Below are 56,494 nucleotides of genomic sequence, written 5' to 3' on the forward strand. Positions count from 1 at the left end.
CTGCTGTTGTTCCTCGATGACGGCGGCGACCTCGCGGTCGACGAGGATGCTGTCGATCCTCGTGCTGATCGTGCAGAACACATTCCACGTCCGCGAGGTCGGCACCGCCACGGCGTCGAACAACTACTTCCGCCAGGTCGGCGGCTCGCTGGGGTCCGCTGTCGTCGGCAGCGTCTTCGCCGCCCGACTGACCACGCTGTTGAGCGAGCGACTGCCCCAAGGCGGCACGCCGGCGGCGCCAACTCACTGACGCCGGAATCGGTCAAGCAGTTGCCGGATGCGTTGCGACTGCCGATCATCGAATCCTACAATGATGCGCTGGCGCCGATCTTCCTCTACATCGCCCCGCTGGCCATCGCCGCGGCGATCCTGCTGTGCTTCCTGCGCGTGGTGCCGCTGGCTACCACCATCGAGCGTGACATCCCGGCCGAGTCGCTGGCCGAGGGCCAGCTGTTCGGCGCGCCCGAGTCAGACGAGTCCGAAGAGCTCGGTGCGGTCGATGAAGGCACGCGGGACGACGCCATAGCCACGACCGAGCACCGGTGAACTGAGAATCGGAACGACGTCGCTGGTGCCCGCTGCGCCCGAGGAAGGAGGGTCTCGATGTCCCGCATCTGTGCCTTGTACCGGGGGCGGGCTCACATGACGACAAAGAGTCTTCGCGCAGAAGTGACTGATAGGCGCCGGTGGACCACCAGCGTCCGAGAGGATTGACGGCAGTTCTGATTTGACGGCTGAACCCGCGACGCGGCGACATCGATCATCGACGGCCAGCTCAGTCGCTGGAGGCGATATCGAAAGCACGGCCGACACCGTATGGGGATCGGCGGATCCAAGCGGTCAACGCAACAGGAGTGGTCCGATCTGTTCGATCGGCTTCTTGAACGCTAGTCGTTTTCGGGGCCGGTCGTTGAGTTCGGCGGCGACCCAGTCCAGGTCGGCTTCACTGTGCACCGACAGGTCGGTGCCCTTGGGGAAGTACTGCCGCAGCAGCCCATTGGTGTTTTCGTTGGTGCCGCGCTGCCATGGGGCGTGCGGGTCGCAGAAGAAGATCGCCATGTCGGTGGCCATCCGGACCTGCTTCCAGTCGCGCATCTCGACGCCCTGGTCCCAGGTCAGCGATCCGCGCAGCTGTGCAGGCAATGTCTGGATCTTCGCGGCCAGGGCGGGCGCGACCTGCGCGGGTTTGTAGCCCTCGGGCAGGTGCACCAACATCGTGTAACCCGTGGTGCGTTCGACCAGGGTGCCGATCGCGCTGGCGTTGGCCTTGCCGATGATCAGATCCCCCTCCCAGTGCCCCGGAACGGCGCGGTCATCGGCCTCGGCAGGGCGCTCGGCGATGTTGATCATGTCCGGCAGGACACGGCTCTTGCGCTGGGTGCCCTGGCGGTTGGGTTGGCGCAGCCCGCGCCCGGTGCGTAGGCATTTGGCCAGGTCACGGCGCAGCGCACCACGCGACTGCTCCACTTCGAGCGGGGTGGCGCCAGCGCCAGGGCCGACCTCCCAGACTGAAAGCGCCCCTACGTCCTATTCTGAATTCTGCTGAGAGCGTCGAGGTTGCGTTGGTCGGTGTCGGGGAGGGCGTGGAGGTACTTCTGGGTGGTCTGGATCTGGGAATGTCCCATGCGGTCCATCACGGACTTGAGGTCGGCGCCGCCGGCGAGCAGCCAGGAGGCGTGTGCGTGCCGCAGGTCATGGACGCGGACTCCGAAGTCGATGCCGGAGGCTTTCACTGCGGGGAGCCAGATGCGGGTGCGGAAGGTGTTGCGGGAGATCGGGGTACCGACCTTGGTGGCGAACAGAAGGTCGTCGTGGCCGATGACGTTGGTCGCGATGTGTTCGGCGACGGCGTCGAGCCAGGCCTGGCGGATACCGACGGTGCGGGACTCGTTGTCCTTCGGGTAGGGCTTGGCGACATAGCGCTCGCCGGTGGGGGAGTGGGCCTTGGAGACCTCCACGATCGTCTCCTCGATGGTGATCGATCGGCGGAGGAAGTCGATGTGTCGGGGCTTGAGTGCGATGAGCTCGCCCCAGCGCAGCCCGGTCTCGATCAGGGTCTCGACCATCAACTGATACTGCGCGGGCATGGCCGCGAGGAGTCGCTCGTATTCGTTAGGGGTGAGGGTGCGGGCCTTGCGAGCGATGACCTTGGGAAGCTCGGTGTGGTCGCACGGGTTGTAGACCAGCACCCGGTCCTTCACAGCGCGGACGAAGATCGAGGACAGGAGCACGTGGTACTTGTGGACCGATCGAGGGGAGAGCCCGTCCTTGTGAGCCTGGGTGGCCCAGTCCTGGACCAGGGAGGGGGAGATCCGGTTCATCTGACGGGCACCGAAGAAGGGGTAGAAGTGCTTGTTGAGGTAATTCATGTATCCGGCGCGGGTGGAGGCCTCGATCTGCTTGTTGGGCAGCCACTCGGTCTCGACATAGGCGCGGAAGGTGATCTCGCCGAGTGTGCCGTCGTGCCAGGCGCCGGCCAAGACCTTCTGCTCCTCGCGCTGCGCGGCACGTTGGGCCTCGCGCCGGGTGCTGAACGAGCCGGCCGAGCGGGTGCGCCCGTCGGGGTCGCGGTAGGCACCGGTGTACCGGGTGCCGCGCTTCCCGTGCCGTGTCATGACCCATGCCATGTGGAACCTCCCCGAAACGAACCTGGAAACCTGCCCGTACGCCAGTTGTACGCAGCACGTGCATCAACGATCCTGGACAATGCTGGACGTCAATGGAGCCAAAAACGGCGTCTGACCTGCGAGTTTACCGCACCACCACGCTCACGTCGACGAACAGATCAGCGTCGCAGCGTGACTCATAACCCAGAGGTCGCAGGTTCAAATCCTGCCCCCGCTACAAAGTGAAACCGCAGGTCAAAGCCGGGTTCGTGGGTAACTACGGGCCCGGCTCTTGCGTTCCCTGTCAGCACCACGTCTGCTGACATCGCCTTCAGACACGCGCGGAGCAGGCTCCAATGCGAAGAGCGGCGAAGGGTTGCGGAAGTCTGCGGAAGGGCAAACCGGACGACCTCTTGGCCACTGACCCAGAGGTCGAAGGGTCCGCTTGCACGATTCGGTGACGAGCGATCGAGACGACGCCACAGCAGTAGGTATTGGAGTCGCGCTCAATTCCGCAGTTCATGCTGCTCCGGGCAGCTCGGGAGACCCGTCGCGCCGGTGATCACGCTGAGTGGCGGGACTCGTTCGCCGAGAAGTCCCCAAGCCTTCGGCTTCCGAGCACCGAGTGCGTCCAAGTGGGGGAACACGGTTGGTGGTGCAGGGGGAGGGGGGCTATCGGCATCCGCTCGCTGCGATCGGGCGCAGCATCTTGTCGTCGACGATCCGGCGGTACAGGGAGTAGTTCCTCAGGGTCACCACGGCGCGGATTCGGAGCGTCCCGGGGCAGGTCAGGCGGTCCCAGGGGATGACCACCCAGACGCGATCTTGGGCGGCGTTCTTCTCGGCCTTGAAGTTGACGGCGTCTGAGGTGTCGGGCACCGAGCCGTCGGTCTCCCAGTAGACGCGGGGCTGTCCGGTGTCGCGCGGCTGACTTCGACGATGGCGCGCAGGGCTCCTGACCAGAAGATGCTGGGGCCATGGGTCTCGACCCACGAGTCGGTGCCTGCCCCGGGTTCGACGCCGTGCACCGTCCAGGTGATCCGGGCCCCCGCGGTGGTCGAGGCGTAGTGGACGCGGCGCAGGTCCCAGGTCGGCCACCTGGTGTCGTCGCATCCCGTGCCTGAGGGGGTGGTGCAGTATCGGACGGCGTCTTCGCGGGCGTCCCGGACGGTTCGTTGGGTGGGCACCGCCGCGGCGGGTGCGTTCCCGAGCAGGATGAGAACCGGAACCGGGTGGATTGCTACGTCGAGTGTTGTTCACGGCAATGGGAGAATCGGCCGCTGGTGGCCCGCGAGGATGACCCAGCCAACAGCCACTCTCCGACGCCCTTCCGTGGTGCAGAGCAGCCCTCAGGTCCAGGACGCGCGGTGTGCAGACGATCTTGATCGTTGACAAGAGAACCGACTCGCGCCATGTCCCGGCGGCGGCGGATGAGAGGTGTTCCGGGTCAGCTGGGCTCGTCGCAAGAGGCCGGCGCCTCGGCGAGAGTCGCTGCGGTGATGGCGCGGGCGGCATCCCCGAGGCCCGTGAGTTGCTCGGGAGTGAGCACGTCGATGACGAGGTGGCGGGCCTGCCATACGTGGCCGGGGGCGATCTCCTCGAGTTTCGCCCGCCCAGCGTCGGTCAGGCGCGCCTCGGTACGACGGCCGCCGCGGTCGGTGTCTGTACGTCGGACTACCCACCCGGCGCGCTCCAGGCGGGTGATCGCGTGGGAGAGCCGCGACAACGATCCCCGGGCAACGACTGCCAGGTCGCTGAGAACGAGCGTGCGGTCAGGTGCCTCGGAGAGTGCGGCCAGCACGTGGTACTCGAACAGGTTGACGCCCGCGTCACGCCTGAGTTGCCCGTCCATCGCCGCTGGCAGCGTCATCAGGAGCGCCATCAGCGATTGCCACTCGCGGAGCTGCTCGGCCGAGAGCCAGGGGACGTCCTGTTCGGCCTCCGCGGTCTCCGCGGCCATCCCGGGTGTGTCGGCGCCCACGGGATCGATGGTACTAGCGACTTGAACATTCAAGTTCCGAGCCACTATCATCCGACTTGAACGTTCAAGCTCCGGTTCTGTCCGAGGAGAACTCCATGACCTTGCTCCGCGTCGACGCCTCGATCCAAGGCGACCGCTCCGCCAGCAGCGCGCTGGCCGACCTCGTCCTCGACGACTTCGTCGCAGCCCGTCCCGAGGTCCCCGTGGTACGACGCCACCTCGGGCAGGACCCGCTGCCCGCGCACGCGTGGCAGGCGGCGGTCACGGGCGGGTTCATCCCAGAAAGCGACCGGACCGAGACGCAGCACGAGGCGCTCGAGCTCGCGGGACGCCTGGCCGACGAGCTGCGGTCCGCGAAGAGCGCCCTGTTCGCGTTGCCGCTGTACAACTTCGGCGTGTCTCAGCACGTGAAGACATGGATCGACCTCAGCCTCGCCGGTGCGGCACCGGGTACCCGGCTGCTGGAGGGCAAGCCCGTCGTCCTCGTTACCACCCGAGGCGGTGCCTACGGTCCGGGCACCCCCCGCGAAGGGTGGGACCATAGCACCGACTACCTGCGCCGGATCCTCGTCGACATCTGGGGCGCCGACCTCACCGTCGTGGAGCGCGAGTTCACCCTCGTCGGGGTCAACCCCGCGCTCGACGAGTTCACCGAGACGGCTGCACTGATGCGCAAGAATGCCGAGGAGGCTGCGGCTCAGGCAGGCGCAGCGCTCGCCGATCGACACGCCGCACTACTTCACCCGGAACGCGGATGATCACGCGCTCATCGGCACCCGGGCGTGGACCGCAGCAACTCAGAAGGGCGCGGTCGTCCGGCGTTGCAGCCTCAGGCGGACGATGTCTCGCATATCCAGTCCTCTAAGTCCCTGGCCAGTTGCTGCAGGACACCGCTCCAGGTCCTGAGACCACTGTCGGCCACCCACAGTGTCGTCATTCAACCTCCTCGATAGGAGCCCTCGCCCCATGTACATCGTCACCATCGTCATCTCGATCCTTCTCGGCCTCGCCTTCCTGTTGGCCGGCATGGCCAAAGTGCGCCGGCAGGAGCCGCTCACCGGAACTCTTGAAGGTCTTGGGGTCGGCCCGTCGCTGCAGCGCACCGTCGGGGTGCTCGAGGTGCTAGGCGGCTTCGGTGTTGCGCTTGGCCTGCTGGTGCAGCCGCTCGGAATCGCCGCCGCCGTCGGGCTGGTTCTCATGATGATCGGCGCGCTCATCTTCCACGCCAAGGTGCACGACTCCGCCAAGAACTCCATCGGCGCGTTCCTGCTGCTTGCCCTCGCCGGCGTCGTCACAGCGCTCCAGGTCGCCACTGTTTGAGTGAGAGCAGGACACGACGACGGTGGTGTGGCAGATCCAGACCCGGATATCGCCGCGAGGATCTTCGGGGCGGTAGTGAAGCGCCCCAGGTTTCCTGCCGCCGCTATACGGGTTGCGGCTCTCGGTTGAGAGCGTCGTAGTAGGCGGACTCGTGCTCGACCGGGGTGATCATCCCGAGCGTGCCGTGGAGCCTGCGGTTGTTGTACCAGTCGACCCAGCCCGCTGTCGCGTACTCGACGTCGGCGAGGGTCCTGTATCGCCCGGCGTGGAAGACCGTGGTGCGGATGCACTCGGTCTTGTAGAGCCCGTTGATGGTCTCCATCAGCGCGTTGTCGTAGGCGTCCCCGACCGACCCGATCGAGGGCGCTATGCCCTCGATCTCGAGGTGCTCGGTGAATCGGATCGAGGTGTACTGACCGGATTCAACCAGTGGAAGCAACATCGCGGGCGGCCAGCACCCTGGTGGAGGGGTCGTGGTCACTGGGCCCACGGCGGTTTGATCGTGGTGCCGTCGTCGGTGGTGGCAGTGAGTCCCGCGGAGGTGGTGACCCACAGGTGCGCGGCGCTCGATGCCGCCCTGACCTGGTGTCTGGCGCGAACCGTTCTTGAGCTGATGTCCGCGAGAGTCGGCGAGCGCGAGCGCGAGGGCGGCGTGGGACACATCCGGCCCGCTGGCGCCCCGACGCCATTCATTGAGCGAAGGGATGCGACTGCTGCCGGCGGCCACCGGTAGGTATCCATCAAAGGTCGGATTCCCCGATCGGTCGTCTCGGCGATGTGGACAGCAGGCCTTCCCTGGTGGTCTTGAGGCATGGCAGATGCACGAACCGGCAATCGGATCCCAGACCTCCTCGTCTCCGGCTCCGGCTCCGGCGCCGCACGACGGTCGGCGGCCCACAGGGCATCGCTGCGCTGCGGGACACCGCCTCCTCGGCCGGCCTCAAGCGGGTGCGCCGGGAGTGCGCCCGGCACCGATGTCAACCGACGGACACACCGCGTGCCAGCGTGAGCACGTCCTCGGTCGTCAGGGGCTGACCACCGATGGCCCAGTCGCCGCTGTCGACCTCCTCGACGACGCACCACGTGACGGAGCGCATGTTCTCGCCCTCGATGCCGACCATCGTGTCGGTCAGCTTCCGCACGATGTCCTGCTTCTGTTCCGGCGTGAACACGCCTTCGATGACCTTGACGTTGATGAACGGCATGTCGCTCTCCCTTGTGTGTGGACTCGCTCCGAGTGGAAGCGTCTCCACGCTAGGGACGCCGGCCGAGGACCCGCATCCGTGCTACCCGACAGGAAATGGCCGCCGGCACCCGCGTCGGTGTCGGGTGCTACGTAGTACCCGGCGAGAGCGGAGCGACCTTCACGATCCTGGGCGATCCCGGTCCAGCTCGGACAACCTGGCGGCTGCGGCCGCCCGGGCCGACTTGCCGGTGAGTCCGAGCCTCGAGTAGACGTTCGAGAGGTGGCGCTCGACGGTGCGCGTGCTCAACGACAGGCGCGAGGCGATCTCCTCGTTGCTGCAGCCGCCGGCGACGAGCCGCAGCACCTCCACCTCCCTGCTCGTCAACGCCGCGTCGGCACGGCTCGGCCGCGCACCACCGACGAAGGCATCCACCTCGGCCAGGAATCCGGGCCATGCCGGCTCGTCGGCCAGCAGGATGTGGTTCTGGCTGTGCAACGGGACGAACTGCGCGTGGGGAATGAGTCCCGCCAGTCGGCGACCCTGCTCGAAGGGGACGGCACGGTCGCCGTCCGCGTGCAGGACCAGGGTGCGTGCCGAGACTGCCCTGGCCGCGGAGGTCACATCGAGCACGGCACGCGCGCGGCTGCTGGCGAGCGCCGACTCGGCCGACATCGACCGGCGCTGGAGCTCGTCGAACCAACGCATCTGGGCCTCCGAGGCGCCCGGGATGAAGGAGGACGTGAACACCCGACGGAAGACGGCGTCCGCACGCCCCCAGCCGACCTTGATCATCCGCGAACGGAGATCCGCCTCCTCGACCTCCTCCGCTGTGGCGCCCCTGGCCAAGGCTCCCTGCCCGTACGCTCCCCAGAGCACCAGGCTGGTGACCCGCTCCGGGTGCGCATGTGCGTACTCCACGGCGACCGCCCCACCCTGGGACATGCCCAGCAGGGTGAAGCTGCTCAGCCGCGCAGCATCGACCACGGCGTCGAGGTCTGCGGACCAGGCGTCGAGCGAGTACTCGCTCGGAGCACGATCGGACAGGCCGCTGCCGCGGTCGTCGTACCGGACGACGGTGAATCGCTGGCCGAGGTCCTCCAGCCAGTGCCTCCACACAGGACTCGACCAGTCGAAGTCGAGGTGGGTGAGCCACGTCCCCGCACGCACCAGCGGCGGACCACTCCCATGCCGCGACCACGCGATCCGGGTGCCGTCCGCGGAGGTCGCAAAGGAGACCGGGGTCCTCACCACGCGAGTGTACGAGCGCGCACGTGATCCACGAGACATGCGCCCCGGGCACAAATGCCCTTCTGGCGCCTCTGGCCGGGCTCCTACGTTGGCCCTGCGGCGTGCCCCATCCGAGGGCCCCGCGGAGGCAGATCTGATGAGGCTCCTTGTCATCGACTCCGGCACGGTCCTCTGGGGCCAGACCCTCATGTACTCGGCGTACTGCCTGGTGATCATCAGCCTGGTCTGGTGGTTCGCCACTCGCATCACCAGGCCAGCGGGGGAGTCTCGGATCACCCCGAAGGTCTTCTACACCTGGGTCGGCTTCCTGGCCGTGCTCGGGGTGAGCCTGCACCTGGTCACGTACAACACCATCCCCTGGGTCAAGGACGACCTGAACGGCAGCGACGACTACGCCGCGAGCTACGACATCACCGTGGGCGACCACGCCTGGCAGCTGCCGGAGAAGACGTTGCAGGTGCCGTGCAACGAGCTGGTGCGGTTCTCGGTGACCAGCACCGACCTGACGTACGGGTTCGGGCTGTTCCGCGACGACAACTCGATGGTCGCCCAGATGCAGGTCGTTCCGGGCCACGACAACGACCTGCTGTGGACCTTCGAGTCCGACGGTGTCTACAGCATCCGCTCGACCGAGTACTCCGGCCCGGAGGGTGACGGGATGGTCGTCCCGGACGCGGTCGAGGTGACCGGGTGCGACCAGTCCGAGGCGGAAGGCGGCGCACGATGAGCACGTTCACCGAGACCCTCGTCCACGGCAAGGGCGGCGCCTTCAAGCCGACGTCGCTGACGCCGATGCAGGGCCTGACCCTGAAGTACGTCGTGTTCGGCCTGGTCTACTACGGCTTCGCCGCGATCGAGGGCATGCTCCTGCGGATCAACGCGGTCAGCCCGCAGGACCTGCTCTACCCGGACCGGTACTACGCGATGCTGACCGCGCACCCGCTGGTCGGCATCTTCGGATCGAGCTACCTGCTGGTCTTCGGGGCGTTCACCTTCCTGGTGCCGTTCTTGATGAAGAAGCCACTGTGGTCCTACAAGCTCGCCAACTGGACGCTCTGGCTGATCGTGGTCGGCGTCTTCACGTTCTGGTTCGACGGCTTCCTGACCCACTACGCGCCCCTCTACACGCTCTACTGGCCGCTCCCGGCGGACTTCGACCAGTTCGAGCCGGTGGCCGGCGCCATCTTCATCACCGGGGTGGCCCTGGTGATGGTCGGCACCCTCTTCTTCGTGCTCAACGTGCTCAAGACCATCACCTACACACCGGCAGGCTGGACCCGGCAACCGGCCGGGAGGCTGCTCGGTGACGCCCTGGGCCTGACCACCCTGGGCAAGTTCTTCACCGGTCGGCTCCGCAAGGACGTCGAGCAGGAGCACCTGGTGTCGCTGCCCGTGGCGGCGATCGCGCGCGGCAGCGTCGACGTGCTGTTCAACGCCGGGATCATCCTGTTCTCCGGAGTGCTGATCCTGGTCTACATGGTGGCCGAGATCTTCGGGGGCTCGCTCGAGACGACGAAGATCGACGCTCTGCTGTACAAGAACTGGTACTGGTGGGGTCTCGACCTGGTGGCCGACGGGCTGGTGCTGATCTTCGTGGCCGGCACCTGGTACCTCCTGGCCCAGCTGATCACCGGTCGTGAGGTCTTCATGGCGCGCTGGGCGCGCTTCGCGCTCGGACTGGAGCTGGTCGTCTCCTGGACGGTCTGGAGCCACCACCTGCTCTCCGACCAGTCGCAGCCGGCGGCGCTGAAGATGGGCTCGGGCGAGTTCGTCACCGCGTTCGAGCTGATCACCCAGGGGCTGGCGTTCTTCATCACCCTGGCCACGCTGTGGATGGCCCGGCCGCTGACGATGACCAACCCGCTGAAGTTCCTGCTCGGGGGACTGCTGGGGTTCGCCCTCGCGGTGCCCGCGGGCATCATGCAGGCCGACGTCGGCCTCAACCGGATCCTGCACAACACCCAGTGGGTCGTCGGACCGCACGTCCACGTGGCGGTGCTGGTCGGGCTCACCATGACCCTCTACGCGGCTGTCTACTTCCTGCTGCCGATCCTCACCAACGGTGCGGAGCTGTACAGCCAGCGGCTGGCGAACGTCCACTTCTGGTGCCATCTGATCGGCGGCATCGGGATGGGCGCGTTCATGGGCATGGCCGGCCTGCAGGGGATGCTGCGGCGCACCATCTACTACGAGGACGAGTTCCTGCCCTACATGGTGCTGGCCGCGCTCAGCGGTGCCCTGCTGCTGGTCGCCTTCGTGGTGTTCCTCTACAACATCGTGATGACGCTGGGTCTCCAGGGCGCCGTCGGCCTGTTCAAGAGGTCGTCGACGCCGCCCTCGGTCCTGGTCCCCGGGATGGACGTGGCGATCCAGCCCGTGCCGGCGCCGGGAGCCCCCGCAGGGGCCTGACGCGCCGACGGACCTGGCTGTGGTCCACGCCGGTGGGGGAGGCGTGGACCGCAGCCACCGGACGGGTTACGCGGTCGGGCGCCGGGTTCACGGAAGGCGCCCGAGGGCCCGAGACCGATGGCGGTGCCTCACAGAAGCTGGAAGCGGTACGGTCCGGGCCCCTCAGCCGCCCGTCGGCCAGCAATCGGGAGCCCGCCAGGACGAGGTCGATCAGCGCGAAGTCCTCGCCGCACGGGAGCCGCTCCACCGTCACGCCGGGGCTCCCAGACTCTGGGTCCCCAGGTCCACGAAGTTGTACGGCGGCCAGGGCCCGCTGACCTCGACGGTGATGCCGACCGGCGCCAGCCGCTGCGCGACATCCTCGACCGCGGCGATGAAGAAGCGCTCATGTCGACGGCAGACGAGGTGGGCGGAGCTCAGCAGCGTCGGCTCGGATCGCCCGGTGCGGGCGCCGTCCTGGGGTCGGTCGGCGACGCTGCTCCGTGCGGCATCGGCCAGGGCGGCATAGGCGCCCTGCACGCGTCGCTCCAGCCTTCCGCGCCCCTCCTCGCGCTCCGCGAGCGCCCGACTCCTCCTGCGGCGGTAGTCGTGATCACTGTGCGCGCCTTCGGTGGCAGGGCGGTCGGGTTCGCCGGCGTAGTAGAGGCGCACGGCCCACTCGAGGTGGTCGTGCAGCGTGTCGAGCACGGCGCCGAAGAGCGAGGCTTGGGCTGTCAGAGCGTCGTGCAGGTCGACCTCGTCGCGGTACATCGCCGGCAGTCGCAGGGGCAGCACGTCGGTGTCCTGCACCAGCGTGTCCAGCACCTGCTGGTGCTCGCCGGCGACGCGCGCGAGCCAGTCCGGGTCCTCGGCATGTTGCTCCCAGGCGGCCTCGCCATAGGCGTCCTCGGGGAGGATGCTGAAGACGCCCGCGACCGGCCCCGCGTCCAGCAGGGCCAGCCCGGCGGCGCCGACGCCGGTCTCGGGCAGACCGAAGGTCCCGTTCCCGCGGACGATGCCGTAGGCGTGGATGACGGTGTCGCGGTCAGTGTTCACGGTGTGCCTCGCTTCCCTCGAGTCGTTCCTCGAGCGCGCGGGCCGCGCTCGAGCTCGTCCGTCCCGTACCGAGCACGGGCGCGGACGCCGACGTCGTACGGTCAGTGGTCCTCGGACGTCGACGGGTAGCGCTGCCCCGTGCTCGCGCCGGTGTCGCTGTAGTGCGTGGGTCGAACGTCGGTTTCGGCGTACCGGCCGACCGGCGCACCGGTGCTCGTGCGCGTGGCATCCGAGCGGCCCTTGGCGTAGGCGTCCTCCAGGAGCCTCTGGGCCACCGGCCGTCCGCCGAGCCCGAAGGCGAGCGCCAGGCCGAGGGCGAGGGCGCCCATCGTCGCGGCGAAGGCGATCTCCACGATCTGCGGAGCGATGTTCAGCTGCTCGAGGATCATGAACATCGCCAGCACCATGATCAGCGCCGGCGCCACCGCCGCCACGATCTGTCCCATCGGGTTGTCGCCCAGGACCCGGCTGGCTCCCTTCGCGACGGCGCCCGCCAGCAGCGCGGCGATGACGAAGATCAGCACGGCCACCACGACATTCGGCAGATAGGCCAGCACCTGGTTCATGAACTCGGTCACGGCCGGCACCCTGAGCGCGCCGGCGGCAGCCACGAGGAAGAACCCGAACACGAGCCAGAAGATGACCAGACCGATCAGCTTGGCTGCGCTGGCGCCCGGCATCATGTTCTCGACGGTGCGACCTGAGCTGGTCTCGGCGAGGCGGCGGTCGATCCCTGCCGCCTCGGTGCCCCTGCGGACGAGACTCGCCACGACCTTGGCGATGATCCAACCGACCAGCAGCAGCACGAGGCAGCCCAGCAGGTTCGGCAGGAAGCCGAAGAACGAGTCAGCAGCCTGTTGGAGGCTGTCCTTGATATCCATGTGTCTCTCCCTCCCTAGAGGCACGGCCAAGATGGCCGCACCCTTCTCAGCGACCCCTCAGACGCTGGTGAGGCTCTTCAGCCGCCTCTTGCCCTACGTGATGTGCATGCGCGTGCTCCGTTGGTCAGGCCGGGGCAGCTTCCCCAGCCGGTCACCGACTCCCTCGGCCACGGTCTTCAGGCCAGCGGACGCCGTTGCGCCCGATGCCTTGACGGGGTGGGTCGCAGCAGGCGGCAGGACGACCGTCGCGCAGCGCAGCGCCGCCACCAGCCCGACCACACTGGCCAGGATCCCGAGCCGCGCACCTCCCAGTGCCCGGAGTACTCGCATCGCGTTCTCCCCTCCCAAGGAACCCGCTTCGTACCCCCGATGGGTGTCGCTGTACCCCGTCGCCGGGACACCCAACCCCTTCTTCTCGGGAGGGCCTTCGCAGACCTCCGGGACAGCTGGTGCTCGGACGGTCCGGTGCAGGGCGGGACACGTCAACGCACCCGGTCGCGACCGGAGTCGGGACCGGGTGGCGACGCGGGCCGTCAGCGCAGTGGCGCGAACCTCGCGGTGAAGTGCCGCAACGCCGGCGGCTCCTCGATGATCCGGTAGCCCGGCAGGTCGCCGGCCCGGTCGAGGATCCGCTCGCAGACCTCGATGACGTAGTCGATGTGGCTCTGGGTGTAGGTGCGCCGCGGGATCGCCAGGCGGACCAGGTCCATGGCAGCCGGCTGCTCCGAGCCGTCGGGGTGACGACCGAACATCACCGTTCCGATCTCGCAGCTGCGGATACCGCCGATCTCGTAGAGCGCGACGGCGACGGCCTGACCGGGGTACTCCAACGGGTCGACGTGGGGGAGCAGGGCGCGGGCGTCGATGTAGATCGCGTGCCCGCCGAACGGGCTCAGCACCGGCACCCCGCGCTCGGCCAGCGCCCGGCCGAGGTAGGCCGTCGAGCCGATCCGGTAGCGCAGGTAGTCGTGCTGGACCACCTCGGCGAGACCCTGTGCGAGCGCCTCCAGGTCCCGGCCCGCCAGGCCGCCGTACGTCGGGAATCCCTCGGTCAGGATCACGATGTTGCGGCACTGTGCCGCCAGATGGTCGTCGGCGAGGGCGAGCCAGCCGCCGATGTTGCCGAGCGGGTCCTTCTTCGCGCTCATCGTCACCCCGTCGGCGAGACCCGTCACGTCGCGGATGATGTCGACGACGTCGCGCTCGCCCTGGCCCTCCTCGCGCTCGCGGATGAACCAGGCGTTCTCGGCGAACCGGCAGGCGTCGAGGAAGAGCGGCTTGTCGAAGCGGTCGCACAGCGCGCGCACGCCGCGCAGGTTGGCCAGCGAGACCGGCTGCCCGCCGCCGCTGTTGTTGGTGATCGTCACCATCACGCAGGGCACGTCGTCGGCGCGCGCCGCCAGCAGCCGCTCGAGGGCGGCGAGGTCCATGTTGCCCTTGAACGGATGGTCCGAGCGGGGGTCGTGGCCCTCGGCGATCACCAGGTCGACGGCCTCGGCTCCGGTGGCCTCGATGTTGGCTCGCGTGGTGTCGAAGTGCGTGTTGTTCGGCACCACCTTCCCGGGGCCACCGAGCACCGAGAACAGGATGCGCTCGGCCGCACGGCCCTGGTGCACGGGGATGATGTGCTCGAAGTCGAAGAGCCGCCGTACGGCATCGCGGAAGACGAAGTACGACGGCGACCCGGCGTAGGACTCGTCCCCGCGCTGCACGGCCGCCCACTGGTCGCGCGACATCGCGCCGGTCCCGGAGTCGGTGAGCAGGTCGATGAGCACGTGCTCGGCGCGGAGCTGGAACAGGTTGAAGTCGACCGCCGCCAGGTGCGCGCGGCGCTCCTCGGCGGTCGTCATCCGCATCGGCTCGACGGAGTGGATCCGGAACGGCTCGATGATGGTGCGGAAGGGCTGGTCCATGGCACCAGGATGGAAGGTCGGCACCGGGTCTTGAAGGGGCAATGGGTCACAGAAGGGCGCCTTCGGCTTTACGATCACTCTCAGTGATGCCCGTTCCGGTTCACGATCGTCGGGAGCAGCCCATGGACCACGTCGACTGGCAGATCCTGCACGAGCTGCAGGCCGACGCGCGGCTGTCGTTCAACGAGCTCTCGCGGCGGATCCACCTGTCGGCGCCGATGGTGGCGGAGCGGGTGCGCCGCCTCGAGACCAGCGGGCGGATCACCGGCTACCACGCGCACGTCGACCCCGATTGGCTCGGCCGCTCGGTGCAGGCGCTGGTGGTGATGAACTGCTACGGGCCGACCTGCCTGCTGCGCGACCCCGAGGTGCCGACCTGGCCGGAGGTGCTGCAGCTGCTGCGGATCACCGGCGACGGCTGCTCGGTCATGATGGCGGCGGTGGCGTCGATGTCGGACTTCGAGGCCTTCATCGACCGCCTGGCGGCCTATGGCCGGCCGAGCAGCAGCATGATCCTGTCGGCGCCCCTCCCATGGGCCGCCGTGAGCGAGCCGCCCGCCTGAGCCTCCGGGCAGGCCCGCCCGGGCCGGCGGTGCGACCAGTCTCACGCCCGCGCCGCGCGAATCCGCCAACACGACCACGACCGGATGGCTAGCGTCACAGTGTGACCGTCGACCTGCTGATCGACGGAGCCGAGCATGTCGTCACACTCGACGCCGCAGACCGCGAGATCGCCGGGGGCTGGATCGCCCTCGACCAGGGCTTGGTCGCGGCCGTCGGAGGGCCGGGTGACGAGCGCCCGGAGGCGGCGCGGGTGCTGCGCGCGGACGCCTGCCTGGTCACCCCGGGGCTGATCAACACCCACCACCACATCTACCAGAACCTCACCCGCGCCCACCGGCCCTCGGTCAACACCTCGCTGTTCACGTGGCTGACGACGCTCTACCCGCTGTGGGCCGGCCTCGACGAGGAGGCGGCGTACCTCTCGGCGTGGGTCGGCCTGGCCGAGCTCGCGCTCGGCGGCTGCACGACCACCACCGACCACCTCTACGTCCATCCCCGCCACGGCGGCGACCTGATCTCCGCCGAGATCACCGCGGCCAGGGAGCTCGGGGTTCGGTTCCACCCCACCCGCGGCTCGATGAGCCTGTCGGAGAAGGACGGCGGGCTGCCGCCGGACTCGGTGGTGCAGGACGACGACGAGATCCTCGCCGACAGCGAGCGGCTCGTCGCGCTCCACCACGACCGGTCGTGGGGCGCGATGGTGCGGATCGCGCTCGCGCCCTGCTCGCCGTTCTCGGTCTCCTCCGACCTGATGCGGCGCACGGCGGAGCTGGCCGAGCGGCTCGACGTGCGGCTGCACACCCACCTGGCCGAGGATCCCGACGAGGACCGGTTCGCCGCGAAGGCCTTCGGCCGCCGCACCATCGACCACTTCGAGGACGTCGGCTGGCTCTCGGACCGCAGCTGGGTCGCGCACTGCATCTACCCCAACGACGACGAGGTACGCCGGCTCGGTGCCGCCGGTGTCGGCGTCGCCCACTGCCCCTCGTCGAACATGCTGATCGGGGGCGGCGGAATGGCCCCCGTCGCGGAGCTGCGCGCCGCCGGCGCCCCGGTGGGTCTCGGCTGCGACGGGTCCGCCTCCACCGACCACGCCTCGCTCTGGCTCGAGGCCCGGACCGCCTTGCTCCTGGGTCACCAGCGCAAGGGCCCCACGGGGATGACCGCCCGCGACGTGCTCGACATCGCCACCCGCGGGTCCGCCGCGTGCCTGGGCCGGACCGGCGAGCTCGGCACGCTCACCGTGGGCGCCGTGGGCGACCTCGTGTGCTGGCCGCTGACCGGGATCGCGTTCGCCGGGGCGCTCACCGACCCGGTCGAGGCGTGGCTGCGGTGCGGGCCGGTCGCGGCCCGGCACACCGTGGTCGCGGGTCGCCCCGTCGTCGAGGACGCCGCGCTCGTGCACCCCGGCCTCGACGAGATCCTGCGCCGCCACCACGCCGCGGCCGGCCGCCTGCAGCGGCTGGCCTGAGAGCCAGACCTGACAACAGAACGGAGTCCCCATGTCGTCCCTCGGAGTCGAAGGCCACCTCGTCGACCCGGATGCCCGTGACCGCGCGGTCGCGCACTTCCGGTCGGCCGGCATCGTGCTGCCCACGTTCGGGGAGCTGGCTGACCCGTCCCGGATCCCCGCGTCGGTCACCCAGGCGCTGAGGGGGGTCGGGCCGGACGAGGCCGACCCACTCAACCTCTTCCGCATCCACTGGTTCAACGACGCGACCCGCGTCGCCCGCGCGTCCGTGCCCGAGCACGTGGTGCTGCCGAAGGAGCTCACCGGCGTCGATGCCCGCATCGTGGCGGTCCTGGGCGACCGGTTCCCGATGATCCGCGCCCACAAGGTGCTGGCGGCGTACGCCTGCCTGGTGCCGCGGATCGTCACCGGTGGGTTCGACCCGACCTCGCAGCGTGCGGTGTGGCCGTCGACCGGCAACTACTGCCGCGGCGGCGTGGCGATCTCGCGGATCCTCGGGTGCCGCGGCGTCGCGGTCCTGCCCGAGGGGATGAGCGAGGAGCGGTTCGACTGGCTCCGGCAATGGGTGGTCTCGCCGGAGGACATCGTCACCACGCCCGGCACCGAGAGCAACGTCCGGGAGATCTACGAGGCCTGCGACGAGCTCGCCCGCGACCCGGGGAACGTGATCCTCAACCAGTTCGCGGAGTTCGGGAACCACCTGGTCCACCGGCTGTGCACCGGGCGGGCCCTGGGTGCGGTCTTCGAGCACCTCCGCGAGACCGAACCCGGGGTGGGCACCGACCTGCGGCTGCGCGCGTTCGTCTCGGCGTCCGGATCCGCGGGGACGCTCGGCGCCGGTGACCACCTCAAGGAGGAGTACGGCGCCGCCATCGTCGCCGTCGAGGCACTGGAGTGCCCCACGCTGCTGCGCAACGGGTTCGGCGAGCACAACATCCAGGGCATCGGCGACAAGCACGTCCCGCTGATCCACCACGTCCACAACACCGACGTCGTCGTGGCCGTGTCCGACCGGGCGACCGACCAGCTGTCCGTGCTGTTCGACGACCCCGCCGGCCGGGCCTACCTCGCCGACCGGTGCGGCGTCCCCGAGGCGACCCTCGCCGCGCTGACGTCGTTCGGGCTGTCGAGCATCTGCAACGTGGTCGCCGCGGTCAAGCTGGCCAAGCACCTCGACCTCGGACCGGAGGACGTGATCGTCACCGTGGCCACGGACGGTGCGCCGATGTACGAGAGCGAGCGGCGCCGGATCCGGACCCGCGACTTCGCCGACGGGTTCGACGACGCCGCGGCGGCCGGGGTCTTCGGCCGCTGGCTGCTCGGCGCCGACACCAGCGACCTGCTCGAGACCACGACCCGCGACCGGGACCGGATCTTCGACCTCGGCTACTACACGTGGGTCGAGCAGCGCGGCACGTCGATCGAGGACTTCGTCGTACGGCGGGAGCAGGCGTTCTGGGACGGGATGCGCAACCGGCTGGACGCGTGGGACGAGATGATCGCCGACTTCAACGCGCGCACCGGGGTGGTGGCCGCCGGGGCCCAGGCCGGGTGAGCGCGCCGTGAGGGTGCCGGCCAGCCGGCTCGTCTGCTGGGGGTGCGGCGCCGTGCCGGACGTCCAGGAGGCGTACCCGTTCCGCTGTCCCGAGGTCGGGGTCGGCGACGTCGACCACGTGCTGGTGCGGGTGCTCGACACCGACCGGGTGCGGTTCCCCGATGGCCCGGCCGGGACGGGCTCGCCGTTCGTCCACTACCGCGGGCTCCTGCACAGCCACCACCGGGCCACGGCTGCGGGCCTCGGTGACGACGAGCTCGCCGAGCTCGTCACCCGCCTCGACGACGCGGTGGCCCGGGTCGCCGGCGCCGGCTTCCGCGCCACGCCGTTCGGCCGCGACGTCGCACTGTCGGAGCGGCTCGGCTTCAGCGCCGCCGGGGGAGTGTGGGTCAAGGACGAGACCGGCAACGTCGCGGGGTCGCACAAGGGCCGGCACCTGATGGGCGTGCTGCTGCACCTCGAGGTCGCCGAGCGGCTCGGGCTCGCCGATCCCACTGACCGGCCGGACCTGGCGATCGCCAGCTGCGGCAACGCGGCCCTCGCCGCCGCGGTGGTCGCCCGTGCGGCCGACCGGCGGCTCCGGGTCTTCGTGCCGGTCGACGCCGACCCGGTGGTGCTGGCCGGGCTGCGGGAGCTGGGCGCCGAGGTGGTCCCCTGCGCGCGGACACCGCAGACCGACGGCGACCCGGCGTACCTCCGGCTGCAGGCCGAGCTGGCGGCCGGCGCGCTGCCGTTCACCTGCCAGGGCAACGAGAACGGGCTCGTCATCGAGGGTGGGGAGACCCTGGGCTACGAGATCGCGTCCGACCTCCGCGCCGCCGGCACCGACCTCGACGACCTCGTCGTCCAGGTCGGTGGGGGAGCCCTGGCCAGCGCCTGCATCCAGGCGCTCGATGAGGCGGCCCAGTTCGGCGTCCTGGCCCGCCAGCCGCGGGTGCACACCGTGCAGACGACCGGAGGCCACCCCCTCGAGCGGGCCTACCACCGGGTCCGGGACGCCCTGGGCGACACGTCCGGCCGGTCCGAGATCGACGACGCCCTGCATACGGCGGCCGCCCACCGGTCGGGGTTCATGTGGCCGTGGGAAGGCGAGCCGCGGAGCATCGCCACCGGCATCCTCGACGACGAGACCTACGACTGGCGCGCGGTCGTCGGCGGCATGCTCACGACCGGGGGCCGGCCACTGGTCGTGACCGAGGAGCAGCTCGCCCAGGCCCACGATCTGGGGCGGGCGGCGGGCTACCGCGTCGACCCCACGGGGTCCTCCGGGCTGGCCGGGCTCCTCGACCTGGTCGCCGACGGGAGCGTCGGCCCCGACGCCCGCGTCGGCGTCCTGTTCACCGGTGTCGAGCGGTCACCGGCAGGGTCCATGGACCCTAGCGGGCCCTCGGACGCCGGAGCACGCTGAAAGACGGATCGGAGCGGAGGAGCGCACATGGTGGCGGCCGACATCCTGGAGGTTGCTCCCTCGTCCGCGCTGTGCGGAGGCACCGTGGTGGTGGCGCTGGACCCACCCGAGGTGGTCGTCGCCGACGTCGTGCTCGCGGGTGACCGGGTCGCGTCGGTGGGTCGCGCACCGGCCGGCGTACGGCGCCGCGACTGCATCGGCACGCTGATCGTGCCCGGCAACGTGTGCGCCCACCACCACCTCTACTCGGCGCTGAGCCGGGGGATGCCCTACCGGCTCGCGCCGCCGGTCACGTTCACCGAGATCCTCCAGCGCGTCTGGTGGCGCCTCGACCGGGCCCTCGACGAGCAGGCCGTCCGGGCCTCGGCGCTGCGCGGAGGCCTGGACGCGCTCAGGGCCGGCACCACGACGATCGTGGATCACCACGCCTCGCCGAACGCCATCGACGGCTCGCTCGACGTCATCGCCGAGACCCTGGCGGAGCTGGGGGTGCGCAGCGTGCTGTGCTACGAGGTCAGCGACCGGGACGGCCCCGAGCGCGCGGCCGCCGGCGTGGCGGAGAACCTGCGCTTCCTCGCGGCGGCGGACGGGCTCACCCGCGGCATGATGGGCGCTCACGCGTCGTTCACGCTCTCGGACGCGACGCTCGAGCAGGTCGTGGACGGTGCGCGCAGCAGCGGTGCCGGCGTGCACATCCACGTCGCGGAGGACGCCGCCGACCAGGCCGACGCCCACGCCCGGTCCGGCCACGGTGCGGTGGAGCGGCTCGACCGCGCCGGGGTCCTCACCGACCGGGCGCTGCTCGCCCACGGCGTCCACCTCGCCCCGGCGGAGATGCACGCGGTCGCCGACACCGGCGCGACCGTGGTCTGCAACCCGCGCAGCAACATGAACAACTCGGTGGGGCACTCGCCGTTCAACCACCTCGGGCGCGGAGCGGGCGCCGGGGTCGCCCTCGGGACGGACGGCATCGGCGGGGACCTGTTCGCCGAGTCGCAGGTCGGGTGGTTCCGGGCGCGCGAGGCCGACATCGCGACGCCGAGCGACTGGCCGCTCGCCCGGCTCGCCGACGGGGCCCGGTTCGCCGGCCGCGTCCACGGGGAGCCGCTCCTCGGCACGATCAGCGCCGGCGCCCCCGCCGACCTCGTCGTGCTCGACTACCCGACGCCCACCCCGGTGACCGCCGACAACCTGGTCGGTCACTGGGTCTTCGGGCTCTCGTCCGGTCAGGTGCGCGACGTCGTCGTCGCTGGCGACCTCGTGGTCGAGGACCGGCGGTCGACGCGCGTCGACGAGGCGCGGGTGGCCGCCGAGGGCTCGACCGAGGCCGAACGCCTGTGGGCGCGGATGGACGCCATCGCGCCGCACGACTTCGAACCCATGAGAGGCAGGCCATGACACCGCCAACGAGAGTGGCGCTCTACCTCCAGGACCTCCACCCGCTGCGCGAGGGGATGGAGCACGCCCGCTACGCCGAGGACCGCGGCTTCGAGGCGGTCTGGCAGGCCGAGAGCCGCCTCGTCCGCGAGGCGACGGTGCCCATGGCGGCGTACGCCGCGGTCACCAGCCGGATCAAGGTGGGCTCGGGCATCGTGCCGATCTGGACCCGCAACGTCGGGCTGCTGGCGGCCACCTTCTCGACCCTCGACGACCTCGCCCCCGGCCGGGTGATGCTCGGCCTCGGCGCGTGGTGGGAGCCGCTGGCCACCAAGGTCGGGGTCGACCGACGCAAGCCACTGCGCGCGATGCGCGAGACCGTGGAGGCGACCCGCCGGCTGCTGGCGATGGAGCGGGTGACGTACGACGGCGAGTTCGTGCACCTCGACGACGTCGAGATCGACATCGTCCACGGTGACCGGTCGCCCAAGCAGGTGCCGATCTACATCGGAGCGACCGGCATGCAGATGATGGAGCTCGCCGGCGAGATCGCCGACGGCGTGCTGCTCAACTACATGGTGGCGCCGGCGTACAACGCCCAGGCGATGGCCGCGCTGGCCGCCGGTGCGGCGAAGGCGGGCCGCTCGGTCGACGACCTCGACCGTCCCCAGCTCGTCGTGTGCTCGGTCGACCGCGACCGCGCCGTGGCCCTCGACCGGGCCCGGGAGCTGCTCACGCAGTACCTCGGCCAGCAGCCGCACATCATGAAGGCGAGCGGCGTCGACCCCGCGCTGATCGAGGAGATCGGCAAGGTCCTGACCTGGCCGGCCGAGCGTGACGAGATCCGCCGGGCCATGCGGCTGGTCCCCGATGACGTGGTGCAGCAGATCACGGCCTCCGGCAGCCCGGAGGAGTGCCGCGCCAAGGTCGCCGAGTACGTCGAGGCCGGGGCGACCTGCCCCGTCCTCTACCCGCTGGGCGAGGACGTCCGACTGATGATCGACACCTTCGGTGTCTGAGTAGGAGAACGCACGATGAGGAGCTTCCTGGGCCGCGACATCCTGTCCCTCAAGGACGTCGAGCGCGACGACTTCTTCCGGATCTTCCAGGTCGCCGAGGAGCTGCGCCCTCACGCGGAGAACCGGCGCAACGGAGATCTCCTCAAGCACAAGACGCTGCTCACCGCGTTCTACCAGCCGAGCACCCGCACCCGGCTCTCGACCGAGGCCGCCATGCACCGCCTCGGCGGCCACGTCCTCGGATTCTCCGACGCGAAGATGACCCGCGCGGGCGACTTCTACCAGGAGTCGATGAAGGACACCGTGAAGATGCTGGAGTTCTACGGCGACGTGATCGCGATGCGCTCACACGTCCAGGGCGCCCCGCACGAGGCAGCCCGGTGGGCGTCGGTGCCGGTGATCAACTGCGGCGACGGCTGGGGCGAGCACCCCACCCAGGTACTCACGGACCTCTACACGATCTGGCGCGACAAGGGCACCCTCGACGGCATCAAGATGGTGCTCGTCGGTGACATGCGGATGCGCACCATGCACTCGATCCTGCTGGCCTCCTCGCAGTTCGACATGGAGACGATGGTGGTCTCCCCGCCAGAGCTGGCGCTGCTCGACGACTTCAAGGGCGAGCTCGCCGAGCGCAGCGTGAACTACCGCGAGGTCGAGTCCGTCCAGGAGTGCATCGGCGAGGCCGACGTCATCTACATGGAGCCGATCGTGCAGGCCGACTACACGCAGTCGCGGGTCGACCCCACCGCCGAGAAGGGCACCACGCCGGCGGCGTACCAGGTCACCCGGCGGCTGCTGCACGAGAAGGCCAAGCAGGACTCGATCGTGCTGCACTCGCTGCCCCGGATGGACGAGCTGACCACCGACGTCGACGCCACCCGGCACGCGCGGTACTGGGCCGAGGCCGCCAACGGGGTCTCGCTGCGGATGGCGCTGCTGGCGCTGGTCCTCGGCGCGGTCGAGTAGCAGGGGAGGGCAGCGATGCAGACGCACCTGCGGGGCCGCGACGTCATCGACTTCCAGGAGTGGACCCGCGACGAGATCGAGACCGTCCTCGACGTGGCGTTCGCGCTGAAGCGGGACCGGGCGCTCGGGCAGCCGCACCCCTACCTGCGGGACAAGGTGCTGGCGATGCTGTTCTTCTTCGCCAGCACCCGGACCCGGGCGTCCTTCGAGGCCGGGATGGCCCAGCTCGGTGGGCACGCCCAGTTCATCGAGAGTCGCTCGACGCAGATCGCCCACGGCGACACCGCCAAGGAGATCGGCGAGATCCTCGGCCGCTACAACGACGGCATCGCGATCCGCAACGTCGACTGGGGCGTCGGCAACGCCTACGTCCGCGAGGTCGCCGCCGCGAGCCGGGTGCCGGTGCTCAACATGCAGTGCGACCACTTCCACCCCCACCAGGCCCTCGCGGACCTGATGACGATCATCGAGCGGCTCGGTGACCCGCGCGGGCGCACCGCGACGATCAGCTGGGCGTGCGCGAAGACCTACTCCAAGCCGCTCAGCGTGCCGCAGAGCCTGATCATGCTGCTGCCGCGGTTCGGCATGAACGTCCGGCTCGTGCACCCGCCGGAGTTCGGGCTGATGCCGGAGTACGTCGAGCAGGCCCGCGAGAACGCCCGTCTCGGACGGGCCTCCTTCGAGATGCTCGACGACTTCGACGAGGGCATCCGCGGCACGGACGTCGTGTACGCGAAGAGCTGGGGCGCGGTGATGTCCACCTCGGACGAGGCCGAGGAGGCGGGGTACGTCGACAGCTACCGGGACTGGATCGCCGACGAGCGCCGGCTCGCCACCGCCGGCGACGACGCGATCTACATGCACCCCCTGCCGGGGGAGCGCGGCACGGAGGTCACCGACGCGGTGATCGACGGCCCTCAGAGTGCGGTCTACGACCAGGCCGAGAACCGCCTGCACGGCCAGAAGGCCGTGATGGCACTGACGATGGGATGAGGCCATGGTGACTGCTATCGCCTACGTGCGCCCCGTGACGATCGACGAGGCCATGGAGCTGCTGGCCTGGTCCGGCGCGGTCGCCCTCGCGGGCGGCACCCGAGTGAACAGCGATACCACGACCCGGCAGGTCGAGGTGGTGGACCTGCAGGCGCTCCATCTCGGCGGCATCCGGGCCGAGAGCGGGCAGCTGGTCCGCGTCGGTGCCATGACCACGCTGCAGCAGCTCGTGGACTGTGACCTGCTACCCGCCGTCGTGCGCGAGGCAGCGCGGCGCGAGCGGCCGAGCACGCTGCGCGCACAGGGCACCCTCGGAGGGTGCGTCGCGACCGGCGACGCGGAGAGCGAGCTGCTCGCGGCGCTGCTGGTCCACGAGGCCGTGGTGCACGTCGAGGGCCCCGCCGGCTCCGAGTCGGTCGCGCTGGCCGAGCTCCTCGCCGGGCTCCCGCTGGCCGGCGGCCGGGTGATCACTGCGGTGTCGGTGCGCACCGACGGCAGGGCCGCCGCCGCGCGCACCGCTCGGACCACCGCCGACAAGCCGATAGTGGCCGCAGTCGCGCGGGCGACGCCGGACGGGCACCTGGTCGCGCTCACCGGCGTGGCGCGCACGCCGGTCGTCGTACGGACCGGTGACGAGCTCGACCCGCCCGGTGACTTCCGCGGGTCGGGCGAGTACCGCCGGGCCCTGGCCGACGTCCTGACGACCCGAGTGGTGGAGGCGATCTCGTGATGGACATCCGGATCACGCTCAACGGCGCACCGCAGAGCGTCACCTGCGCCCCTGGCGACTCGCTGCTGGCCGTGCTGCGCCGGCTCGGCTGCTTCAGTGTCCGCAACGGCTCGGAGACCGGCGAGACCGGTGCGGCTGCGGTGCTGCTGGACGGCCGGCTGGTCGCCGCCGACGTCCTGCTGGCCGCCCAGGCCGGCGGCCACGAGGTCACGACCGTCGAGTCGCTGAACGTCGCCACCGGGGAGCTGCACCCCATCCAGGAGGCGTTCGTGGAGTCAGGTGCGCTCCAGTCGGGCTACTCGGCCGGGGCCATGGTGCTCGCCACCAAGGCCCTCCTCGACCGGGTCCCCGACCCCTCGGAGTGGCAGATCCGCGACGCGCTCTCCGGCGTCCTCGACCGCGAGACCGGCTACGTGAAGGTCGTCGACGCCGTCCAGCGGGCGGCCGCGCTGCTGCGCGGGGAGAAGCCCGAGCCGATGGCGCCCGTGGTCGTCGCGCGGCTCACCGACGGCGCCGGCGGGCCGGTCCCCGACGCCCCCGCGGCGATGCCGCGCCTGGTGCCCGCGGCAGACGTGCCGGTGACCCACGTGGTCGGCAAGGGCGCCGCCAAGGTCGACGCGGTCAAGCTCGTGAAGGGCAACCCGGCGTTCGTCGACGACATCGAGCTGCGCGGGATGCTCTACGCAAAGGTGCTGCGCAGCCCGCACGCGCACGCCCGCATCCTCGCGATCGACGACGCGGAGGCCCGGGCGCTGCCGGGTGTCCACGCGGTGCTGCACACGTTCAACACCCCACGCGTGAAGTACGCCTCGGGCGGCCAGAGCTGGCCCAACCCCCGGCCCTGGGACCAGGTCAGCTTCGACGACAAGGTCCGCCACGTCGGTGACCGGGTCGCGGCGGTCGCCGCCGACAGCATCGAGATCGCCGAGGAGGCGTGCCGGCGGATCGCGGTGACGTACGACGTGCTGCCGGCCGTCTTCGACGAGGTCGAGGCGATCCGGCCCGGTGCCCCCGTCATCCACGACGAGGAGGACACCGAGGGCATCCACGACGCCGCGCGCAACATCCCGCGCCAGGTCGACGGGCAGACCGTGTCCGACGAGGAGCTGGAGGCGGCGTTCGAGGCGGCCCCGCACGTCTTCGAGCGGACCTTCCACGTCCAGCAGCAGCACACGTGCCCGATCGAGCCGGCCATCACGATCGGCTGGCTCGACGAGGACGAGCGCCTGGTGCTGCGCAGCTCGACGCAGGTGCCGTTCCACGCCCGGCGGATGGTCGCGCCCCTGCTCGGCCTGCCGGTCAAGCAGATCCGGGTGGTCAAGCCCAGGATCGGTGGCGGGTTCGGCGGCAAGCAGGAGATGCTCCTCGAGGACGTCGTCGGGCACCTCGTGCTGGCCACTCGACGGCCGGTACGGCTCGAGCTGACTCGCGAGGAGGAGTTCGTCTCCGCCCGGATCCGGCACGCGCAGACCGTGACGTTCCGCGCCGCCGTCGACGACGATGGCCACCTGCTGGGGCTCGACCACCACGTGGTCGGCAACACCGGGCCCTACGCGACGCACGGGTTCACCGTGCAGTCGGTGTCCGGCCAGCGCGGCCTCTCGCAGTACAACTGCCCGGCCAAGCGCTATCACGCCGACGTCGCCTACACGAACCGCCCGGTGGCCGGTGCCTTCCGCGGCTACGGAGCCCCGCAGGCGCTGTTCGCCCTCGAGTCGCTCATGGACGACGTCGCGCACGGCCTCGGCCTGGACCCGGTCGAGCTGCGCCGGAGGAACTGGGTGCGCACCGGCGACCCCCTCGACATCCTGCCCGCGCTCGGCGAGCGCGGCGCCGCCGAGATCGCCGGAGAGCTGCCACGCGTGACCAGCTGCGCCACCGACGAGTGCGTCGCCCAGGCGCTGCGCGCGATCGGCTGGGAGCGGCGCAACGACCCCGCGTGGCGGCAGCCCGCGGACCGGCCCAACATCCGCCGGGGCCTCGGGTTCGCCCTGTGCATGCAGGCCACCGCGATCCCCAACCTCGACATGGGTGGCGCCTCGATCAAGATGAACGACGACGGGTCCTTCAACCTGCTCGTCGGCGCCACCGACCTCGGCACCGGGGCGGACACCGTGCTGGCCCAGATCGCCGCCGAGGTGCTCGGCGTCGAGACCGGCGACGTCATCGTGTACGCCGCGGACACCGACCTGACGCCGTTCGACGTCGGCGCCTACGCCGACAGCACGACGTACATCTCCGGCATGGCCGTCATGAAGGCCGCCGAGGCCGTGCGCGAGCGGATCGTGCTGCGGGCCGCCCGGCTGCTCGGGCTCGACGACCCGGGCCAGGTGGAGCTGCGCCACCAGCAGGCCTGGGCGCCCGACGGACGGTCGGTGACGCTCCAGGACGTGGCCCTCCACGCCCTGCACATCGCCGACCAGGAGCAGATCATGGCGACCGCTTCGCACGTCTCCGGCGAGTCGCCGCCGCCGTTCGCCGCGCAGACGGTCGAGATCGAGGTGGACGTCGACACCGGCCAGGTCACGGTGGTCAAGCTGGTGATGGCCGTCGACGCCGGTGTCGTCATCAACCCGACCACGGCCAGCGGCCAGGTCGAGGGCGCGATGGTGCAGGCGCTGGGCTACGCGCTCACCGAGGACCTGGTCCTCGACGAGCAGGGCCGGGCGGTGAACGCCCGGATCGGCCCGTACTGGATCTTCCGGCCCGACGACACGCCCCCGATGGAGGTCTTCCTCGTGCAGACGATGGAGCCCAGTGGCCCGTTCGGCGCCAAGTCGATCGGCGAGATCGCGATCGACGGGGTGGCGCCCGCCGTACGCAACGCGATCCTCGACGCGACCGGCGTCACCGTCAACGAGCTGCCCCTCACGCCCGAGCGGGTGTGGCGGGCCCTGCACGCCTAGCCGACGGAGATGACGAGCGACCTCGTGGTTCGGGGCGGCACCGTCGTCGACGGTGCCGGCACCCGTCGGGCCGACGTGCTCGTGCGTGCCGGACGGGTCGTGGCGGTGGAGTCCGGGATCGCGGTCGCCGGCGCCGACGTCGTGGACGCCGGTGGCGGCTACGTGATCCCGGGTGGCATCGACGTCCACACCCACTTCGCCCTGCCGGTGGGCGCGGTCACCTCGGCCGACGACTTCGAGTCGGGCACGCGAGCCGCGGCGTGCGGTGGGACGACGTGCGTCGTCGACTTCGCCGGAGCCGGTCGGGAGCCGTGGGAGGAGGCCCTGGCCACCTGGCACGACCGGGCGCGGGGTCGGGCCGTGGTCGACTACGGCTTCCACCTGACCGTCACCGAGCTCCCGGTGGAGCCCGAGGCCGCGGCCCGGCGGTTCGCCGCATTCGCCGAGCAGGGCGTGACCAGCGTGAAGCTGTACCTGGCCTACCCCGATCGCCTGATGGTCGACGACGACACCCTCGGCCGGGCCCTCGCGGCCTCGCGTCGTACCGGCGTGCGCGTCTGCGTGCACGCGGAGGACGGTGCCACCGTCGAGACGCTGGTCGGCGAGGCGGTGGCGGCGGGCCGGACCGGGCCGGACGCGATCCCGTCGGTACGACCGGCCGCCGTGGAGGCCGAGGCCATCCGCCGGGCCGCCGGGCTCGCGGGTGCCGCGGACGCGAGCCTGTACGTCGTGCACCTCTCCAGCGCGGCCGGGCTGGAGGCCGTCCGCACGGCCCGGGCCGCCGGCACCGACATCCACGCGGAGACGTGCCCGCACTACCTCGACCTCGAGCAGTCGCACCTCGAGGCGGGCGAGCAGGACTTCGTGTGTGCACCACCCCTGCGCGGTGCCCTCGATCGCGCTGCGCTGTGGGGCGCGGTGGCCTCCGGCGATGTCGAGGTCGTAGCGACCGACCACTGCCCGTTCACGGCTGCCGATCGGCGGCGCGGTACCGGCGGGACGGGCTGGACGGACTTCACCCAGATCCCCGGTGGGCTGAGCGGTGTCGAGACCCGGCTGTCCCTCGTCTACCAGGGCGTGCTCTCCGGGCAGCTGTCACTCGAGCGCTGGGTGAACGCGACGTCCGGCGCGCCCGCACGGCTGTTCGGGCTGGCCGGCGTCAAGGGAGCGGTCCTGCCCGGGCTCGACGCCGACCTGGTCGTGTTCGACCCGGGTGCCACCCGCACCCTCGACGCTTCGCGCCTGCACTCACGTTCGGACCGCAGTCCCTACGAGGGCCGCGTCGTCACCGGCTGGCCCGTGGTGACGCTCAGCCGGGGCGAGGTCGTGGCGGTCAACGGAGAGCCGGCTGACGCGCGGCCGGGTCGTGGTCGGTTCGTCCGAAGATCGCCGATCCTCCGCTGATGCCGGCGGCGGCAACCGGCCGTCCGGAATCGTCTCGCCGAGACCGTCAGCCACGTAAAGTGTCGTCGGGTTCCATGCGTGAGGAGAGCGGCATGGCAGCACCCAGCATCCCCAGTGTCACCGTCAACGGTCGCCCGCTGCCCCTGGCCGGGGTCTCCCCGCACACGACGGCGCTGGACTGGCTGCGCGGCACCGGTCTCACCGGAGCCAAGGAGGGCTGCGCCGAGGGTGAGTGCGGCGCCTGCTCGGTGCTGGTGGCACGTCCCGACGGCGACGGCACCCGGTGGACGGCGCTCAACGCGTGCCTCGTCCCCGCGGCCGCGCTCGACGGCCAGGAGGTCATCACCGCCGAAGGCCTCGGCACTCCCGACGACCTGCACCCCGTCCAGCACGAGATGGCGGTCCGTGGCGGGTCGCAGTGCGGGTACTGCACGCCGGGGTTCGTGTGCAGCATGGCGGCGGAGTTCTACCGCAGCGACCGGGCGGCGGACGGTCCGGGTGCCGAGGTCGGCCCGCGCGAGCGCGGGCCCAACGGCTTCGACCTGACCGCACTGAGCGGCAACCTGTGCCGCTGCACCGGCTACCGGCCGATCCGCGACGCGGCGTACGCCCTCGGGTCGCCGTCGCCCGACGACCACCTCGCTGCGCGTGTCCACCGGCCCGCACCCGCCCCCGCGGCCACCCGGATCGAGGACCGGACCGGAGTGTTCGTCCGCCCGAGGGACCTCGGCGAGGCGCTGGCCCTGCTCGGAGAGCACCCGGGCGCGCAGCCGGTCGCCGGCTGCACCGATTGGGGCGTCGAGGTGAACCTCCGCGGCGCCCGGGCGCCGTACGTCGTCGCCCTGGACCGGATCCCCCAGCTGCGGGAGGTGGCGATCCCCGCCGGGTCCGACGGCACGTTCGAGCTCGGTGCCGCGCTCTCCCTCTCCGAGGTGGAGCTCGCCCTGGCCGGCCGCGTGCCGCTGCTGGCCGAGGTGCTCGCGCTGTTCGCCTCCCGGCTGATCCGCAACGCAGCCACGATCGGCGGCAACCTGGCGACCGCGTCGCCCATCGGCGACCTCGCCCCCGCCCTGCTCGCCCTCGAGGCGACGGTGGTCCTCGTCGCCGCCGACGGGGACCGCGAGGTGCCGATCGACGAGCTCTTCACCGGCTACCGCCGTTCGCAGTTGCGACCGGGCGAGCTGATCCGCTCCGTGCGGATCCCGCAGCCGCTGGCCGGCCACACCGCGTTCCACAAGATCGCCAAGCGTCGGTACGACGACATCTCCAGCGTCGCGGTCGGCTTCGCCCTCGACGTCGTCGACGGGACCGTCGTCCGCGCGAAGGTCGGCCTCGGCGGCGTGGCCGCCACGCCGGTCCGCGCGCGGGCCACGGAGGCCGCCCTGGAGGGCCGACCGTGGTCGGCCGCGACGGCACGCGCGGCCGCTGCCGTCCTGCGCGGCGAGGGGACACCGCTGGACGACCACCGGGCCAGCGCCGCCTACCGCGCCGCGATGCTCGAGCAGTCGCTGCTCAAGCTGTGGTCGGCCTCGGGGCCGTCGAGGGCGGGTGGCGAGGCGTCGCCATGAGCGAGCTGTCCGAGCGCCCGGTCGACGCCGTCGTCGGCCTCGAGGTGCCGCACGAGAGCGCGGCCCTCCACGCCACCGGCACCGCGCTCTACACCGACGACCTGGTCGTGCGCACCAAGGACTGCCTGCACGCCCATCCGGTGCAGGCACCCCATGCCCACGCCCGGGTGACTGCGCTGCGGGCCGCTCCTGCCCTCGCTGTCCCGGGCGTGGTGCGGGTCCTCACCGCCGAGGACGTCCCCGGCGTCAACGACAGTGGCGTGCGCGGCGACGAACCGCTGTTCCCGAGCGAGGTCAGCTACGTCGGGCAGGCTGTCTGCTGGGTGCTGGGCGAGACGGCCGAGGCGGCCCGGCTCGGCGCCGCCGCCGTCGAGGTCGACTACGAGGTGCTGACCTCGCTGGTCCTGGTGACCGAGGCGATCGCGGCCGGGAGCTTCCAGGGCGGCCGGCCCACGGTCGCGCGTGGCGACGTGGAGCACGGCCTCGCGACGTCCGCCCGCGTCTTCAGGGGGGTGACCGAGATGGCGGGCCAGGAGCACTTCTACCTCGAGACCCAGTGCTCCCTGGCGCACGTCGACGAGGCCGGTCAGGTGTTCGTCCAGAGCAGCACCCAGCACCCCTCGGAGACCCAGGAGGTCGTCGCGCACGTGCTCGGTCTGCACGCGCACCACGTCACCGTCCAGTCGCTGCGGATGGGTGGCGCCTTCGGCGGCAAGGAGATGCAGCCGCACGGGTACGCCGCCGTCGCGGCTCTCGGAGCCGTGCTCACCGGCCGGCCGGTCCGGGTCCGGCTCACGCGCACCCAGGACCTCACGATGACCGGGAAGCGGCACGGGTTCCACGCCGGCTGGACGGTCGGCTTCGATCCGGACGGCCGGTTGCAGGCGCTCGACGTCACGCTCACCGCCGACGGCGGCTGGAGCCTGGACCTCTCCGAGCCGGTGCTCGCCCGCGCGCTGTGCCACGTCGACAACGCCTACTGGATCCCGCACGTGCGCCTGCACGGCCGGATCGTCCGGACCAACAAGACTTCACAGACGGCGTTCCGCGGGTTCGGCGGCCCGCAGGGGATGCTGGTCATCGAGGACATCCTCGGGCGCTGCGCCCGCCCGCTCGGCGTCGACCCGCTCGACCTGCGTCGTCGCAACTTCTACGCCGAGGGCCAGAGCACGCCCTATGGCCAGACGGTGCGACATCCCGAGCGAGCCCGCCTGGTGTGGGACCAGGTGGTGGCGAGCGGCCGCGTCGAGGAGCGCCGGCCGGAGATCGCCGCTTTCAACGCCACGCACGAGCACACGAAGCGCGGCCTGGCCGTCACACCGGTGAAGTTCGGCATCGCCTTCAACTTCAAGGCGTTCAACCAGGCCGGCGCGCTGGTCCACGTCTACAAGGACGGCTCCGTGCTCATCAACCACGGCGGCACCGAGATGGGGCAGGGCCTGCACACCAAGATGCTGCAGGTCGCGGCCACGACCCTGGGCGTCCCGCTGGAGCGGATCCGGCTCGCGCCCACCCGGACCGACAAGGTGCCGAACACCTCGGCCACGGCCGCGAGCTCCGGCGCGGATCTGAACGGCGCCGCGGTGAAGCACGCCTGCCTGCAGATCAGGTCCCGTCTCGACGAGCTCGCCGCGGGCCGGGAGATCGCCTGGGAGGACCTCGTGCGCGAGGGATACCTCGGCCGGGTCCCGCTGTGGGCGGCGGGCTTCTACCGCACCGATGGCGTCGAGTGGGACGCCGCTCGCATGCAGGGCCACCCGTTCAAGTACTTCGTGTACGGCGCGGCCGCGGCGGAGGTCGAGGTCGACGGCTTCACCGGGGCCTACCGGATCCTGCGGGTCGACATCGTCCACGACGTCGGCGACAGCCTGTCGCCGCTGGTGGACCTCGGGCAGATCGAGGGCGGCTTCGTGCAGGGAGCCGGCTGGCTGACCCTCGAGGACCTGCGGTGGGACGAGTCGGACGGACCGACCCGGGGCCGGCTGCTGACCCAGGCCGCGAGCACCTACAAGCTGCCGAGCCTCAGCGAGATGCCCGAGGTCTTCCACGTGTCGCTGCTGCAGGGCGCGCACGAGGACGGCGCCGTCTACGGGTCCAAGGCCGTCGGTGAGCCACCGCTCATGCTGGCGCTCTCGGTGCGCGAGGCGATCCGCTCGGCGGTCGCCGCGTTCGGCCGCGACCGCGACAGCGTCGAGCTGCCGTCACCGGCCACCCCGGAGGCGGTCTTCTGGGCGATCGAGCGGGCGCGGGCCGGCGCCACCGACGAGCCGGTCGCCCACGTCGCCCCGGGGGTCGGTTGAGATGCACTGGCACGCTGCGGTGGAGCTGCTCCGGCGCGAGCGCCGCGCCGGCGTACTCGTCACGGTGACCGCCGCCCGCGGCCACGCTCCGCGTGAGCCGGGGGCGAAGCTGGTCGTCGCCCGGGCGGTCCCTGCCTCCCGCGCGGCCTCGGGGTCGGCCCCGGTGCAGACCTGGGGCACGATCGGCGGCGGCAACCTCGAGGAGACCGCCCTGGACCGCGCCGCCGAGCTCCTCGACGGGCCGCCGGGACCGCCCGAGTCGCTGACCCTGCAGCTCACCGAGAGGGCACGCACCGAGCACGGCCGGCAGTGCTGCGGCGGCGAGGTCACCCTGCTCTTCGAGCATCTCCCGGTGCTGCCGGCGGTCGCCGTCTTCGGCGCGGGTCACGTCGGCCTGGAGCTCGCGCGCATCCTGTCCCGCCAGGAGCTCGAGCTGCACGTCGTCGACTCCCGAGCGGACCGAGTGGACGCGGCGCGGCTGGCGTTCCTCGACGACGGCCCGGCCGGCCTCCACCCGCACCACGCCCCCCTGCCCGAGCTCGTCCTCGGCGAGGTGCCTCCGGGGACGCACGTGCTGGTCATGACGCACGACCATGCGGAGGACTTCGCTCTCTGCGACACCGCGCTGCGCTGCGAGCACCTCGCCTCGATCGGCCTGATCGGGTCCGCGGCGAAGTGGCGCCGCTTCCAACGGGCGCTGACGGTCGAGGGTCACGACGCCGCCGCGATCGCGCGCATCCAGTGCCCCATCGGGCGGCCGGAGCTCGTGGGGAAGGACCCCGCCACCATCGCGCTCGGGGTCGCCGCCGACCTGCTGGCCCGGCTCGCGTGGGCCGGACCCCGGCTGAGCAGGTGACGTTGGTCCACTCGCGCTGACCGACCGGGGGTCTGTGTGTGCCTGCTTACAGATCAAGGGGGCCTCTGGCGGGCAGCCTGAGCGGGCGTCGACGCACCACGCACATCACGCGGCCGCCCGTGGCGGGCGGCTGCGGACGAATCGACAGCTCGAGGAGACGCGGCTTGTCCGTCATCACCATGCGCAGGATCGCCGGGCGCGTTCGCGCGCTCCGGCGGGCGACGACGCCGGTCGCAGGCTCGGCTCATGCTTGATGCCCCCGCGCGACGCTTGCTCGCGCCCGCCTTGGACCGGGTCGCGGCCGTCCTCGAACGGGCGGGAGTCCCGCCCCTGGCCCTCACGGGGACGGGGTTCGCGTTCGGAGCTGCGGCGTGCCTGGCCGCGGCCGGCGGCCGTTGGGGCCTCGCGCTCGCCCTGTGGCTGGCGAACCGGCTGCTCGACGGGCTCGACGGCCCGGTCGCCCGCCGCCGCGGAGCGACCGAGCTCGGCGGCTTCCTCGACCTGGTCGCTGACTTCACTGTGTACGGCGGGTTCGTCGTCGCCCTCGCGTACGCCGTCCCCGGGGCGCGCTTGGCCTGCATCGTCCTGCTCGGCACCTACTACATCTCGGGAACGGCCTTCCTCGGGCTCTCCTCCGTCCTCGAACGCAGGGCCCACGAGAGTCTCGACTGCGAGGTCGCTCAGGACGGCCGGAGTCTCCGCTTCGTCGGCGGTCTGGCCGAAGGCACCGAGACGGTCCTTGCGTACTCCCTCATCTGCCTGCTCCCCGCTCACGCCGTTGCGTTCGTCTGGACCTTCGCCGCAGCGGTCGCCATCACGGCCGGTCAGCGGGTCTGCACCGCGGTGGGGGTCCTCCGGCGTCCCCGCACCTCGCCGGCGGCCGACCCGACCGCAGACGCAGTCCGTCCGTCGTTCCATCGTCGATCCGTCAGGAGCCCCACATCGTGAACCACCGTCGCTGCATCCCCGCCCTCGTTGCCGTTGCCGCCCTCGGGCTCACCGCTTGCGGAGCGGACCCGGCTACGGGAGCCCGGGTGGGCAGCATCTCGACGGCGCAGGGCTGGGACGCCGTCGTCAGTGCAGCCGAGGGCCAGACCGTCAACTGGTACATGTGGGGCGGCGACCCCACTCTCAACGATTTCGTCAACGGCTATCTGGCCGACCGCCTCGAGCCCTTCGACATCACCATCAACCAGGTCAAGGTCAGTGACACGGCACAGGCCATCGACACCATGCTCGGCGAGCGGCAGGCCGGGAGGTCGACCGACGGTTCGGTCGACCTGGTCTGGGTGAACGGCGAGAACTTCGCCACCGGCAAACAGGCGGACCTGTGGGCCTGTGACTGGGCCCAGCACCTCCCCAACGCCGCGCTCTTCGACTTCGGCGACCCCGCAGTCGCCATGGACTTCGGAGTGCCGGTCGACGGGTGCGAGGCCGTCTGGCAGCAGGCCAACTCCGCGCTGGTCTACGACTCCGAGGCACTCGACGAGAGCGACGTCGCGTCCGTCACCTCCTTGATCGACTGGGCCGAGGCGCACCCTGGCCGATTCACCTACCCGGCACCCCCGGACTTCACCGGATCGATGGCCGTGCGCACCCTGCTCTACGACACGATCGGCGGACCGGACGACCTGACCGGGGAGTTCGACGAGTCGGCCTATCGTGACGCGGTCCCAGCCCTGTGGGACCGGCTCAACGACCTCGAACCGGCACTGTGGCGCGGCGGTGAGACCTACCCGCAGTCCCAGGACCAGGTCGAGAAGATGTACGCCGACGGCGAGATCGACGCGTACTTCACCTACGGTCCCGGCGCAGTGGGGGACAAGGTCGCCGTGGGAGTCTTCCCCGACTCCACCAGGGAGGCGGTTCTCGCTGGCGGCAACATCGCCAACAACAGCTTCGTCGGCATCCCCGGGAATGCGGCGCACCCTGAGGCCGCGATGGTGCTGGCCAACCTGCTTCAGGACCCGCAGACCCAGCTGGCTCTCTACAAGGCCGAAGGCACCTACCCGGGCATCGACCTGGCCAGGACGGACCGAGCCACCCGCGACGAGTTCGCCGACGTGCCGCGAAGCCCTTCGGTGCTCCCCCTCGAGCGGCTCCTCGCGGACGCCCAGCCAGAGCTCGCCGGGGCGTACGTCACCCGGATCGAGCATGACTGGAAGAGCGAAGTACTCCAGCGATGACCGGCCTCCGAGCGGTCCGACCCCGACCCGTGCGGCTCACCCGGCGGCGAGGCGGAGTACCCGTCGCCCTGCTGCTGGCGCCCGCCCTCACCGTGGTCGTCGTGTTCTTCCTCGGCGGCATCAGCTACGCCGTCGCCCAGAGCCTCGGCTACCAGCCGTTCATCGGCCGGCACGAGCTCGGCCTGGCGGCCTACCGCGACCTCGCCGGCGATCCCGCCGTGCGAGCCTCCTTCATCCTCACCCTGCGAGTCGCGCTGTTGGGCACCGCCATCGCGGCAGTACTCGGCACGTCGCTCGCGCTGCTCGTGCACCGGTTGGGACGCGGGCGTCGGTGGGCGATCACGATGGCCCAGGCCAACCTCGCTGTCCCGCACCTGGTCGGCGCCCTGGCCATCGGTCTGCTGCTCTCCCAGACCGGCCTGATCGCCAGACTGGCCCACGCGGCCGGCTTCGTGGGTGCGCCCCGGGACTTCCCGGGCTTGATCTCCGACCAGTACGGCATCGGCATCGTGGCCGAGTACGTGTGGAAGGAGACGCCCTTCCTCACCCTCCTCGCGCTCAACGCGCTCGGCCGCGGCACGGCACAGCTCGGTGACGCGGCTCGCGTCCTCGGCGCCAGGCCCTGGCAGCGGCTGCGCCACGTCACCATTCCAGCAGTATTACCGCCCCTGGCGGCAGGATCCGTGCTGGTGTTCGCGTTCGCGGTCGGCTCCTACGAGGTGCCCTACCTGCTCGGACGGCCCTATCCGGCGACCCTGCCGGTCGTCGCCTACCAGTACCACACCGACGTCGACCTGACCTACCGTGCCGAGGCGATGGCCATCGCAGTCCTCATCACGGCCCTCTCGGTCACCGCACTCCTCGCGTTCCTCGGGCTGCTCGGCCGGATCGCGCGGCGGCCGGCGTGAGCACCGCAGCCGACCGCAGGACGGTGCGACACCTGCCCCTCGCGCTCGTGCTGGCGATGCTGTGGGCACCCTGGGTGCCGCTGGTGCTCCGAGCCTTCACCGACAGCTGGCGGTTCCCCGCCGTGCTGCCCGAGCGGATGACCCTCCGAGGCTTCCGGACCATCGCCGCGCCCGACAGCGGCGTCTTCGAGGGACTCGTCCTCTCCCTGGAGATCGGGATCGCCGTGTCTGCGCTGGCCTGCCTCGTCGGCTGGCCGGCCGGCCGTGCACTGGGCACCTATCAGTTCCGGGGCCGCCGCGCCGTCCAGGCGCTGCTCCTGACTCCGGTCATCGTGCCGGCTCTGGCCGCCGCCATGGGCCTCCAGATCCTCTTCGTGCGCCTTGGGCTGGCCGGTAGCCCGCCCGGCGTCATGCTCGTCCAGTTGATCCCGGCGGTGCCGTACGCCACCAGCATCCTGGCCGCCGGGTTCGCCAACCTCGACCTCGACTACGAGACGCAGGCACGGGTTCTCGGCGCCCGCGGGCCACGACGACTCCTCGCCGTGACGATCCCCCTGATGCGCGGCCCGCTCGTGGCAGCCGCTGTCATGGCGTTCCTGATCTCGTGGAGTGACTTCCTGCTGGCGCTCCTGATCGGCGCTGGCCAGGTGAAGACCCTGCCGGTCCAGCTGTTCGCCGCCGTCACCGCCACCGACACGACCGTTGCGGCCGCCGTGGCCCTCACCATGGTCGCGCCCGCCCTGCTCGTGATGGCGGCGGCTGCGGGCCCGCTCGCACGGCTCTCCCAGGCCAATCTTGGAAAGGGCCCGCTGTGATCGCCCCCGAAGCGCCGCGGCTCGGCACCCGCGTCGACGTGGCCGCAGTCCGGAAGTCCTACGGCTCTGTGCGGGCGATCGAGCGGGTCGACCTCGCGCTGAGCCCGGCGTCCTTCACCGCGCTCCTCGGACCATCCGGATGCGGCAAGAGCACCCTGCTGGCGCTGTTGGCCGGTCTCGAGCATCCGGACGCCGGCGACATCCGGCTCGACGACCGATCGGTGCAGCACCTGCCGGCAGAGGACCGCCCGGTCGGCCTGGTGTTCCAGAAGCCGCTGCTCTTCCCGCACCTGAACGTGCTGGACAACGTGGCCTTCGGTCTGCGTATGCAGCGCCGGCCGCGCCGCGGTGCCCGGGCCCGCGCCCGGGACCTCCTCGAACAGGTCGGCCTCGCCGATCTGGCGCCGCGAAGGGTGGGCGAGCTCTCCGGCGGGCAGGAGCAACGCGTCGCCCTGGCTCGGGCCCTGGTCCTGCGACCGCGGCTGCTGCTCCTGGATGAGCCCTTCTCCCAGCTCGACCCCGACCTGCGGGCCCGGATGCGGCAGCTGGTCCGCACCCTGAGCGCCGAAGCCAAGCTGACCACCCTGTTCGTCACCCACGACCTCGCCGAGGCCGTGGACGTCGCCGACGAGATCGTGCTCATGCTCGACGGGAGGGTCGAAGGCCAGGGCAGCCCCGAGCGGTTCTACCAAGACCCGCCGACCCTCGAGGCCGCGCGGTTCTTCGAGGTCGCCAACGAGATCGCCGGGCACTGTGAGCGGGGGATGTTCCACGCGCCCGGACTGGTCGCGCCTCTACGCGTCCACCAGCAAGGCATCGAGGGTCCGGCGGTCCTGGTCGTCCGGCCCGAGTCGATGCGGCTGGGGTCCATCCGTGACGAGCCGGCCGGCATCTCGTCCGGCGCGTCAGAGACCGACGGACTGATCGTGCGGGCATACCCGCTCGGCGTGCGGTTCGCCGGCACCCACCTGATCCTCGAGGCGTGCACGGACGACGGGTTGCGAGTCCTGGCGCATCTGCCCCCGGGCACGACGGTCGCCGACCAGGGGTCCGTCCAGCTGCGCGCGGCCGCGGAGTCGTGCACGCTCTTCCCGAGCTCGTCCGCGTGACGCGAAGGGTGCTCCGGCTCCTCGTGCTCGCTGTCGTGGGCATCGCGGCCGCCCTCGCCTGGTCACAGGGGGTGCCGTCCCCCCAGGCCGTCGGCGGTCGCGGCTGGCTCAGTCTCGTGCTGTTCGTGGGGCTGTACGTCGTCGCGACCTTGCTGCCGGTCCCCAAGGCAGTCTTCTCCCTGGCCGGTGGTGCGATGTTCGGTGTCGCGGTGGGCCTGGCTGCGACGCTCACTGGGGCGACGCTCGGTGCGACGGTGGCCTTCGGGGTCGGTCGCCTGGTCGGCCGCGACTTCGTCCGAGGTCACCATGGGCCGCGGGTGGCGCGGCTGGACTCCATGCTGGAACGGCACGGCGTCACCGCGCTGATCGGGCTGCGACTGGTGCCGGTGATCCCGTTCACGGCCCTGAACTACACCGCCGGCCTGACATCGGTGGGTTGGCGGGCCTATCTCGTCGGCACACTCCTCGGGATCGCGCCCGGTGCAACCGTGTACACCGTCCTCGGCGCCTACGGCCGGGACCCCGGATCGTGGCCGTTCCGGGTCGCCGTGGTGGCGCTGGGGCTGTTGATGCTCACGGCGGTCATCGTTGCCCGCGTGCACCGCTCCGAGAACGGTGGCGGATCCGCTGCCAGGCCGCCAGCCGCCCGGTGAGCCAAGTGGTGCTCGGCTGCCGAAGCTGCTCGCGCACCGCCTGGATCGCGGGCTTCCACACCGCGTCCCCGAATCCGGGATACGGGTGCATCGTCCCGGCGAGCTCGCCGATGCGCATCCGGCTCCGCGCCGCCACCACCAGTTCGCCAAGGAGCTCTCCGGCTCGGGGGCTGACCACGGTCGCACCGATCACCCGGCGCCGGTGGTCCAGGACCAGGCGGGTCAGTCCGCGGGTGTCCCCGTCGGTGACGGCCCGGTCGACGTCGGCATGGTGCAGGTCCACGACCTTCGCCCCGGGGGCGTCGGCGCTCACACCGAACGCCGCGATCTCGGGATGGGTGTAGGTGACGCGGGGAATGGTCGTGGTGTCGACCCGCCGGCGGAGCCCGAGGACCGCGTTCGACGCGGCCAGGCTGCCGTGCACGCCGGCGACGTGGGTGAACTGCGGATGGCCGGTGACGTCACCGGCAGCCCAGATCCGCCGGTTGGTCGTCCGCAGCCGGGCATCGACCAGGACGTGTCCCAGGCCGCTGATCGCGACCCCCGCGGAGGCCAGGCCGAGGCCGTCGGTTCCGGGTCGGCGGCCGACGGCCACCAGAGCTCGGTCCGCCGAGATGATCTGCCCGGCTGCCGTCGTCACCTCGATACCCCCCACCCCCTCCGCCGCAGCGACTATCTTCGTCGCCAGTCGGACCTCGACCCCGTCCGCGAGCAGGGCGGAGCGCACCAGCCCGGCCGCGGCCGCGTCCTCCCGGGGCAGCAGCTCGGGAGCGGCCTCGACGAGGGTCACCTGGGAGCCGAGTCGAGCGAACGCCTGCGCGAGCTCGCACCCGATGCTGCCGCCACCCAGCACCAGCAGCCTCGCTGGCAGGGCAGTGAGGTCCCAGACGTCGTCGCTCGTCATGGCTGCGACGTCCGTCAGCCCGGGGACGTCGGGCATGAGCGGGCGGGAGCCGGTGGCGATGATGGCATGGCGGAAGCCGACGACCTCCCCGCTGGAGAGACTGAGCGACCGGGGCCCGAGGAACCGTGCCGTCGCGTGGCTGAGGAGGACGCCGGACTCCCGCAGGGTGTCGGGTGAGTCGATCGGCTCGATGGTGCCGACGACCCGGCGTACCCGAGCCATCACGGCGGCGAAGTCGACCCGGACCTCGCCGACGGTCACCCCGAAGTCATCGGAGATGCGGGCCGCCTGGGCGGCGTTCGCCGAGGCGATCAGCGCCTTGCTGGGCACGCAACCGGTCCACAGGCAGTCTCCGCCGGGCCGATCACGCTCGACCATCAGGACGCTGGCGCCGAATCCCGCGGCGGTCTTCGCGGCCACGATGCCGGCGGTGCCGCCGCCGACGACCACGAGGTCCCAGACGTCACCATCGTGAGGAGCCGCCGGGTCTGACGTCCACGCGGTGTGCTGCCCGCTCATCGTGCCTCCTGGCGGGCCGCCGGGCCGGTCGAGGTGCCGACCGCGACGTGGATGTGACCCCGTGCGAGGCGGTGATACCGCGTGTCCGTCAGGCCGTCGAGAACCGTTGTCCAGACCTTGCGGTTCCGGTCGACCTTGCCAGCCCACAACGCCAGTCGTGCCAGCGGGCGCAGCGGGGTGGCGAGCCCGGTCGGTAGGTCGGTGTCGACGACGGCCACCCGGCCACTCGGCGCGAGGCGCCCGAGCGCCGCCTGCCACGCACGGCGCCACTCGTGGATCACCGACAGCGAGTAGGTGAACAGCACGGCGTCGAAGGTGCCGTGGACCCCGGGGAGGGTCGCGGCGTCCCCGTCGACGAGCCGGACGTTCCGCCAGCCGGCCCGCACGACCTTCCGGCGTGCCTGGGCCAGCATGGCGGCGCTGGCGTCGATGCCGACCACCTCGCCGCGCGCACCGACTGCTGCGGTCAGCAGCGGCAGGTCGAGACCGGTGCCGCACCCGACCACGAGCACTCGAGCACCGGGCTGGAGGGCGAGGAGCCGGATGGCGGCCGCGCGTCCGTGGCGGTAGAGCAAACGTTCGCCTGAGACGGTGTCGTAGAAGCGGGCGCCGTACCGGTAGCGGGGGAGGGTCACCATGCGATCGGGACCGGCGGTCGAGACATCATCATGATCAGCCACCCTGTCGTAGCGATGGCCGGACCGACCGTGTCCCGGCTCACACAACTCGCGGTGCTTGCTCGACGCGCAACCCGGGCGGATGGAGGTGTGCGAGGGCCGCGCCGGAGAGGAGGCGCAACGGGACTGCAGCTCCCGCTCCGTCAGCGAGGACGGCGACGGCGGCCGGCGACCGGTTGGGGTGCGCTCATCGTCGGGCAAGCACGAGCGCGAAGTCTCCGGCCGGATCGGTCCACCATCCCTCGGGGTGCAGCCCGGCGTCCTCGAGCTCGCCCTCGGCGACCTCGGGGCGGAACTTCGCGGAGATCTCGGTCCGGATCTCCTCACCGGCCCCGAGACTGAGGTCGAGACCGAGCGCCGGTACCCGTACCGTCATCGGGCTGTCGGCTCGCAACCGCATCTCGATCCACTCGCGCTCGACGTCCCACAGGGCGACGTGGGCGAAGCGCAACGGATCGAAGTCGGCGCCGAGCTCGCGGTTGAGCACGCTCAGCACGTTCCGGTTGAACTCGGCGGTGACACCATCGGCGTCGTCGTACGCCGCGACCAGTCGAGCCGGGTCCTTCACCAGGTCCAGACCGAGCAGCAGGGTCTCGCCGACGTGCATCGACGCGGCCAGTCGCTGAAGGAAGACCCCACGCTGCGCAGGCGGGTAGTTCCCCAGCGTGCCGCCGAGCAGCGCGACGAGTCTGCGGCCCGGCGCGGGAAGCCGGTGCAGGTGCAGATCGAAGTCGGCCACAACGCCGTACACGGGCAGGTCCGGGTAGTCGTGCGCCAGCCCTGCGATGGCCTCGCGGAGCGCCCCCGCGCTGACGTCGACGGGGACGTATCCGGTCAGCGAGCCCGCCGCCAAGGCGTCCAGCAGGATCCTGGTCTTCTCCGACGACCCGGAGCCCAGCTCCAGCAGCACCTCGGCCCCGGAGAGCCGGGCGATCTCGGCAGCACTGGCCACCAGGATCGAGTGCTCGGTCCTGGTGGGGTAGTACTCGGGCAGCCGGGTGATGCGATCGAAGAGTCGGCTGCCGCGGTCGTCGTAGAAGTACTTGGGCGGCAGCCACCTCGGTGGCGCGGTCAGGCCCTCGCGCACGTCGAGCTCCAGGCTGCGTCGTAGGTCGGCGGCGGTGAGGAGGACCGTGGGGTCGACCGCGGCGGGGAGCCGGGTCCGGGGGCCGTCTGTGGTCATGCGATCTCCAGGTCGGGTACCGGTGGGAGGTGGACGTGGGCCGTCCTTCGGTCCGGTATCGCTCGGCCGGCGCAGGCGGTTGGCGGGGAGGTCACCTCATGCCAGGTCGTCGGCCAGCCGGACACCCGTCACCGGCCAGCGGGCGCCGGGCGGGAAGAAGTTCCGATAGGTGGCGCGTGCGTGTCCCGGCGGGGTCAGCGCGCAACCGCCGCGCAGGACCATCTGGCCGGACATGAACTTTCCGTTGTACTCGCCGATGGCGCCGGCTGCAGGATGGAATCCCGGGTAGGGGAGGTACGCCGACGATGTCCATTCCCAGCAGTCGCCGAACAACTGTCGAAGTCCACCGGTCGGCGGACCGGCCGAGCGCGGGTGCCAGGACTCGGTGTCGGACAGGCTCGCCGGACCGGCATCCTCGAGTGTGGCGGCATGCTCCCATTCGGCCTCGGTCGGGAGTCGCTTGCCTGCCCAGGCCGCGAAGGCGTCCGCCTCGTAGTGGCTGACGTGGCACACCGGCAGCGCCGGGTCGACGGGGAAGGTGCCGTGCAGCGTGTGCTCGAGCCAGGCGCCGTCGACCTGGCTCCAGTAGAAGGGCGCACCCCAGGCCTCGGCGGTGACGCGGGCCCAGCCGTCGGAGAGCCAGAGCTCCGGGCGCCGGTAGCCGCCGTCGGCGATGAAGTCCAACCACTCCCCGTTGGTGACCAGCCGATCGCCCATCCGGAAGGGCGGCAGGTACTGCTGGTGGCGGGGCAGCTCGTTGTCGAAGCAGAAGCCGCCACCCTCGTGGCCCAGCTCGACGAGCCCGCCGTCGTACTCGCGCCAACCCAGCGGCGTCGGATCCACGACGACAGGGGGTCGCCCCGCGTACACGGGTCGGAGCGGGTTGAGCGACAGCACGTGCTTGATGTCCATCAGCAGCAGCTCCTGGTGCTGCTGCTCGTGGTGGAACCCGAGCTCGATGGTCGGCAGCAGCTTCGCGACGGCGCCGTCGTCGAGTCGGTCGAGGAGCTCGTGGATCCGGTCATCGACGTTGGAGCGGTAGATGCCGACGTCGTGGGCACCCGGGCGGCTGATCACCCCACGCATCGGTCGGCTGTAGCGGGGGCCGACCGCCTCGTAGTAGCTGTTGAACAGGAACCAGTACGTGTCCTGGAACGGGGTGAAGCCGGGCTCGTGGTCGGCGAGCACGAAGGTCTCGAAGAACCACGTCACGTGCGCGCGATGCCACTTGGTGGGCGAGACGTCCGGCATCGACTGGACGGTCTGGTCCTCAGGGGAGAGCGGCGCGGACAGCCGTTCGGTGTAGGTGCGTACCTGGTCGTAGCGGCGCAACAGGTCCGAGACGTCGACGCTCATGGGGACACATTCTGGCACCCGACCATGAGCCCGGACCGTGTGCTGGCTTACAGAGGCTCGGTAGGTCGATGGACGGGCCTACCCAGCCACAACCCCCCGAGGATCCCCAGGCCGGCCATGAGCACAGTCTCGGTGAGCGCCGTGCCCCCCAGGAGAGCCGGACCGGCGAGTGCGTCGGCGGCAGCCAGCGTCCCGGTGGCCAGCGCGACGAGCGCCATTCCGCCGGCGGCCGCGAGCAGCCCGACGGACCAGGAGGTACGCCGCCCGGCGGCGCGGACGCCCACTGGCCACGCGAGTGCCGCAACCAGTGGTGCCAGGTGGTAGGTGGTGGTCGGGTTCGCCAAGGCCAGGGCGAGCCACGCACTTGTGGCCAGGACGCCCCAGGCCGCTCCCCGGAGGATGCCCGCATCTGGGTCGGGACCCGCGTACGGCCCGGGCCGCCTGGATCCGATGGCTCCGCCCCGGTCTCGCTCCGGCGCGGGCCGGGCGCGCCGACCGCGGCGACCACGTCGGCCGCGCTCGGGTTCACCAGGCCCCGGCCCCCGATCACCACGGTCGGGACCGTCTCGTTGCCGCGCGCGTGGGACCGGACGACCGCGGCAGCCTCCCGGTCCTCCCAGATGTTGATCTCGGTGCGCTCCACGCCGGCCCGATCGAGTTCGCGACGCAGCGTATGGCAGAACCCGCAGCCCGGCCGCCAGTAGAGGACGACGTCGCCGGGCGCCGTCACCGCTGGGCCGCCCGGAGATCGCGCACCGCGTCCTGGATGCCGCGGTGGAAGGTCGGGTATGCGTAGATCATCTGCTCCAGAGCGGCGACCGGCACTTTCGCGTGCACGACCACGGCGAGCGCACCGAGCACCTCGCCGCCAGCGGGTCCCGTAGACGTTGCTCCCACGAGAAGGTCGCTGTGGGCGTCGACGACGAGCTTGATCAGCCCTTCGTTCCCCGCCCGGTGCAGCCAGCCTCGGGCCGAGGACGGAACCAGCGCGATACCCGTCGCGACCGTGATGCCTCGAGCCCGGGCCTGGGCCTCGGTGAGTCCGACCGCGCCCACCTCCGGATCGGTGAACGACACCCGGGGCAGGGCGTGGTAGTCCGCCGCCGGCCCGGCCTTGCCGAGGATCTCCCGCACGACGATGTCGGCCTGGTAGGTCGCGACGTGGGTGAAGGCGCCCTTGCCGGTGATGTCGCCGACCGCCCACACGCCCTCGGTGACCCGCATCCGGTCGTCGACCGGGAGTGGCCCGGGCTCCCCGCCGAGCCCGAGCGCAGCCCGCTCCTCTGCCGGCAGGTGGGGGCGGCGGCCAGTGGCGACCAGGACCTGGTCGACCACGATCGTCTCGCGGCCCTCCAGATGGACACGGAACTGGCCGCCACCGTGCTCCACGCCGGTGACCCGGGCCCCGAGCTCGAGGGCGATGGACTCCGCGGTGAACACCTCGGCGACGACGTCGCCCGCCTCCGGCTCCTCGAGCGGCAGCAGCCGGTCGGCGGCCTCGACGATGGTCACCCGGACGCCGAACCTCGCGAAGACCTGACCGATCTCGCAGCCGATGGCGCCGCCTCCGATGACCGCGAGCTGGCCGGGCAGCTCCTCGACGGCGACGGCCTCACGGTTCGTCCAGTACGGCGTCTCGGCCAGGCCGGGGATCGGAGGTGCCGCGGCGCCGGTGCCGGCGGCGATGACCAGCGCGCTCCGGGCCTCGATCACGCCGACGCCGGGCACGTCGACGTGCCGTGGACCGAGGATGCGGGCGCTGCCGCGGACGAACCGGCCACCCTTCCCGACGAAGCGGTCGACCGCTACCCGGTCGTTCCAGTTGTCGGTCGCCTCGTCGCGGATCCGCTTCGCCACGAGCCGCCAATCGGGTACGACGCCCTCGACGGTGCCGGCGAGGCCCGGGAGGCGCCGGGCCTCGGCGAGCAGGTTGCCCGCACGCACCATCATCTTGCTGGGGATGCAGCCCCAGTACGGGCACTCGCCGCCGACCAGGTCCGCCTCGATGCCGATCACGTCGAGGCCGGCGTCGGCGAGCTGGCCGGCGACCGATTCGCCGCCGACCCCCAGCCCGACGACCACCACGTCGGCGGTGTCAGCCGCCGACGTGGTCAGCACGTGGCACCTTCCGGTGCGTCGAACGACTCGGGCTCGTGGCCGCCGTGCTGGTCCGGCGCGGGTCGTACCTCGACGCCGCGCCAGAAGGCGACCCGGTCCGCCACCATCTGAGCCATCCGGCTCGGCTCCGGGTAGTACCAGACTGCGTCCGTGCTGGCCATGTCGCCGACGTTGACCGAGTAGTAGGACGCCATGCCCTTCCAGGCGCAGCGAGTGTGGGTGCCGCTCGCCTCGACGTACTCGGCGCGCAGTGACGACGCCGGGAAGTAGTGGTTGCCCTCCACGACCACGGTGTCGTCACTCTCCGCGATCACGGTGCCGTTGAGGACGGCCTGCATCTTGGTACTCATGGCTACTCCTTGGTGGGTTGCTCCGGGGGGCTGTGGGGGGACCGAGCCTTCGGACGCCGGCGTCGACGTTCGGCATCCGGCGGGTGACCCAGGGACGGCTGCTGCGGCTGCTCACGCGTGCTCGGCCGTCTCGGGGACGGGTTCGGCGACCGGACCGGGCTGCAGGCACCCCAGGAGTCTGCTGAACCGCCAGGAGGTGATCTGTAAGCGCGCTCACCGTCGGCGGGGTGCTTCGGCGGCCAGATTCGGCCGGGTGCAGCGATCTCCCTGGAATCCGGCCGAGACCGACCCGTTCTCGTGGAACACGTGGTGGGGGGCCACCTGGATCGTCGTGACCGGGCGCACCCGTCGGCCCGCCCTTCGAATCGCGCTGGTGGTCGGCACGCTGCTCTCGGTGGTCAACCAGACCGGGACCGTGATCCACGCGGCCGTGTCAGCGGAGTCGGCGCTCCGTATCGCGGCGAACTACGCCATCCCCTACGTCGTCGCCAGCGTGGGATTCCTCAGCGCCCACGGACGCGCACGTGAAGGGAGCCCGTGAGCGACTCGCGATGGCGCTGCGGCGTCCGGCCGGCACCCTGGCTGCGAGGCGTGGAGCGCCGGGGCTAGTCGCCGCTCAACGCCTGTAGGCCCTCTCGGTTCAAGACGGTGATCCGGCCGCGACCGAGTGTGATGAGCCCCTGGTCCGCCAACTCGCCGAGGACCTTGGTCGTGGTCTCTCGAGACGTCGCCGCGAGCGCGGCGAGCTGCTCGTGGGTGAGCCTGACCTGGATGCCGCGGCCGAGCGGTCGCCCCGAGGCGGCGGAGGCGAGGGTGACGAGGGCGCCGGCGATGCGTTCGGGGACGGACTTGAAGACGGCATCGGAGAACTTCTGCTCCAGCTCGCCGATGCGACGGCCCAAGGTCTCCGAGATCCGCGCCGAGATCCTCGGGTCACCGAGGAGGAGGCGGCGCACGTCGGCCTTGGTCATCACACAGACGACGACGTCGTCCAGTGCCTCGGCGAAGCTGTCGTGCATCTGTTGTCCGACGATGACCATCTCGCCGAAGATCGTGCCCGGGTCGATGATCGCGGTGGTGAGTGCGCGTCCGTCGGGGGACACGCGGAAGATGCGGATCCGCCCCTTCTTGAGGATGAAGAGGGTCTCCAGTGGCTGGTGCGGGGTGTACACGAGCGCGCCCGAGGCATACATCCTCATCGGCGCGGCCTGCGCCATCGCGTCCATCTCCCCGTCGTCGAGGTCGCAGAAGATGTCCACCTCGGACATGCACCAGAGCCGGTCCGGGCCGGCGGCGGCACGCTCGATCTCCACGTCGTCCTCTCTGCGGGCGGGCGACCAGGGGCGGGCGCCGCCCGCCAGGTCCTCCGGGTCGGTGATCGTCAGGCAGTGGGGTGGTTCGGGTCCCATCGTGTCATCCTCGTCGGGCCGTGGGGCGAATGCTTTCGGGGTGGGAGGGAGAGGTCGGCCCGGATGGCCGAGCACGCCACCCGTGCCGACCTCAACGGTCAGTGGGCGTGGACCGGGGTGGACGCCGCAGCGGTCCTGGTGCGGGCCGCGCCGGTGACGAGGAGACCGAGGACCGCGCCGTAGATCAGGTGCTCGATGATGAAGGTGCCCCAGCCGGCCATCTCGGCCATGTTCTCGATCGGGTCGCCGCTGTCGAACATCGCGGCTGCGATCGGGAGCACGACGTACGCGCTCAGCGCGAAGACGACGAAGCCATAGACGACGCCGATCCCCGCGAGCACCACGCCGCCGAGGCGGAGTCGGTTGGCGAGCACGCCGAACACCGCGCCGTACGCGGCGCCGGTCATCATGTGGATCACGGCGCCGAGGGTCGCCGGTCCGGCCAGGAACGTGAACGCGTCGCCGCTCTGCTGGTCGGCCATCATCGACCTCATCATGTCGGCGTCGTCGGTGAGGAGGGACGCGATGTGGTACATCGGGGTGAAGAAGCCGGTGTCCTTGGTGTAGGCGGCGAGCATCGCGTACATCGCCATCACCACGGAGGCGATCACGCCGGCGACGGCGCCGATGACGACGGCTCGGCGAAGGCTGGCGGTGCTGGTGGAGGGGGTCATGGTGGGCGCTCCTTGTCGATCGCCCGGCCCACGTGGGCCAGGTTCTCCACCGAGTGTTCCGACGCTCGACCGGACCGTCGGTGAGCGCGCTCACACAGTGCCTCGCCGTCGTGGGCCGGGGACCCGCAGTACGCAACGTGTGCGGACTTACACCTCACCGCACCTGGCCCGGGAATGCTGGCCGGGGACCCGGACACCGACCCACAAGGAGCCCCACGTGACCGCCGAGCCGACCGCCGTCGTACCGCTCGACCTGCCACTGTCCACCTCCGAGGGTGTACCGGTCGCGCTGGCGAGCGTCCTCGGCCACCGCCTCACCATCGTGCAGCTGGTGCGCTACTTCGGCTGCCTGCCGTGCCAGGAATGGCTGGTCCACCTCGATCGGGCCGCTGACGAGCTCGGCCGGCAGGACGTGGGCGCGATCGCGATCGGAGGGTCCGCCGACTACCAGGCACGGTGGCTCCGCGAGGAGAAGGGTGTCGGGCTGCCGCTGCTGCTGGATCCCGAGCATCGGTTCCGTGGCCACGTGGGGGCCTCGGACGCGCTCGGCTGGCGCCTGCTCGACCCGCGCGGCGCGACCGCGTACGCCCGGTCCCTGACCAACGGGTTCCGGCCCCAGCGCATCACCCGAGATACGGCGCGCAGCCCGGGTGTCGTCGTCCTCGACTCGACCGGGACGGTCCGGTGGCGCCACATCGGCACCCGGATCGGCCACTACCCGGCGCTGGAGGAGGTGCGGACCGCCGTCGGCCGGCTGCGGTGAGCTCGCGGGAGCGCCGCGTCGCCACGGAGAGCCCGGTCCCCTCCGTCCGGGCGGCCAGCCGTTCCTGGAGGCGTGCTGCGGTGGCGACGGCCGGGTCGGTGGCCCGGCCACGGACTGTGAGCACGCTCACCGTGGCGGCACGGCGCGTGGCTACCGTGGGGCGCATGACCGAAAGCCGCTCCGGCCACCCGCTTCCCAGCACCGACCACCCGGTCAGCCCGGACGGGGCGCGGAGACCGGTGCTGCTGGTCTTCGATGTCAACGAGACGCTCTCGGACATGTCCGCGATCGGCCGCCGATTCGAGGACGTCGGGGCGCCCGCGAACCTGGCGAAGACGTGGTTCGCCGGACTCCTCCGAGACGGGTTCGCCCTGACTGCCGTCGATGCGTGCGAGCCCTTCGCGAGGATCGCCGCCGAGACCCTGCGAGTCGCCCTGCACGACCAGCCGTTGGACCGCGGCATCGACGACGCGATCCAGCACGTCATGCAGGGCTTCTCCAGTCTCCCGGTACACCCCGACGTCCCCAACGGGATCCGCGTCCTGAGCAGCCTGGGGATCCGCCTGGTGACGCTGAGCAACGGGTCCGCGTCGGTCGCCGAGGCGCTGTTCGAACGCGCTGGGATCGGCGCGCACTTCGACGCGCTCCTTTCCGTCGAGGACGTCGGCGCGTGGAAGCCCGCGGCCGCCGCGTACGCCTACGCGCTCGAGCGGACCCAGGTGGATCCCATGGACGCGATGCTGGTCGCCGTCCACCCGTGGGACATCGACGGTGCCGCGCGCGCCGGACTCGCGACCGCCTGGATCAACCGGTCCGGCGGCCCCTATCCCGCGTACTTCCGGGCCCCTGACCTGGCCGCACGGTCGCTGACCGAGTTGGGCGACCAGCTGCGGTGACCCGGTCGTCAGCGAGGACCCGGTCAGAGAGGCGGCGCGGCCGGCAGGTCGAGCTCGGTCTCCACGAAGTGGTTGAAGTAGTTCGTGAAGAGGTTCGCGGTCACGTGGACCGACAGCTCGGTCAGCTCCTCGTCGGTCCACCCCGCATCGAGCGCAGCCTGCCAGGTCGCGTCCTGGACCGAGCCCACGTTCCGGGTATAGGCGCGGGCCACCGCCAGGAGCGCGGCGAGGCGGTCGTCGAAGTCCACGGCGTCGCGTCGGATCGCGACCATCTCGTCGTCGGACAGCCCGGCAGCCCTCCCGCCACCGGTGTGGGCAGCCTGGCAGTACGAGCAGCCGTCGACGACGGCGACCGCCAGCGCGATCGCCTCCCGGGTGCGCCCGTCGAAGGACCCGTGGTCCGCGATCGCCCGCTGGAGCGCGGTATAGGCATGGAGCACCACAGGGGAGTGCGCCATCTCGGCGTGGATGTTCAAGACCTTGCCGTACCTCGCTTCGAGTGCCTTCAGCTGGTCCCGGCTCGCCTCCGGGGCGCTGGCAACTGTGTGAGCGGGAATGCGGGGCATGGTGATCCTCCTGTGGTGTCGCGTACGTGCTTCCTGACTTCGGGGCAACGGCCCGGGGCGCCGCCGGCGTCCCGGAGTGTCATCCGGCGCACACTCTTCGGGCCGGACGTGGCACATCGACCCGGGAGGACCGATGGGCCAGCATGACCAACGATCGGCCGCCTTCCGCGAGGCGCTGTGGGTGTCGCGGTGCGTGGGACGCGCGGAGACGACTCCGCTCCGTCCGGAGGACGTCGAGGAGCTGGCGAGCTTCATCCGGGTGCGCACCCTGGCTGCCGGCGAACCGCTGGGGCGCGTCGGCGACCAGCCTGAGGCGGTGCACATCGTCCGGGACGGCTGCCTGGAGCTGGCGGTCCACGGAGCGACGGGCCGACTCGTCATCCAGACCCTGCGGCCGGGCGACATCGACGGCGACATCCAGCTGCTGCTGGGTCAGCCGATGCCGTACGAGACCCGAGCGAACACCAGCACCACCTGCCTGATCCTGGACCGGGCGGCGTTCGAGAAGCTTCTTGCCACCCACCCGCAGCTGTCCCGGCGGTGGTTGACCAGCGTGTCGCAGCGCCTCGCCCGGTCCCACTCACGGCTGACCAACCTGCTCGGGCAGCCACTCGAGGTCCAGGTCGCGCAGCTCCTCCTCGAGGAGCGCGTCGACGACGTGGTGAATCTGACGCAGACGACCGTGGCGGCGCTGCTGGGGGTCCGCAGACCCTCGATCAACCGCGTCCTCCGGAGGTTCGCCGACGATGGCCTGGTGGGAGTGGCATATGGAAGGGTGCGCATCCTCGATGCCGAGGCACTGACGACACTGACGGCTCAGGGGTCATGAGCGCTCGACGAGGATGTGGCAGACGGCAGCCGCGTCGCACTCGGCCGGGTCGAGGTGGTCGCTGCGGGAGATGAGACGCTCGAGCTCGCCGGTCAGCAGCTCGAGCTCGCGCACCCGCGCACGAACGTCGTCGAGTCTGGCGGACAGCAGCGTGGTGACGTGGGTGCACGGCACCGTGCCGGCGTCTCGCAGGTCGACGATGCCACGGATCTCGGCCAGGGTGAGGCCCGATGCCTGAGCGGTCCGGATGAACCTGAGCCGGTCCAGCGCGACGTCGTCGTAGACGCGGTAGCCGTTGGCCTCCCGTGGCGACCTCGGGAGCAAGCCCTCGCGCTCGTAGAACCTGACGGTCTGGGCGGTCACGCCCGCCGTCTCGGCCAGCCGCCCGATGAGCATGGTCCCGATCGTAGCTCTTGACCTTGTAGTGCGGATCAAGGTCTAGGTTCGGCGACATGGACGTCACCCTGCTCTACTTCGAGGGCTGCCCGAACTGGAAGACCGCCGACGAGCGACTCGCCGCGATCGCTGCCGGACGGCCCGACATCACGGTGACCCGTCGCCTCGTCGAGACGGTCGACGAGGCCGAGCAGCTCCGGTTCCACGGATCGCCCAGCATCCTGGTGGACGGCGCCGACGCATTCGCCGACGCCGGCACGGCGGTAGGGCTCTCCTGCCGGGTCTACCAGACACCCGCCGGGCTTGCCGGGGCACCCACCACCGAGCAGTTGGAAGCGGCCCTCGCCCTTGGGTGAGCGCGCTCCAGGGCTCGGTGTGGTCGCGCTCGCTGCCGCCGCCCTCGGCATCTGCTGCGGCCTCCCGCTGCTGGTGTCCAAGGCGCGGCTCTGGGTATCGGGCGAGAGCCGGATGGTGCGGCGTCACCGGGTCGTCGTCGGGCCTCAGAAGCCGTCGGCGACCACGACGGCGTCGTAGGAGAACGGCATCCGCGGGACCGTCGGCCGGCACTGCATCACCACCGCCTGGCCCGGCAGCACGGCCGGGCAGAAGCAGTCGATCTCCGCCAGCCACTCCGCATGGCCGCGGAAGATGAAGGCGTAGCGCAGCATCTGGGCGCTGTCGCCGGTGTTCGTGACCTCCAGGCCGGTGATCGTGACGTGGGGCCCGGTGACTGTGGTCGCCCGGGCCGCCTCCGTCGCGACCTTCCAGCCAGCCGCCGCCCGGAAGCCCGCCAGCACGAACGCCTCCCCTTCCTGCACCTCCATCCGCACCACGTCGGCGACCGGGGCGGGCGCTGCTTGGAACGCGGTCCCCACCTGCTGGGCGAGACCGCCGACCGCCGCGAGGCAGCCGCCGACCAGCAGGACCAGCGAGAGGACGAGGCCGATCGCGACGACGCGCAGCGGGTCGTGGGACTTCGCCGGTGGCCTGGCGTAGAAGCCCCACGGCGTCAGCTGGGGGCCCGGTTCGGGCCGGTGGTGCCGACGGAACATGGTGCAACGGCTTCCTTCGGGCGGGTGCCCGGTCGACTCCACGCTATGCCTGGTTCGGATGCTCCGCAGCCGAACCGGCACCAGTTTTGCGTGATGTGCGACATTGTTCGGTCCTTCTTGAACGAATTTCCGTCTGTCGTCCTCAGCCCACCCCGGCGCGAGCGGCGAGCTCGACGCGCAGCGCACCGGCGGCCTGGAGGAGGACCTCGCGGCCCGACCGACCCACGCCGGTGGCGTTCACGATCCCGTGGATCAGGCCGCTGTGCCGCTGCAGGGAGACGCGGACCCCGGCCTCCCGCAGCCGTCTCGCGTAGGCCTCGCCCTCGTCGCGCAGCGGGTCGAAGCCGGCGACGACGACGTACGCCGGGCACAGCCCGGAGAGGTCCCCGGCGAGGAGTGGCGACACGCGTGGGTCGAGCGCCAGGTCGGGATCGTTCAGGTAGTGGTCCCGGTACCAGTCCATCTGCGCCTCGGTGAGGAAGTAGCCCTCGGCGAACAGCGTGTACGACGGGTGCTTGGTGGAGAGGTCGGTGACCGGGAAGAACAACAGCTGGAAGGCGGGCTCCGGGCCGGTCGCCGCATGGGTCACCTGGGCGACCACGGCGGCGAGGTTCCCGCCGGCGCTCTCGCCTCCGACGCCGATCGCGACGGGGTCGACGCCCCAGGCCTCCGCCTCGACGACGGCGGCGCGGAAGGCGTCGACGGCGTCGTTCACGGCCGCCGGGAACGGGTGCTCGGGCGCCAGCCGGTAGTCGACCGACAGAATCGCGATCCCGGCGTGCACGGCCAGGAACCGGCAGGCGGAGTCGGAGGCGTCGAGCCCGCCGAGGACCCAACCGCCGCCGTGGAAGTAGACCAGGAGGGCGGCGGGATCGCTCAGCCCCTCGGGGCGATAGAGCCGGGCCGGGATCGGGCCGTCGCGCCCGTCGAGGGTGAGGTCGCGCACCGTCCCGACCGGGAGCTGGTCGCCGAAGATCCAGGCCTCGCTGCTGATCTGGGCCCGTCCCTCCTGGAGCGGCAGTGTCTCGAAGGTCGGTCCGCCGGCGAGCCGGAGCAGGCGTAGCGCGAGCTGCACCTCCGGGTGCAGCTGCTGGCCGTCGATCCGGGTCGGGCGCCCGGCGAGCAGGCGCTGTGCCGACGGTGGAAGGGCGCCGACGGTGCGCATCACGCGCCGCGCGATGCGGTCCTGGCGGGGGGTGGGTGTCGGGGCTCATCGGCTCCTCCTGGGACGTGGCTGCCGCGGTCCGTTGTGGGCGGCGTACAGGCGACGGTTGCGTCGGTAGATCCGGGTGAAGGTGCGGTACTGCCGGTCGTAGATCGCACCTCGTGCGGGGTCCGGCGTGAAGGTGCCGGTCGTCCGCACCAGGCCTGCGATCTCCTCCCAGGACACCAGCCCGAGCCCGACCGCGGCGGCGAGCGCCGCGCCGCGGGCGTTGGCCAGGATGGGGTCCTCGACCTGGTGGATGGTGCATCCGAGCACGTCGGCGAGGGTCTGGCACCAGAGGTCGGACCGGGCCCCGCCGCCGACGAACGCCAGCTCAGCGAACCCGCCCGGCAGGTCCTTGCCGAGGAACCGCTCGACCGACTCCTTCATCCAGCGCACGTTGAGGGCGATGCCCTCGAACACGCTGCGGGCGAGGTCGGCCCGGGTGGTGGTCAGCGAGACGTTGAACCAGCCGCCGCGCAGGAACGGATCGTCGACCGGGGTCCGCTCGCCGTTGAGCCACGGGGTGAACACGACGCCGTTGCTGCCCGGTGGGGCGGTGAGCGCGAGGGCGTTGAGTCGCTCGACGGCGTCCTCCGGCGCGGGATGCGCGTCGAGCATCCCGTCGTCGGGGTAGACGACCGAGTCGATCAGCCAGTCGATCGCCTTGCCGGCCACGTCCTGGATGGTCCCGATCCAGTAGCGGCCCGGCACGGCAGCGGGCAGCGAGGCGATGCTGCGCAGGACGTCGGTGCGCTTGAAGGGCACGTGGCAGCTCAGCCACGCGGACGTGCCGATGTAGAGGTGCCCGCGGTAGTCGTCGACCGCGCCGGCGCCGATGGCGGCGGCGATGCTGTCCGAGGTGCCCGTCACCACCTGGACGGCGGCCGGCAGGCCGAGCTCGGCGGCCGTCTCGGGGTGCAGTGGCCCGACCACGCTGGCCGGGGGCACGAGCTCCGGGAGCTTCGCGACGTCGATCCCGGTGCGCTCGGCGAGCGCGGCGTCCCAGTGCACCCGGTCGGGGTCCCGGTTGTCCGTGCACCAGCGCAGCGTCGAGGTGTCCGTGCCGGCGACCGCGCGGCCCGAGAGGCGCATCGTCAGGAACACCGGTACGTCGAGCAGGTAGGCGCTGGCGGCGTAGACCTCGGGCTCGTGGTGTCGCAGCCAGTGCGTCATCCCGACCGGGTCCTTGCCGGTCCGGCTGGGTGCTCCGCCCGTCTTGCGCAGCCAGTCCCGCAGCCGCCTGGCGTCGTACCCGGCGCCGGGGATCGCGAGCAGCCCGCCGGTGACCTCCTGGGAGTACGGCGCGCCGCGGCTGTCCATCCAGATCAGCGCGTTGCGCAGCGGGCGACCGGTGTCGTCGACGGGGACCAGGCCGCCCCACTGGGCGCCGACGCAGATCGCGGCCACCTCATCCACGGGGGCCAGTCCGCGCGCGAGCAGCCGGCGGGTCGCGGTCACGATGGCCGACCACCACTGGTCCGGGTCCTGCTCGGCCCCACCGTCGGGGGTGAGCAGCAGCTCGACCTTCTCGGCCTCGAATCCGAGGACCTGACCCCGGGCCGTGGTGAGCGCGACCTTCGGCCCGCCGGTGCCGAGGTCGACGCCGATCAGGTAGGGCCCGGGCCCCGGCAGCGCCGGGGCCGGACGCTGCGGCGTCACACGCCCTCGACGAGGGCGAAGACGCGGTCGAACCGCTCGAGCGCGTCGTCGATGACCTCGTCGGTGTCGGCCATCGAGGTGTACAGGCGCGATCCGGCCAGCGTGATGATGCCGTGGGCGGCGTACGCCGCGCCCAGCTGCTCCATCAGGTGCTTGCGCGGCTTGCTCTCCTTGAGCAGCTTGACGGGGTTGCGCATGTCGAGCAGCATCACGCCGCTGCACTGCAGGTGCACGATCGAGCCCTGGTTGTAGGCCACGTAGGGCAGGCCGTAGTGGTCGATGAGCCGCTGCAGGCCGTGCGCGAGCCGGTCGCCGGCGGCGCCGGCCACGACCGGCGCGTTGGTGCGCGCCATCTCCTCGATCGCGAAGTGCCCCGCCGCGCAGGAGAGCGGGTTGGCGGAGAGGGTGCCGCCGACCAGCACGTGGGCGCCGTTCTTGCCGTCCAGGCCCGAGCCGAACACGGACATCACCTCCGCGCTCCCGCCGACGCCGCCCGCCATCGGGTACCCGCCGGCCACCGCCTTGCCGAGCACGGTCAGGTCGGGGGTGACCCCGAAGTACCCGG

General features: G+C 71.3%; 53 protein-coding genes and 3 pseudogenes (1 of these 56 cut by a window edge). 31 read left to right on the forward strand and 25 right to left on the reverse strand.

From position 1 onward, the window contains the following. Together QMC84_RS06690 and QMC84_RS06695 are read left to right on the forward strand one after the other, a co-directional pair. A pseudogene (locus QMC84_RS06690) lies at positions 1-250 on the forward strand (hypothetical protein); the annotation flags it as partial. Between the two features lie 32 nt (positions 251-282). Then, the gene (locus tag QMC84_RS06695) at positions 283-546 is read left to right on the forward strand and encodes a hypothetical protein (RefSeq protein ID WP_300373118.1); all 264 of its coding nucleotides are present in this window, start codon (positions 283-285) and stop codon (positions 544-546) included. Positions 547-840: 294 nt separating this feature from the next. On the opposite strand, the pseudogene QMC84_RS06700 reads toward QMC84_RS06695, so the two are convergent. The 4 genes and pseudogenes from QMC84_RS06700 to QMC84_RS06715 form a co-directional block, all read right to left on the reverse strand. Further along, positions 841-1,461, reverse strand: a pseudogene (locus tag QMC84_RS06700) (IS30 family transposase); the annotation flags it as partial. A 59-nt stretch (positions 1,462-1,520) separates the two neighbouring features. Then, complete coding sequence (locus QMC84_RS06705) at positions 1,521-2,615, reverse strand: tyrosine-type recombinase/integrase (protein WP_300373120.1); 1,095 nt, start codon at positions 2,613-2,615, stop codon at positions 1,521-1,523. 663 nt (positions 2,616-3,278) lie between these two features. Beyond that, positions 3,279-3,485, reverse strand: a complete 207-nt coding sequence (locus QMC84_RS06710; protein ID WP_300373123.1) for a hypothetical protein — start codon at positions 3,483-3,485, stop codon at positions 3,279-3,281. A gap of 568 nt (positions 3,486-4,053) precedes the next feature. After that, a complete protein-coding gene (locus QMC84_RS06715; RefSeq protein ID WP_300373124.1) occupies positions 4,054-4,587 on the reverse strand; it encodes a MarR family transcriptional regulator in 534 nt (177 codons plus the stop codon). Positions 4,588-4,682: 95 nt separating this feature from the next. Here QMC84_RS06715 and QMC84_RS06720 point away from each other — a divergent pair, with 95 nt between their 5' ends. Then, positions 4,683-5,345: an NAD(P)H-dependent oxidoreductase gene (locus tag QMC84_RS06720; RefSeq protein ID WP_300373126.1), complete on the forward strand. Its 663-nt coding sequence runs from the start codon at positions 4,683-4,685 to the stop codon at positions 5,343-5,345. A 208-nt stretch (positions 5,346-5,553) separates the two neighbouring features. Then, positions 5,554-5,907, forward strand: coding sequence for a DoxX family protein (locus QMC84_RS06725; protein ID WP_300373128.1), 354 nt, complete (start codon positions 5,554-5,556; stop codon positions 5,905-5,907). A gap of 103 nt (positions 5,908-6,010) precedes the next feature. Here the strand turns inward: QMC84_RS06725 and QMC84_RS06730 are convergent. From QMC84_RS06730 to QMC84_RS06740, 3 genes and pseudogenes are all read right to left on the reverse strand, one after another. Continuing rightward, a pseudogene (locus QMC84_RS06730) lies at positions 6,011-6,322 on the reverse strand (integrase core domain-containing protein); the annotation flags it as partial. A 562-nt stretch (positions 6,323-6,884) separates the two neighbouring features. Next, a complete protein-coding gene (locus QMC84_RS06735; RefSeq protein WP_300373130.1) occupies positions 6,885-7,112 on the reverse strand; it encodes a 4-oxalocrotonate tautomerase family protein in 228 nt (75 codons plus the stop codon). A gap of 159 nt (positions 7,113-7,271) precedes the next feature. Continuing rightward, positions 7,272-8,342, reverse strand: a complete 1,071-nt coding sequence (locus QMC84_RS06740) for an alpha/beta fold hydrolase (RefSeq protein WP_300373132.1) — start codon at positions 8,340-8,342, stop codon at positions 7,272-7,274. A 136-nt stretch (positions 8,343-8,478) separates the two neighbouring features. Between QMC84_RS06740 and QMC84_RS06745 the strand changes: the two genes are divergently transcribed. Then, a complete protein-coding gene (locus tag QMC84_RS06745) occupies positions 8,479-9,069 on the forward strand; it encodes a hypothetical protein (RefSeq protein ID WP_300373134.1) in 591 nt (196 codons plus the stop codon). Beyond that, positions 9,066-10,751 (forward strand): cbb3-type cytochrome c oxidase subunit I, encoded by a 1,686-nt coding sequence (locus QMC84_RS06750; RefSeq protein ID WP_300373136.1) that lies wholly within the window; start codon positions 9,066-9,068, stop codon positions 10,749-10,751. Before QMC84_RS06745 ends, QMC84_RS06750 begins: the two co-directional genes overlap by 4 nt. Positions 10,752-11,000: 249 nt before the next feature. Here the strand turns inward: QMC84_RS06750 and QMC84_RS06755 are convergent, their stop codons facing one another. The 3 genes from QMC84_RS06755 to QMC84_RS06765 all read right to left on the reverse strand — a co-directional run bounded on the left by QMC84_RS06755 (position 11,001) and on the right by QMC84_RS06765 (position 14,580). Further along, positions 11,001-11,786 carry a GvpL/GvpF family gas vesicle protein gene (locus QMC84_RS06755; protein WP_300373138.1) on the reverse strand — a complete coding sequence of 262 codons (786 nt, stop codon included), beginning with the start codon at positions 11,784-11,786 and terminating at the stop codon, positions 11,001-11,003. 101 nt (positions 11,787-11,887) lie between these two features. Then, positions 11,888-12,667, reverse strand: coding sequence for a hypothetical protein (locus QMC84_RS06760; protein ID WP_300373140.1), 780 nt, complete (start codon positions 12,665-12,667; stop codon positions 11,888-11,890). Positions 12,668-13,200: 533 nt separating this feature from the next. After that, the gene (locus QMC84_RS06765) at positions 13,201-14,580 is read right to left on the reverse strand and encodes a tryptophanase (protein ID WP_300373142.1); all 1,380 of its coding nucleotides are present in this window, start codon (positions 14,578-14,580) and stop codon (positions 13,201-13,203) included. A 122-nt stretch (positions 14,581-14,702) separates the two neighbouring features. On the opposite strand from QMC84_RS06765, the gene QMC84_RS06770 reads away from it, so the two are divergent. From QMC84_RS06770 to QMC84_RS06865, 20 genes are all read left to right on the forward strand, one after another. After that, on the forward strand, positions 14,703-15,143 hold the full coding sequence (locus QMC84_RS06770) for an Lrp/AsnC family transcriptional regulator (protein WP_300373144.1): 441 nt from the start codon (positions 14,703-14,705) through the stop codon (positions 15,141-15,143). A 101-nt stretch (positions 15,144-15,244) separates the two neighbouring features. Then, positions 15,245-16,615 carry an 8-oxoguanine deaminase gene (locus QMC84_RS06775; protein ID WP_300373146.1) on the forward strand — a complete coding sequence of 457 codons (1,371 nt, stop codon included), beginning with the start codon at positions 15,245-15,247 and terminating at the stop codon, positions 16,613-16,615. 31 nt (positions 16,616-16,646) lie between these two features. Then, entirely contained in the window at positions 16,647-18,170 is a 1,524-nt protein-coding gene (locus tag QMC84_RS06780; RefSeq protein ID WP_300373148.1) for a pyridoxal-phosphate dependent enzyme, read from the forward strand. A gap of 7 nt (positions 18,171-18,177) precedes the next feature. Then, entirely contained in the window at positions 18,178-19,578 is a 1,401-nt protein-coding gene (locus QMC84_RS06785; RefSeq protein ID WP_300373150.1) for a PLP-dependent lyase/thiolase, read from the forward strand. A gap of 27 nt (positions 19,579-19,605) precedes the next feature. Then, positions 19,606-20,976, forward strand: a complete 1,371-nt coding sequence (locus QMC84_RS06790) for an amidohydrolase family protein (RefSeq protein ID WP_300373152.1) — start codon at positions 19,606-19,608, stop codon at positions 20,974-20,976. Beyond that, positions 20,973-21,974: an LLM class flavin-dependent oxidoreductase gene (locus QMC84_RS06795; RefSeq protein ID WP_300373154.1), complete on the forward strand. Its 1,002-nt coding sequence runs from the start codon at positions 20,973-20,975 to the stop codon at positions 21,972-21,974. The genes QMC84_RS06790 and QMC84_RS06795 overlap by 4 nt, the downstream gene beginning before the upstream one ends. Positions 21,975-21,989: 15 nt before the next feature. Next, entirely contained in the window at positions 21,990-22,943 is a 954-nt protein-coding gene (gene pyrB, locus QMC84_RS06800) for an aspartate carbamoyltransferase (protein WP_300373156.1), read from the forward strand. Between the two features lie 15 nt (positions 22,944-22,958). Then, on the forward strand, positions 22,959-23,936 hold the full coding sequence (locus QMC84_RS06805; protein WP_300373158.1) for an ornithine carbamoyltransferase: 978 nt from the start codon (positions 22,959-22,961) through the stop codon (positions 23,934-23,936). Between the two features lie 4 nt (positions 23,937-23,940). Then, entirely contained in the window at positions 23,941-24,666 is a 726-nt protein-coding gene (locus QMC84_RS06810; RefSeq protein ID WP_300373160.1) for an FAD binding domain-containing protein, read from the forward strand. Continuing rightward, entirely contained in the window at positions 24,666-27,572 is a 2,907-nt protein-coding gene (locus tag QMC84_RS06815) for a molybdopterin cofactor-binding domain-containing protein (RefSeq protein WP_300373162.1), read from the forward strand. The genes QMC84_RS06810 and QMC84_RS06815 overlap by 1 nt, the downstream gene beginning before the upstream one ends. Positions 27,573-27,581: 9 nt before the next feature. Further along, entirely contained in the window at positions 27,582-28,976 is a 1,395-nt protein-coding gene (hydA, locus tag QMC84_RS06820) for a dihydropyrimidinase (protein ID WP_300373164.1), read from the forward strand. A gap of 92 nt (positions 28,977-29,068) precedes the next feature. Then, positions 29,069-30,544, forward strand: a complete 1,476-nt coding sequence (locus tag QMC84_RS06825) for an FAD binding domain-containing protein (RefSeq protein WP_300373166.1) — start codon at positions 29,069-29,071, stop codon at positions 30,542-30,544. Continuing rightward, on the forward strand, positions 30,541-32,844 hold the full coding sequence (xdhB, locus tag QMC84_RS06830; protein ID WP_300373168.1) for a xanthine dehydrogenase molybdopterin binding subunit: 2,304 nt from the start codon (positions 30,541-30,543) through the stop codon (positions 32,842-32,844). Before QMC84_RS06825 ends, xdhB begins: the two co-directional genes overlap by 4 nt. Position 32,845: 1 nt before the next feature. Continuing rightward, positions 32,846-33,700, forward strand: a complete 855-nt coding sequence (gene xdhC / locus QMC84_RS06835; RefSeq protein ID WP_300373170.1) for a xanthine dehydrogenase accessory protein XdhC — start codon at positions 32,846-32,848, stop codon at positions 33,698-33,700. A 246-nt stretch (positions 33,701-33,946) separates the two neighbouring features. Next, positions 33,947-34,648, forward strand: coding sequence for a CDP-alcohol phosphatidyltransferase family protein (locus QMC84_RS06840; protein WP_300373172.1), 702 nt, complete (start codon positions 33,947-33,949; stop codon positions 34,646-34,648). Next, positions 34,645-35,886, forward strand: a complete 1,242-nt coding sequence (locus tag QMC84_RS06845; protein ID WP_300373174.1) for an ABC transporter substrate-binding protein — start codon at positions 34,645-34,647, stop codon at positions 35,884-35,886. Before QMC84_RS06840 ends, QMC84_RS06845 begins: the two co-directional genes overlap by 4 nt. Beyond that, positions 35,883-36,794, forward strand: a complete 912-nt coding sequence (locus QMC84_RS06850; RefSeq protein WP_300373176.1) for a sugar ABC transporter permease — start codon at positions 35,883-35,885, stop codon at positions 36,792-36,794. The genes QMC84_RS06845 and QMC84_RS06850 overlap by 4 nt, the downstream gene beginning before the upstream one ends. After that, on the forward strand, positions 36,791-37,609 hold the full coding sequence (locus QMC84_RS06855; protein WP_300373178.1) for an ABC transporter permease subunit: 819 nt from the start codon (positions 36,791-36,793) through the stop codon (positions 37,607-37,609). Before QMC84_RS06850 ends, QMC84_RS06855 begins: the two co-directional genes overlap by 4 nt. Further along, positions 37,606-38,718: an ABC transporter ATP-binding protein gene (locus tag QMC84_RS06860; RefSeq protein ID WP_300373180.1), complete on the forward strand. Its 1,113-nt coding sequence runs from the start codon at positions 37,606-37,608 to the stop codon at positions 38,716-38,718. Before QMC84_RS06855 ends, QMC84_RS06860 begins: the two co-directional genes overlap by 4 nt. Beyond that, positions 38,715-39,371, forward strand: a complete 657-nt coding sequence (locus tag QMC84_RS06865) for a TVP38/TMEM64 family protein (RefSeq protein ID WP_300373182.1) — start codon at positions 38,715-38,717, stop codon at positions 39,369-39,371. Before QMC84_RS06860 ends, QMC84_RS06865 begins: the two co-directional genes overlap by 4 nt. Here the strand turns inward: QMC84_RS06865 and QMC84_RS06870 are convergent. From QMC84_RS06870 to QMC84_RS06895, 7 genes are all read right to left on the reverse strand, one after another. Beyond that, positions 39,301-40,794 carry an FAD-dependent oxidoreductase gene (locus QMC84_RS06870; RefSeq protein WP_300373184.1) on the reverse strand — a complete coding sequence of 498 codons (1,494 nt, stop codon included), beginning with the start codon at positions 40,792-40,794 and terminating at the stop codon, positions 39,301-39,303. The genes QMC84_RS06865 and QMC84_RS06870 overlap by 71 nt on opposite strands. Further along, on the reverse strand, positions 40,791-41,429 hold the full coding sequence (locus QMC84_RS06875) for a methyltransferase domain-containing protein (RefSeq protein WP_300373186.1): 639 nt from the start codon (positions 41,427-41,429) through the stop codon (positions 40,791-40,793). The genes QMC84_RS06870 and QMC84_RS06875 overlap by 4 nt, the downstream gene beginning before the upstream one ends. Before the next feature lie 229 nt (positions 41,430-41,658). Further along, positions 41,659-42,654 (reverse strand): L-histidine N(alpha)-methyltransferase, encoded by a 996-nt coding sequence (gene egtD / locus QMC84_RS06880; RefSeq protein ID WP_300373188.1) that lies wholly within the window; start codon positions 42,652-42,654, stop codon positions 41,659-41,661. 96 nt (positions 42,655-42,750) lie between these two features. Then, positions 42,751-44,010 carry an ergothioneine biosynthesis protein EgtB gene (egtB, locus tag QMC84_RS06885; protein WP_300373190.1) on the reverse strand — a complete coding sequence of 420 codons (1,260 nt, stop codon included), beginning with the start codon at positions 44,008-44,010 and terminating at the stop codon, positions 42,751-42,753. Next, entirely contained in the window at positions 43,925-44,740 is an 816-nt protein-coding gene (locus QMC84_RS22405; protein ID WP_366145741.1) for a glutaredoxin domain-containing protein, read from the reverse strand. The genes egtB and QMC84_RS22405 overlap by 86 nt, the downstream gene beginning before the upstream one ends. Beyond that, positions 44,737-46,128 (reverse strand): NAD(P)/FAD-dependent oxidoreductase, encoded by a 1,392-nt coding sequence (locus QMC84_RS06890; RefSeq protein WP_300373192.1) that lies wholly within the window; start codon positions 46,126-46,128, stop codon positions 44,737-44,739. The genes QMC84_RS22405 and QMC84_RS06890 overlap by 4 nt, the downstream gene beginning before the upstream one ends. After that, positions 46,122-46,478, reverse strand: coding sequence for a DUF427 domain-containing protein (locus QMC84_RS06895; protein WP_300373194.1), 357 nt, complete (start codon positions 46,476-46,478; stop codon positions 46,122-46,124). Before QMC84_RS06895 ends, QMC84_RS06890 begins: the two co-directional genes overlap by 7 nt. Positions 46,479-46,731: 253 nt before the next feature. Here QMC84_RS06895 and nrtS point away from each other — a divergent pair, with 253 nt between their 5' ends. Further along, positions 46,732-47,019, forward strand: a complete 288-nt coding sequence (nrtS, locus tag QMC84_RS06900) for a nitrate/nitrite transporter NrtS (protein WP_300373196.1) — start codon at positions 46,732-46,734, stop codon at positions 47,017-47,019. Between the two features lie 64 nt (positions 47,020-47,083). Here the strand turns inward: nrtS and QMC84_RS06905 are convergent, their stop codons facing one another. Together QMC84_RS06905 and QMC84_RS06910 are read right to left on the reverse strand one after the other, a co-directional pair. Then, complete coding sequence (locus tag QMC84_RS06905; RefSeq protein ID WP_300373198.1) at positions 47,084-47,887, reverse strand: Crp/Fnr family transcriptional regulator; 804 nt, start codon at positions 47,885-47,887, stop codon at positions 47,084-47,086. 98 nt (positions 47,888-47,985) lie between these two features. Further along, positions 47,986-48,561, reverse strand: a complete 576-nt coding sequence (locus tag QMC84_RS06910; RefSeq protein ID WP_300373200.1) for a hypothetical protein — start codon at positions 48,559-48,561, stop codon at positions 47,986-47,988. Between the two features lie 217 nt (positions 48,562-48,778). Between QMC84_RS06910 and QMC84_RS06915 the strand changes: the two genes are divergently transcribed. Beyond that, positions 48,779-49,324 carry a redoxin domain-containing protein gene (locus QMC84_RS06915; protein WP_300373202.1) on the forward strand — a complete coding sequence of 182 codons (546 nt, stop codon included), beginning with the start codon at positions 48,779-48,781 and terminating at the stop codon, positions 49,322-49,324. Positions 49,325-49,488: 164 nt separating this feature from the next. Further along, complete coding sequence (locus QMC84_RS06920) at positions 49,489-50,220, forward strand: haloacid dehalogenase type II (protein WP_300373204.1); 732 nt, start codon at positions 49,489-49,491, stop codon at positions 50,218-50,220. A 23-nt stretch (positions 50,221-50,243) separates the two neighbouring features. Here the strand turns inward: QMC84_RS06920 and QMC84_RS06925 are convergent, their stop codons facing one another. After that, positions 50,244-50,786, reverse strand: a complete 543-nt coding sequence (locus QMC84_RS06925; protein ID WP_300373206.1) for a carboxymuconolactone decarboxylase family protein — start codon at positions 50,784-50,786, stop codon at positions 50,244-50,246. A gap of 133 nt (positions 50,787-50,919) precedes the next feature. On the opposite strand from QMC84_RS06925, the gene QMC84_RS06930 reads away from it, so the two are divergent. Beyond that, positions 50,920-51,615, forward strand: a complete 696-nt coding sequence (locus QMC84_RS06930) for a Crp/Fnr family transcriptional regulator (protein WP_300373208.1) — start codon at positions 50,920-50,922, stop codon at positions 51,613-51,615. Here the strand turns inward: QMC84_RS06930 and QMC84_RS06935 are convergent. After that, complete coding sequence (locus tag QMC84_RS06935) at positions 51,610-52,011, reverse strand: heavy metal-responsive transcriptional regulator (protein ID WP_300373210.1); 402 nt, start codon at positions 52,009-52,011, stop codon at positions 51,610-51,612. The two genes, QMC84_RS06930 and QMC84_RS06935, sit on opposite strands and share 6 nt — an antisense overlap. Before the next feature lie 56 nt (positions 52,012-52,067). Here QMC84_RS06935 and QMC84_RS06940 point away from each other — a divergent pair, with 56 nt between their 5' ends. Continuing rightward, the gene (locus QMC84_RS06940) at positions 52,068-52,367 is read left to right on the forward strand and encodes a thioredoxin family protein (protein WP_300373212.1); all 300 of its coding nucleotides are present in this window, start codon (positions 52,068-52,070) and stop codon (positions 52,365-52,367) included. A 144-nt stretch (positions 52,368-52,511) separates the two neighbouring features. Here QMC84_RS06940 and QMC84_RS06945 read toward each other — a convergent pair whose 3' ends face one another. The 4 genes from QMC84_RS06945 to QMC84_RS06960 form a co-directional block, all read right to left on the reverse strand. Then, entirely contained in the window at positions 52,512-53,063 is a 552-nt protein-coding gene (locus QMC84_RS06945; protein WP_300373214.1) for a hypothetical protein, read from the reverse strand. A gap of 142 nt (positions 53,064-53,205) precedes the next feature. After that, the gene (locus tag QMC84_RS06950; protein ID WP_300373805.1) at positions 53,206-54,228 is read right to left on the reverse strand and encodes an alpha/beta hydrolase; all 1,023 of its coding nucleotides are present in this window, start codon (positions 54,226-54,228) and stop codon (positions 53,206-53,208) included. Positions 54,229-54,273: 45 nt separating this feature from the next. Then, on the reverse strand, positions 54,274-55,929 hold the full coding sequence (locus QMC84_RS06955; protein ID WP_300373216.1) for an FGGY-family carbohydrate kinase: 1,656 nt from the start codon (positions 55,927-55,929) through the stop codon (positions 54,274-54,276). After that, positions 55,926-56,494 carry the end of an aminotransferase class III-fold pyridoxal phosphate-dependent enzyme gene (locus QMC84_RS06960; RefSeq protein ID WP_300373218.1) on the reverse strand. It continues 1,696 nt past the right edge of the window, so only the last 569 of its 2,265 coding nucleotides appear in the window; the start codon falls outside the window, past its right edge — the gene reads right to left on this strand; it ends in the stop codon at positions 55,926-55,928. Before QMC84_RS06960 ends, QMC84_RS06955 begins: the two co-directional genes overlap by 4 nt.

This window comes from Nocardioides sp. (assembly GCF_030019515.1).
In the GTDB taxonomy this organism is placed as follows: domain Bacteria; phylum Actinomycetota; class Actinomycetes; order Propionibacteriales; family Nocardioidaceae; genus Nocardioides.

What these genes read in the sequence shown, in the direction of transcription:
- QMC84_RS06705 (WP_300373120.1), bottom strand. Translation starts at nt 2,615, where the DNA reads ATGACACGGCACGGGAAGCGCGGCACCCGGTACACCGGTGCCTACCGC.
- QMC84_RS06720 (WP_300373126.1), top strand. Translation starts at nt 4,683, where the DNA reads ATGACCTTGCTCCGCGTCGACGCCTCGATCCAAGGCGACCGCTCCGCC.
- QMC84_RS06725 (WP_300373128.1), top strand. Translation starts at nt 5,554, where the DNA reads ATGTACATCGTCACCATCGTCATCTCGATCCTTCTCGGCCTCGCCTTC.
- QMC84_RS06735 (WP_300373130.1), bottom strand. Translation starts at nt 7,112, where the DNA reads ATGCCGTTCATCAACGTCAAGGTCATCGAAGGCGTGTTCACGCCGGAA.
- QMC84_RS06745 (WP_300373134.1), top strand. Translation starts at nt 8,479, where the DNA reads ATGAGGCTCCTTGTCATCGACTCCGGCACGGTCCTCTGGGGCCAGACC.
- QMC84_RS06750 (WP_300373136.1), top strand. Translation starts at nt 9,066, where the DNA reads ATGAGCACGTTCACCGAGACCCTCGTCCACGGCAAGGGCGGCGCCTTC.
- QMC84_RS06760 (WP_300373140.1), bottom strand. Translation starts at nt 12,667, where the DNA reads ATGGATATCAAGGACAGCCTCCAACAGGCTGCTGACTCGTTCTTCGGC.
- QMC84_RS06765 (WP_300373142.1), bottom strand. Translation starts at nt 14,580, where the DNA reads ATGGACCAGCCCTTCCGCACCATCATCGAGCCGTTCCGGATCCACTCC.
- QMC84_RS06770 (WP_300373144.1), top strand. Translation starts at nt 14,703, where the DNA reads ATGGACCACGTCGACTGGCAGATCCTGCACGAGCTGCAGGCCGACGCG.
- QMC84_RS06780 (WP_300373148.1), top strand. Translation starts at nt 16,647, where the DNA reads ATGTCGTCCCTCGGAGTCGAAGGCCACCTCGTCGACCCGGATGCCCGT.
- QMC84_RS06790 (WP_300373152.1), top strand. Translation starts at nt 19,606, where the DNA reads ATGGTGGCGGCCGACATCCTGGAGGTTGCTCCCTCGTCCGCGCTGTGC.
- QMC84_RS06795 (WP_300373154.1), top strand. Translation starts at nt 20,973, where the DNA reads ATGACACCGCCAACGAGAGTGGCGCTCTACCTCCAGGACCTCCACCCG.
- pyrB (WP_300373156.1), top strand. Translation starts at nt 21,990, where the DNA reads ATGAGGAGCTTCCTGGGCCGCGACATCCTGTCCCTCAAGGACGTCGAG.
- QMC84_RS06805 (WP_300373158.1), top strand. Translation starts at nt 22,959, where the DNA reads ATGCAGACGCACCTGCGGGGCCGCGACGTCATCGACTTCCAGGAGTGG.
- QMC84_RS06810 (WP_300373160.1), top strand. Translation starts at nt 23,941, where the DNA reads ATGGTGACTGCTATCGCCTACGTGCGCCCCGTGACGATCGACGAGGCC.
- QMC84_RS06815 (WP_300373162.1), top strand. Translation starts at nt 24,666, where the DNA reads ATGGACATCCGGATCACGCTCAACGGCGCACCGCAGAGCGTCACCTGC.
- hydA (WP_300373164.1), top strand. Translation starts at nt 27,582, where the DNA reads ATGACGAGCGACCTCGTGGTTCGGGGCGGCACCGTCGTCGACGGTGCC.
- QMC84_RS06825 (WP_300373166.1), top strand. Translation starts at nt 29,069, where the DNA reads ATGGCAGCACCCAGCATCCCCAGTGTCACCGTCAACGGTCGCCCGCTG.
- xdhB (WP_300373168.1), top strand. Translation starts at nt 30,541, where the DNA reads ATGAGCGAGCTGTCCGAGCGCCCGGTCGACGCCGTCGTCGGCCTCGAG.
- xdhC (WP_300373170.1), top strand. Translation starts at nt 32,846, where the DNA reads ATGCACTGGCACGCTGCGGTGGAGCTGCTCCGGCGCGAGCGCCGCGCC.
- QMC84_RS06840 (WP_300373172.1), top strand. Translation starts at nt 33,947, where the DNA reads ATGCTTGATGCCCCCGCGCGACGCTTGCTCGCGCCCGCCTTGGACCGG.
- QMC84_RS06850 (WP_300373176.1), top strand. Translation starts at nt 35,883, where the DNA reads ATGACCGGCCTCCGAGCGGTCCGACCCCGACCCGTGCGGCTCACCCGG.
- QMC84_RS06870 (WP_300373184.1), bottom strand. Translation starts at nt 40,794, where the DNA reads ATGAGCGGGCAGCACACCGCGTGGACGTCAGACCCGGCGGCTCCTCAC.
- egtD (WP_300373188.1), bottom strand. Translation starts at nt 42,654, where the DNA reads ATGACCACAGACGGCCCCCGGACCCGGCTCCCCGCCGCGGTCGACCCC.
- egtB (WP_300373190.1), bottom strand. Translation starts at nt 44,010, where the DNA reads ATGAGCGTCGACGTCTCGGACCTGTTGCGCCGCTACGACCAGGTACGC.
- QMC84_RS06895 (WP_300373194.1), bottom strand. Translation starts at nt 46,478, where the DNA reads ATGAGTACCAAGATGCAGGCCGTCCTCAACGGCACCGTGATCGCGGAG.
- QMC84_RS06905 (WP_300373198.1), bottom strand. Translation starts at nt 47,887, where the DNA reads ATGGGACCCGAACCACCCCACTGCCTGACGATCACCGACCCGGAGGAC.
- QMC84_RS06910 (WP_300373200.1), bottom strand. Translation starts at nt 48,561, where the DNA reads ATGACCCCCTCCACCAGCACCGCCAGCCTTCGCCGAGCCGTCGTCATC.
- QMC84_RS06920 (WP_300373204.1), top strand. Translation starts at nt 49,489, where the DNA reads ATGACCGAAAGCCGCTCCGGCCACCCGCTTCCCAGCACCGACCACCCG.
- QMC84_RS06925 (WP_300373206.1), bottom strand. Translation starts at nt 50,786, where the DNA reads ATGCCCCGCATTCCCGCTCACACAGTTGCCAGCGCCCCGGAGGCGAGC.
- QMC84_RS06930 (WP_300373208.1), top strand. Translation starts at nt 50,920, where the DNA reads ATGGGCCAGCATGACCAACGATCGGCCGCCTTCCGCGAGGCGCTGTGG.
- QMC84_RS06935 (WP_300373210.1), bottom strand. Translation starts at nt 52,011, where the DNA reads ATGCTCATCGGGCGGCTGGCCGAGACGGCGGGCGTGACCGCCCAGACC.
- QMC84_RS06940 (WP_300373212.1), top strand. Translation starts at nt 52,068, where the DNA reads ATGGACGTCACCCTGCTCTACTTCGAGGGCTGCCCGAACTGGAAGACC.
- QMC84_RS06945 (WP_300373214.1), bottom strand. Translation starts at nt 53,063, where the DNA reads ATGTTCCGTCGGCACCACCGGCCCGAACCGGGCCCCCAGCTGACGCCG.
- QMC84_RS06950 (WP_300373805.1), bottom strand. Translation starts at nt 54,228, where the DNA reads ATGCGCACCGTCGGCGCCCTTCCACCGTCGGCACAGCGCCTGCTCGCC.